General features: G+C 29.0%; 57 protein-coding genes and 2 riboswitches. Of the genes, 46 read left to right on the top strand and 11 right to left on the bottom strand.

Annotated elements, in window-relative coordinates; translation table 11 throughout:
* Nucleotides 1-119 precede the first annotated feature (119 nt).
* The 7 genes from B2W91_RS09615 to B2W91_RS09585 all read left to right on the top strand — a co-directional run bounded on the left by B2W91_RS09615 (nucleotide 120) and on the right by B2W91_RS09585 (nucleotide 7,118).
* The gene (locus tag B2W91_RS09615) at nucleotides 120-668 is read left to right on the top strand and encodes an ArsR/SmtB family transcription factor (RefSeq protein ID WP_291580349.1); all 549 of its coding nucleotides are present in this window, start codon (nucleotides 120-122) and stop codon (nucleotides 666-668) included.
* A gap of 257 nt (nucleotides 669-925) precedes the next feature.
* Nucleotides 926-1,106, top strand: a riboswitch (cobalamin riboswitch).
* A gap of 104 nt (nucleotides 1,107-1,210) precedes the next feature.
* Nucleotides 1,211-2,776, top strand: a complete 1,566-nt coding sequence (locus B2W91_RS09610) for an ABC transporter substrate-binding protein (RefSeq protein WP_291580347.1) — start codon at nucleotides 1,211-1,213, stop codon at nucleotides 2,774-2,776.
* Nucleotides 2,776-3,723 (top strand): ABC transporter permease, encoded by a 948-nt coding sequence (locus B2W91_RS09605; protein ID WP_291580345.1) that lies wholly within the window; start codon nucleotides 2,776-2,778, stop codon nucleotides 3,721-3,723. The genes B2W91_RS09610 and B2W91_RS09605 overlap by 1 nt, the downstream gene beginning before the upstream one ends.
* Nucleotides 3,723-4,571 carry an ABC transporter permease gene (locus B2W91_RS09600; protein ID WP_291580344.1) on the top strand — a complete coding sequence of 283 codons (849 nt, stop codon included), beginning with the start codon at nucleotides 3,723-3,725 and terminating at the stop codon, nucleotides 4,569-4,571. Before B2W91_RS09605 ends, B2W91_RS09600 begins: the two co-directional genes overlap by 1 nt.
* 14 nt (nucleotides 4,572-4,585) lie before the next feature.
* Nucleotides 4,586-5,545: an ABC transporter ATP-binding protein gene (locus tag B2W91_RS09595; protein WP_291580343.1), complete on the top strand. Its 960-nt coding sequence runs from the start codon at nucleotides 4,586-4,588 to the stop codon at nucleotides 5,543-5,545.
* Nucleotides 5,520-6,284 (top strand): ABC transporter ATP-binding protein, encoded by a 765-nt coding sequence (locus tag B2W91_RS09590; protein ID WP_291580342.1) that lies wholly within the window; start codon nucleotides 5,520-5,522, stop codon nucleotides 6,282-6,284. The genes B2W91_RS09595 and B2W91_RS09590 overlap by 26 nt, the downstream gene beginning before the upstream one ends.
* Nucleotides 6,285-6,299: 15 nt before the next feature.
* Entirely contained in the window at nucleotides 6,300-7,118 is an 819-nt protein-coding gene (locus B2W91_RS09585; protein ID WP_291580340.1) for a class I SAM-dependent methyltransferase, read from the top strand.
* Nucleotides 7,119-7,195: 77 nt separating this feature from the next.
* Here B2W91_RS09585 and B2W91_RS09580 read toward each other — a convergent pair whose 3' ends face one another.
* Genes B2W91_RS09580 through B2W91_RS09570 form a run of 3 tightly spaced genes read right to left on the bottom strand, consistent with a single transcriptional unit; the run spans nucleotide 7,196 to nucleotide 10,668 of the window.
* On the bottom strand, nucleotides 7,196-9,247 hold the full coding sequence (locus tag B2W91_RS09580; RefSeq protein WP_291580339.1) for a CotH kinase family protein: 2,052 nt from the start codon (nucleotides 9,245-9,247) through the stop codon (nucleotides 7,196-7,198).
* A 17-nt stretch (nucleotides 9,248-9,264) separates the two neighbouring features.
* Nucleotides 9,265-9,957: a DUF4956 domain-containing protein gene (locus B2W91_RS09575; protein WP_291580338.1), complete on the bottom strand. Its 693-nt coding sequence runs from the start codon at nucleotides 9,955-9,957 to the stop codon at nucleotides 9,265-9,267.
* A gap of 24 nt (nucleotides 9,958-9,981) precedes the next feature.
* Nucleotides 9,982-10,668: a polyphosphate polymerase domain-containing protein gene (locus B2W91_RS09570; protein ID WP_291580337.1), complete on the bottom strand. Its 687-nt coding sequence runs from the start codon at nucleotides 10,666-10,668 to the stop codon at nucleotides 9,982-9,984.
* Between the two features lie 160 nt (nucleotides 10,669-10,828).
* On the opposite strand from B2W91_RS09570, the gene B2W91_RS09565 reads away from it, so the two are divergent.
* The 19 genes from B2W91_RS09565 (at nucleotide 10,829) to B2W91_RS09475 (ending at nucleotide 30,100) form a co-directional block, all read left to right on the top strand.
* Complete coding sequence (locus B2W91_RS09565) at nucleotides 10,829-11,500, top strand: response regulator transcription factor (RefSeq protein WP_291580336.1); 672 nt, start codon at nucleotides 10,829-10,831, stop codon at nucleotides 11,498-11,500.
* 3 nt (nucleotides 11,501-11,503) lie between these two features.
* Nucleotides 11,504-12,721, top strand: a complete 1,218-nt coding sequence (locus B2W91_RS09560; protein ID WP_291580335.1) for a sensor histidine kinase — start codon at nucleotides 11,504-11,506, stop codon at nucleotides 12,719-12,721.
* Nucleotides 12,722-13,120: 399 nt separating this feature from the next.
* Nucleotides 13,121-13,753 (top strand): alpha/beta hydrolase, encoded by a 633-nt coding sequence (locus B2W91_RS09555; protein ID WP_291580333.1) that lies wholly within the window; start codon nucleotides 13,121-13,123, stop codon nucleotides 13,751-13,753.
* Nucleotides 13,754-13,865: 112 nt separating this feature from the next.
* Nucleotides 13,866-14,378 (top strand): GNAT family N-acetyltransferase, encoded by a 513-nt coding sequence (locus tag B2W91_RS09550; RefSeq protein WP_291580331.1) that lies wholly within the window; start codon nucleotides 13,866-13,868, stop codon nucleotides 14,376-14,378.
* A gap of 324 nt (nucleotides 14,379-14,702) precedes the next feature.
* Entirely contained in the window at nucleotides 14,703-15,707 is a 1,005-nt protein-coding gene (locus tag B2W91_RS09545) for a phosphotransferase (RefSeq protein ID WP_291580330.1), read from the top strand.
* A 343-nt stretch (nucleotides 15,708-16,050) separates the two neighbouring features.
* Nucleotides 16,051-16,884 carry an effector binding domain-containing protein gene (locus tag B2W91_RS09540; protein WP_291580329.1) on the top strand — a complete coding sequence of 278 codons (834 nt, stop codon included), beginning with the start codon at nucleotides 16,051-16,053 and terminating at the stop codon, nucleotides 16,882-16,884.
* A 342-nt stretch (nucleotides 16,885-17,226) separates the two neighbouring features.
* Nucleotides 17,227-17,712 (top strand): tetratricopeptide repeat protein, encoded by a 486-nt coding sequence (locus B2W91_RS09535; protein ID WP_291580327.1) that lies wholly within the window; start codon nucleotides 17,227-17,229, stop codon nucleotides 17,710-17,712.
* A gap of 615 nt (nucleotides 17,713-18,327) precedes the next feature.
* Nucleotides 18,328-19,128 (top strand): class I SAM-dependent methyltransferase, encoded by an 801-nt coding sequence (locus B2W91_RS09530; protein WP_291580324.1) that lies wholly within the window; start codon nucleotides 18,328-18,330, stop codon nucleotides 19,126-19,128.
* A gap of 341 nt (nucleotides 19,129-19,469) precedes the next feature.
* Nucleotides 19,470-20,600 (top strand): helix-turn-helix domain-containing protein, encoded by a 1,131-nt coding sequence (locus tag B2W91_RS09525; protein WP_291580322.1) that lies wholly within the window; start codon nucleotides 19,470-19,472, stop codon nucleotides 20,598-20,600.
* The gene (locus tag B2W91_RS09520) at nucleotides 20,584-21,603 is read left to right on the top strand and encodes an alpha/beta fold hydrolase (protein WP_291580321.1); all 1,020 of its coding nucleotides are present in this window, start codon (nucleotides 20,584-20,586) and stop codon (nucleotides 21,601-21,603) included. The genes B2W91_RS09525 and B2W91_RS09520 overlap by 17 nt, the downstream gene beginning before the upstream one ends.
* Before the next feature lie 492 nt (nucleotides 21,604-22,095).
* Nucleotides 22,096-22,581 (top strand): 50S ribosomal protein L7ae, encoded by a 486-nt coding sequence (locus B2W91_RS09515; RefSeq protein ID WP_291580319.1) that lies wholly within the window; start codon nucleotides 22,096-22,098, stop codon nucleotides 22,579-22,581.
* Nucleotides 22,582-22,949: 368 nt separating this feature from the next.
* Nucleotides 22,950-23,654: a response regulator transcription factor gene (locus B2W91_RS09510; RefSeq protein ID WP_291580317.1), complete on the top strand. Its 705-nt coding sequence runs from the start codon at nucleotides 22,950-22,952 to the stop codon at nucleotides 23,652-23,654.
* Nucleotides 23,647-24,570 (top strand): sensor histidine kinase, encoded by a 924-nt coding sequence (locus tag B2W91_RS09505; RefSeq protein ID WP_291580315.1) that lies wholly within the window; start codon nucleotides 23,647-23,649, stop codon nucleotides 24,568-24,570. The genes B2W91_RS09510 and B2W91_RS09505 overlap by 8 nt, the downstream gene beginning before the upstream one ends.
* A 244-nt stretch (nucleotides 24,571-24,814) precedes the next feature.
* Nucleotides 24,815-25,738: an ABC transporter ATP-binding protein gene (locus B2W91_RS09500; protein ID WP_291580312.1), complete on the top strand. Its 924-nt coding sequence runs from the start codon at nucleotides 24,815-24,817 to the stop codon at nucleotides 25,736-25,738.
* A complete protein-coding gene (locus B2W91_RS09495) occupies nucleotides 25,731-26,465 on the top strand; it encodes an ABC transporter permease (protein ID WP_291580311.1) in 735 nt (244 codons plus the stop codon). The genes B2W91_RS09500 and B2W91_RS09495 overlap by 8 nt, the downstream gene beginning before the upstream one ends.
* 167 nt (nucleotides 26,466-26,632) lie before the next feature.
* Nucleotides 26,633-27,478 (top strand): undecaprenyl-diphosphate phosphatase, encoded by an 846-nt coding sequence (locus B2W91_RS09490; protein WP_291580309.1) that lies wholly within the window; start codon nucleotides 26,633-26,635, stop codon nucleotides 27,476-27,478.
* A gap of 412 nt (nucleotides 27,479-27,890) precedes the next feature.
* Nucleotides 27,891-28,790, top strand: a complete 900-nt coding sequence (locus B2W91_RS09485) for an AraC family transcriptional regulator (protein ID WP_291580307.1) — start codon at nucleotides 27,891-27,893, stop codon at nucleotides 28,788-28,790.
* Nucleotides 28,791-29,101: 311 nt separating this feature from the next.
* Complete coding sequence (locus B2W91_RS09480) at nucleotides 29,102-29,422, top strand: PadR family transcriptional regulator (RefSeq protein ID WP_291580305.1); 321 nt, start codon at nucleotides 29,102-29,104, stop codon at nucleotides 29,420-29,422.
* A gap of 3 nt (nucleotides 29,423-29,425) precedes the next feature.
* Nucleotides 29,426-30,100: a DUF1048 domain-containing protein gene (locus B2W91_RS09475; RefSeq protein WP_291580303.1), complete on the top strand. Its 675-nt coding sequence runs from the start codon at nucleotides 29,426-29,428 to the stop codon at nucleotides 30,098-30,100.
* 204 nt (nucleotides 30,101-30,304) lie between these two features.
* On the opposite strand, the gene B2W91_RS09470 is transcribed toward B2W91_RS09475, so the two are convergent.
* Nucleotides 30,305-30,853 (bottom strand): GNAT family N-acetyltransferase, encoded by a 549-nt coding sequence (locus tag B2W91_RS09470; protein ID WP_291580302.1) that lies wholly within the window; start codon nucleotides 30,851-30,853, stop codon nucleotides 30,305-30,307.
* A 449-nt stretch (nucleotides 30,854-31,302) separates the two neighbouring features.
* Between B2W91_RS09470 and B2W91_RS09465 the strand changes: the two genes are divergently transcribed.
* The 9 genes from B2W91_RS09465 (at nucleotide 31,303) to B2W91_RS09425 (ending at nucleotide 39,352) form a co-directional block, all read left to right on the top strand.
* Nucleotides 31,303-31,464 carry a spore coat associated protein CotJA gene (locus tag B2W91_RS09465; protein ID WP_291580301.1) on the top strand — a complete coding sequence of 54 codons (162 nt, stop codon included), beginning with the start codon at nucleotides 31,303-31,305 and terminating at the stop codon, nucleotides 31,462-31,464.
* Nucleotides 31,465-31,476: 12 nt separating this feature from the next.
* Nucleotides 31,477-31,746 carry a spore coat protein CotJB gene (locus B2W91_RS09460; RefSeq protein ID WP_291580299.1) on the top strand — a complete coding sequence of 90 codons (270 nt, stop codon included), beginning with the start codon at nucleotides 31,477-31,479 and terminating at the stop codon, nucleotides 31,744-31,746.
* A 3-nt stretch (nucleotides 31,747-31,749) separates the two neighbouring features.
* Nucleotides 31,750-32,313, top strand: coding sequence for a manganese catalase family protein (locus tag B2W91_RS09455; protein WP_291580297.1), 564 nt, complete (start codon nucleotides 31,750-31,752; stop codon nucleotides 32,311-32,313).
* A 447-nt stretch (nucleotides 32,314-32,760) separates the two neighbouring features.
* Nucleotides 32,761-33,441 carry an ABC transporter ATP-binding protein gene (locus B2W91_RS09450; RefSeq protein WP_291580296.1) on the top strand — a complete coding sequence of 227 codons (681 nt, stop codon included), beginning with the start codon at nucleotides 32,761-32,763 and terminating at the stop codon, nucleotides 33,439-33,441.
* 14 nt (nucleotides 33,442-33,455) lie between these two features.
* On the top strand, nucleotides 33,456-35,996 hold the full coding sequence (locus tag B2W91_RS09445; protein ID WP_291580294.1) for an ABC transporter permease: 2,541 nt from the start codon (nucleotides 33,456-33,458) through the stop codon (nucleotides 35,994-35,996).
* A 155-nt stretch (nucleotides 35,997-36,151) separates the two neighbouring features.
* On the top strand, nucleotides 36,152-36,847 hold the full coding sequence (locus B2W91_RS09440; RefSeq protein WP_291580293.1) for a response regulator transcription factor: 696 nt from the start codon (nucleotides 36,152-36,154) through the stop codon (nucleotides 36,845-36,847).
* Between the two features lie 6 nt (nucleotides 36,848-36,853).
* Entirely contained in the window at nucleotides 36,854-38,119 is a 1,266-nt protein-coding gene (locus tag B2W91_RS09435) for a sensor histidine kinase (RefSeq protein ID WP_291580292.1), read from the top strand.
* Between the two features lie 48 nt (nucleotides 38,120-38,167).
* Nucleotides 38,168-38,701 (top strand): phosphoglycerate mutase family protein, encoded by a 534-nt coding sequence (locus B2W91_RS09430; RefSeq protein WP_291580291.1) that lies wholly within the window; start codon nucleotides 38,168-38,170, stop codon nucleotides 38,699-38,701.
* Nucleotides 38,702-39,133: 432 nt separating this feature from the next.
* Complete coding sequence (locus B2W91_RS09425) at nucleotides 39,134-39,352, top strand: hypothetical protein (RefSeq protein WP_291580289.1); 219 nt, start codon at nucleotides 39,134-39,136, stop codon at nucleotides 39,350-39,352.
* A gap of 393 nt (nucleotides 39,353-39,745) precedes the next feature.
* Here B2W91_RS09425 and B2W91_RS09420 read toward each other — a convergent pair whose 3' ends face one another.
* A complete protein-coding gene (locus tag B2W91_RS09420) occupies nucleotides 39,746-41,440 on the bottom strand; it encodes a glutamine--tRNA ligase/YqeY domain fusion protein (protein ID WP_291580288.1) in 1,695 nt (564 codons plus the stop codon).
* Between the two features lie 801 nt (nucleotides 41,441-42,241).
* A riboswitch (purine riboswitch) is annotated at nucleotides 42,242-42,331 on the top strand.
* Between the two features lie 31 nt (nucleotides 42,332-42,362).
* On the opposite strand from B2W91_RS09420, the gene ade reads away from it, so the two are divergent.
* A complete protein-coding gene (gene ade, locus B2W91_RS09415) occupies nucleotides 42,363-44,099 on the top strand; it encodes an adenine deaminase (protein ID WP_291580286.1) in 1,737 nt (578 codons plus the stop codon).
* A gap of 56 nt (nucleotides 44,100-44,155) precedes the next feature.
* Here ade and B2W91_RS09410 read toward each other — a convergent pair whose 3' ends face one another.
* From B2W91_RS09410 to B2W91_RS09390, 5 genes are all read right to left on the bottom strand, one after another.
* Nucleotides 44,156-45,382, bottom strand: coding sequence for an NAD(P)/FAD-dependent oxidoreductase (locus B2W91_RS09410; RefSeq protein ID WP_291580284.1), 1,227 nt, complete (start codon nucleotides 45,380-45,382; stop codon nucleotides 44,156-44,158).
* Nucleotides 45,382-45,831: a 4Fe-4S dicluster domain-containing protein gene (locus B2W91_RS09405; protein ID WP_291580282.1), complete on the bottom strand. Its 450-nt coding sequence runs from the start codon at nucleotides 45,829-45,831 to the stop codon at nucleotides 45,382-45,384. The genes B2W91_RS09410 and B2W91_RS09405 overlap by 1 nt, the downstream gene beginning before the upstream one ends.
* Nucleotides 45,832-45,847: 16 nt before the next feature.
* Nucleotides 45,848-47,731 carry an anaerobic carbon-monoxide dehydrogenase catalytic subunit gene (gene cooS / locus B2W91_RS09400; RefSeq protein WP_291580281.1) on the bottom strand — a complete coding sequence of 628 codons (1,884 nt, stop codon included), beginning with the start codon at nucleotides 47,729-47,731 and terminating at the stop codon, nucleotides 45,848-45,850.
* 338 nt (nucleotides 47,732-48,069) lie between these two features.
* Complete coding sequence (locus tag B2W91_RS09395; protein WP_291580279.1) at nucleotides 48,070-48,474, bottom strand: RrF2 family transcriptional regulator; 405 nt, start codon at nucleotides 48,472-48,474, stop codon at nucleotides 48,070-48,072.
* An 86-nt stretch (nucleotides 48,475-48,560) separates the two neighbouring features.
* Entirely contained in the window at nucleotides 48,561-48,839 is a 279-nt protein-coding gene (locus B2W91_RS09390; RefSeq protein WP_291580278.1) for a DUF1294 domain-containing protein, read from the bottom strand.
* Nucleotides 48,840-49,076: 237 nt separating this feature from the next.
* On the opposite strand from B2W91_RS09390, the gene B2W91_RS09385 reads away from it, so the two are divergent.
* From B2W91_RS09385 to B2W91_RS09340, 10 genes are all read left to right on the top strand, one after another.
* Nucleotides 49,077-49,580 (top strand): YbjQ family protein, encoded by a 504-nt coding sequence (locus B2W91_RS09385; RefSeq protein ID WP_291580277.1) that lies wholly within the window; start codon nucleotides 49,077-49,079, stop codon nucleotides 49,578-49,580.
* 691 nt (nucleotides 49,581-50,271) lie between these two features.
* On the top strand, nucleotides 50,272-50,820 hold the full coding sequence (locus tag B2W91_RS09380; RefSeq protein ID WP_291580276.1) for a tryptophan transporter: 549 nt from the start codon (nucleotides 50,272-50,274) through the stop codon (nucleotides 50,818-50,820).
* A gap of 558 nt (nucleotides 50,821-51,378) precedes the next feature.
* Nucleotides 51,379-51,993: a TetR/AcrR family transcriptional regulator gene (locus tag B2W91_RS09375; RefSeq protein ID WP_291580275.1), complete on the top strand. Its 615-nt coding sequence runs from the start codon at nucleotides 51,379-51,381 to the stop codon at nucleotides 51,991-51,993.
* 14 nt (nucleotides 51,994-52,007) lie between these two features.
* The gene (locus tag B2W91_RS09370) at nucleotides 52,008-52,484 is read left to right on the top strand and encodes a flavodoxin domain-containing protein (RefSeq protein WP_291580274.1); all 477 of its coding nucleotides are present in this window, start codon (nucleotides 52,008-52,010) and stop codon (nucleotides 52,482-52,484) included.
* Nucleotides 52,485-52,565: 81 nt separating this feature from the next.
* Nucleotides 52,566-53,048, top strand: a complete 483-nt coding sequence (locus B2W91_RS09365; protein ID WP_422653270.1) for a flavodoxin family protein — start codon at nucleotides 52,566-52,568, stop codon at nucleotides 53,046-53,048.
* Between the two features lie 2 nt (nucleotides 53,049-53,050).
* On the top strand, nucleotides 53,051-53,722 hold the full coding sequence (locus B2W91_RS09360) for a flavodoxin family protein (RefSeq protein ID WP_291580271.1): 672 nt from the start codon (nucleotides 53,051-53,053) through the stop codon (nucleotides 53,720-53,722).
* A gap of 190 nt (nucleotides 53,723-53,912) precedes the next feature.
* Nucleotides 53,913-54,299: an FMN-binding protein gene (locus B2W91_RS09355; RefSeq protein WP_291580269.1), complete on the top strand. Its 387-nt coding sequence runs from the start codon at nucleotides 53,913-53,915 to the stop codon at nucleotides 54,297-54,299.
* A 214-nt stretch (nucleotides 54,300-54,513) separates the two neighbouring features.
* Complete coding sequence (locus B2W91_RS09350) at nucleotides 54,514-54,975, top strand: GyrI-like domain-containing protein (protein ID WP_291580267.1); 462 nt, start codon at nucleotides 54,514-54,516, stop codon at nucleotides 54,973-54,975.
* Nucleotides 54,976-55,241: 266 nt separating this feature from the next.
* A complete protein-coding gene (locus B2W91_RS09345) occupies nucleotides 55,242-55,694 on the top strand; it encodes an NUDIX hydrolase (protein ID WP_291580265.1) in 453 nt (150 codons plus the stop codon).
* Between the two features lie 222 nt (nucleotides 55,695-55,916).
* Nucleotides 55,917-56,804, top strand: coding sequence for a metallophosphoesterase (locus B2W91_RS09340; protein WP_291580263.1), 888 nt, complete (start codon nucleotides 55,917-55,919; stop codon nucleotides 56,802-56,804).
* Nucleotides 56,805-56,929: 125 nt separating this feature from the next.
* Here B2W91_RS09340 and B2W91_RS09335 read toward each other — a convergent pair whose 3' ends face one another.
* Nucleotides 56,930-57,523, bottom strand: a complete 594-nt coding sequence (locus B2W91_RS09335) for a TetR/AcrR family transcriptional regulator (RefSeq protein WP_291580261.1) — start codon at nucleotides 57,521-57,523, stop codon at nucleotides 56,930-56,932.
* Nucleotides 57,524-57,671: the final 148 nt, after the last annotated feature.

Here is a 57,671-nt window from a genome sequence, read left to right as displayed (position 1 = left end):
TAATTTCTGTAGTTGTTTTATCTTTAAATTATAGAAGAAGCTTTAAAAAGGCTTAAAGGTTAAAAATTTCATTTAAATAATGAAAATTATTATATAACAAAAGGGGAGGGGATAAAGCAATGGAAGATAGAAAAGTATTAACCACTTTAGAAGAAGTAAAAGCTATTTCTGATCCTTTTAGATATAAAATTATAATTACACTTATAGATATGAATGAACCAGCTTCCGTGAGGCAAATAGCAGATAAAATGAATGAAATGCCATCAAAAATATATTATCATATAAAAAAGTTAGAAAGTGTAGGAATAATACAGACAGTTGATAATAAGCAGATTAAAGGAAATGGAACTAAATATTATGAACTCTTGGCTAGAAATTTTGAAATAAGATGTTCAGAAGAAATAGATGAACCTTATAAAATAATGCACCTAGCATTAGAACAAAGAATGATTTCAAATTTTTATGATAATAATAAAGAGGTATTTTTAAGTTCTACGAATAGAGACTTACAAGGAGCCGGTGGGACTATTATGAGTAAGAGTATTTATCTTGCAGAAGAAGAGGTAGATGAAATAATATACTTAATGAGAAATTTTTTAAAAAATCATAAGGAAGAAGATGCTAAAAAGCTTAAATATCACAGCTTTTTTACAATAATTGAAGAATAAAGAATAAATTATTGTAATCCATAACTATTTTTCTTAGATATTTAAGAAAAATAGTTATGGGGTTATATATTAATAATGAAACAGTTAAGAATATGGAGATTATTGGATGAGATATAAATTAAGCTTTATTATAAATTTCATTTAACTTACAATTTTTATTATCATTATAAGCAATAAATTAAATAAAAAATAAAACAATTAATAGATCTTTAAAAGTTTTGTAAGACAACAGAAAATTTGACATATTTTCAAATATAATGTATAATTTTGTTGAAAAATTAATAAATTTAAGAATTTAGGGAAGTTTGGTGAAATTCCAACACGAACCCATCACTGTAAGCGATGACGATGCCTAACATGCCACTGGATTAACTCTGGGAAGGCTAGGCTAAGGGTGAATCGTAAGTCAGGATACCTAAACTTAAAGAGAAATAGATTGAGGGGGGAGTAACTAAATCTAATTTTATAGCAAAGATGGGTAAGCTATGGCATTAACTATGGCTTTTTTTATTGCAAAAATTTAAAAGAGAAGGAATGGAGTTATGAAAAAGTTATTTAAAAATAAGATATTACTAATATTTTTAGCATTAACAATGATATTAGGAACCTTGGCTGGATGTACAACTAAAGACACTAGTATGAATGAGGATGATGAAATTGTGCTAGCAGCTGCAAGAGATTTATCACCAGGAGAAAAAGATGCATATTATGCTACTTCTATATTATTTGTTTGGGAGCCTTTAATTGGATTAGATGATAAAGGAAATCCTTATGCCGAGTTAGCAGAAAAATGGACAAACTCTGAAGATTTTAAAGAATGGACTTTTAAGATAAAAGAGGGAGTAAAGTTTCATGATGGAGTTCAATTAGATGCTGATGCCGTAATTAAAAATTTTGAGCGTTATATGAATATGAAAACAAAAGGATCACCATTTTATTCTTTTGACTTAGAAAAGACATATCCTAATTTAAAAGAAGTGGTTAAAGTATCTGATTATGAAGTAAAATTAATATTTAATAAACCTATATCAACATTAATATATAATATGGCTAGATTTGGTAGTGCTATATATAGTCCACAATGTTTTGATATAAATACGGGAGATTTTACAGATATAGCAAAGGGTACAGGACCATTTAAAATTGTAGAACATGAAAAAGATCAGTATACATTATTAGAAAGAAATGAAGAATATTATGGTGATAAAGCAAAGGCTAAGAAAGTAAGAGTGAAAGTTATTCCAGATGCAGAAACAAGATTTTCAGCTTTAAAATCTGAGGAAATTATGGGAGTAATGGATTTAGGAGCAATAACTCCAGAATTATCTAAAGAATTGTTAAAAGATGAAAATTTTGATGTATCTACTGGAAAATCAAGCATAACTCACTTTATTTCTACTAATGGTGTTAAAGGACCATTCAGCAATGCAAAAATGAAAGAAGCATTAAGTTTAATAGTTGATAGAGATCTTATAGTTGATGAATTCTTTGGAGGATATGGAACTTCAACTATTAATATACTAAACCACACATCTCCTTTTGCAAAAGAAATAAAACCAGTTCATGATAAAGAAGGAGCTAAAGAGATTGCAAAAGAAGTATTAAAAGGAGAAACAAAAGAGGTAAAATTTATAGTACCTTCCTATGGAGTAGATCGTTATCCTTATAAAACTGAAGCAGAATATATTCAATCAGTAATAAAAGATATAGGATTAAATGCAACAATAACAATTTTAGACGGAGCTGCATTTAAAGAGGCTATGAAAAAAGGAGAATATGATTTAGCTATACATACTCAAGGATTACCAAATGCAGAACCTTTTACTATATTTGAGGGATATATGCATAGTGAGGGATCAAGTAATGAATCTTATAGTCTAGGATATAAAAACCAAAGAGTAGATGAGCTAATTGATAAGCTAAAAGAAACTAATGACATGACTAAAAGAGAAGAAATATACAATGAGCTTCAAGATATATCAGCTAAAGATCCAGCAAGTATACCACTGTTTCAAGATGTTAATTTAATAGCCTTTAATAAAAAAATAAAGGGCTTTGAGGCAACAAGTTATGGAACTACCTTAAACAAAATGGAGTGGAGTAAATAGTGGAAGATATCTTCAAATATATATTTAAAAGAATATTATCCACTATACCAGTTTTAATAGGCATAACCTTATTAGCATTTATCCTTGGAGTTATTGCACCAGGAGATCCGGCAGTTGAAGTTTTAAGTATGGACGGAATAAGTACCCCTACAGAAGAAGAAATACAAGAGGTAAGAGAAGAACTAGGATTAAATGATAATATATTAGTTCAATATGTTAATTGGACTAAAAAAGCTATTAAAGGAGATTTAGGAGTTTCTTATATAAAGAAGACTTCTGTGTCAGAAGAAATACTGAGAAGGTTACCGATAACCTTCTCAGTATCATTAATGGCAATGATATTTGTAGTAATTTTTTCAATACCACTAGCTATAATTATGGCATTAAAAAAGGATTCTTTAATTGATAATATAGGAAGAACTATATCATTACTTTTAACATCTATACCAGGATTTTGGCTTGCTATAGTTATGATGAACATATTTTGTGAAAGATTAAAAATATTACCTACTAGCGGATATGGTACATTGAAGCATTTAATAATGCCTGCCTTTGTTTTAGCAGCAGGAACAATAGGAACAATTATGAGGTTAAATAGAGCTACATTAATAGAATCCCTTGGACAAAATTATATAGTGACTGCTGAGGGCAAAGGACTTCCAGAAAAAGTGATTTTATTAAAATATGGGCTTATGAATTCAATTATGCCTATAATTACTGTTTTAGGAAATTATTTTGGAGCAATACTTGGAGGAGCAACAGTTGTAGAGGTTATTTTTGGACTTCCAGGTATGGGGAGTTATGTTATTCAAGGTATAATGAGCAGAGATTATCCTGTTGTTCAGGGATATGTTGTTTTTACAGGAGTAATTTTTGTTATATTTAACCTTATAGTAGATTTATGCTACTTAGCACTAAATCCTAAAATAAGGCTTGGAGGTAAATAATGGTGAAGAAGTTTAACAAAATTAAAAATATACCTCTTATTTATAAGATAGCATTTATAACGCTTATTGTTATGATTTTAATAGGTATATTTGCACCAGTATTAGCACCCTATGATCCAAATGCTGTATATATGACAAAAAGACTTCAGAGCATATCTAAAGAACACTTTTTAGGAACAGATGCATTAGGGAGAGATGTTTTTAGTAGAATATTATATGGTGCGAGGGTTTCAATATTTTTAGCAATACTTGCAACTATATGTACAATGTTTTTAGGAACAACTATAGGAGTTATAGCAGGATATTTTGGAGGTATTTTAGACAGCATAATACAAGTGCTAGTTAGCATATTTCAAGGACTTCCAGGACTTAGTTTTATGATAGCTATTGCAGGAGTTTTAGGACCAGGTATTAAAAGCTTAATAATTGCTATAGTAGTAACTTCCTGGGCAGGATTCTCTAGAGTAGTAAGAGGAGAAGTTTTAAAAATAAAAGAAGAAAATTATATAGAAGGTGCTAGGGCTTTAGGCGCTAGTCATTTTTATATAATAATTCATCATATACTACCCAATATTTTTGCACCTTTCATAGTACTTTTTACTGTAAGGATTGGAAAAGTTGTACTATCAATGGCATCATTGAGCTTTTTAGGACTTGGCATTCAACCACCACAGGCAGATTGGGGTGTAATGATAAATGATGCTAAAACTTACTTTAGATCTTATCCACATTTATTATTAGCTCCAGGAAGTTGCATAATGTTATTGTGTTGCAGTATAAACCTAATTGGCGATGGGTTAAGAGATCTATTTGATGAGAAAAAGGATTTCTTTAATCAATATCTTTAAAAGGATGTTTTAGTATGGAAGAAGATATAAAAATAGAAAATTTAAAAGTGCATTTTAATACTAAAGAAGGTGATGTTAAGGCAGTAGATGGAATTGACTTAACATTGAAAAAAGGAAATATTATAGGAATAGTAGGGGAAACAGGCAGCGGAAAATCTGTATTAGGTCTCTCAATTTTAGGATTACTGGCTAAAAATGCTAAAATAGAAGGAAATATACTTTATAACAATAAAAATGTATTAACTTTAAAAAATCAGGAATTAAAAAAAATAAGGGGAAAGGAAATAGCATTAATACCTCAGAATCCAGAAACAGCATTTAATCCTATATACAATGTAGGTTCTCAAATAAGTGAATTATTTTATTATCATAACAAAGAAAAAAAGAGTAAAAGCAAGGAAAAGACCATAAAAATTTTGGAGAAATTCTCATTTAAAAACAGCAATAAAGTGTATAGTTCTTATGGGTTTCAACTGAGTGGAGGAATGAAACAAAGAGTATTGTCAGCAATGGGTATGGCATTAGAGCCAAAATGGATAATTGCAGATGAGCCGACTAAAGGTTTAGATGCAATAATAAGAAATCAAGTATATGATGTTTTTAAAAACCTTAAAGAAAATATGGGAGTAAGTATGATACTAATAACCCATGATTTAATGCTAGCAAAGAAGCTTTGTGATGAAGTTATAGTAATGTATGCAGGGAAGATATTAGAAAAAGGTAGCAAAAAAGATATTTTTGAAAATCCTAAGCATCCTTATACTAAGGGATTAATAGATGCTCAACCTAATAAAAAACTTATTCCTTTAGATGGAGTTGCACCAAGTTTAACAAATCTGCCGGATGGATGTAGATTTCATCCTAGATGTAAATATAAGAAAAAATTATGTATGGAAAAAGAGGCCAAGCTTTATAAAGTAGATAGCTGTGAAGTGAGGTGTTTTTTATATGATAGAGATAATAAATCTACGTAAGCAGTTTAAAAATGGAATAGTAAATAGAAATGTAGTTACGGCGGTAGATGGAGTATCTTTTAAAATTGAAAAGGGAAAGACCTTAGGGTTAGTTGGAGAAAGTGGATGTGGAAAGTCTACTTTATCAAGATTAATATTAAAACTTATAAAACCAGATAGCGGCAAAATAATTTACAATGAAGAAGATATTACAAACTATAGTTTTTCAAAAATGAGAGATTTAAGACGAGAAATGCAAATAATATTTCAACATCCTGACTCAGCGCTAAACCCTAAAAAAAACATAGAAGAAAGTTTAATAGAACCACTGAAATTGCATAAAATTTATAATAAAAATGCTTCACAAAAATACATTAAGAATTATTTAGATTTTGTTGGACTAAGTGATGAAATTTTATCAAGATACCCTTATCAAGTAAGTGGAGGTCAAATTCAAAGAGTAGCATTAGCTAGAGTGTTACTTTTAAAACCCAAATTTATCATACTAGATGAACCCACATCAATGTTAGATGTGTCTGTACAGGCTCAAGTTATACAACTATTAAAAAAAGCTCAAAAGGAATTTGGTATAACATATTTATTTATATCACATGACATAGATTTAGTTAAGGCAGTAAGTGATGATATAGCTGTAATGCTAGATGGTAAAATAGTAGAAATTATAAAAGCTGAGGAAATCTACAAAAATGCTAAAAATGAATATACTAAAAGACTTATAGAAAGCTTTATAAATTTTTAAAGGAGAGCTAGAAATATGTACTTAGATTATAAAGATATAGATTTTGAGGAAATATGGCAAAATAGAATTAGAAGTAAAAATGGGTATGAGAAACAGCGAGCTTTTGATGATGAAGTTGAAAGAGAGTTTTGGGAGAATTTAGCTCCTAATTATGATAAAAATCCTACACTATATGACTATTCTAAAGAAGTATTTAAGATAGTAGAAAGTTTAATTGAAAAAGGTAGTAGTTTAATAGAAATTGGATGTGGAACAGGGAAGTTTACAATACCGTTGTCAAATAAATGCAAAGATGTATTAGCCGTTGACTTTTCAAAGGATATGTTAAAGGTACTAAAAGAAAAAATAGAAAATAACAATATAAATAATATAAGAACCTTAGAGGGAAAATGGGAAAATGCCAATATTGATAAGATGGATTACATATTATCAGTAAATTCTCTTTATAGGGTATGGAGTATCAAAGATGCTCTAAAAAAGATGAATGCTTTAGCTAGAAAAGCAGTTATAATAGTACGAACCATACAAAAACCTATGTTTAATCAATTATATATGGAATTAGGCATAGGGGATCAAACAGTTTTAGACTACATATACCTTGAAAATATAATACATTCCTTAGGTATTTATGCAAATATGCAATATATAGATGTAAAAAATAAAATATATTTTAATACTATAGAAGATATATATAGAAAGATAGAAGAAGATATAGGGGGAAAAATCAATAATAATATAATAGATGGTTTTATAGAAAAAAACTTTGTAAGAGAAGAGAATAGGTATGTATATAATAATAACTCCAAAGTTGCAATTATATATTGGAAGATATAAAATTATAAATTTGTATGATTAATAAAATAAAAAGCTGGTTAGTATAAAGTTTACCTTAACCAGCTTTTTGTTTTATATTATGAACTTTGATATTTTTTTCTTTTAAATTTGAGAGCAAATATAGATACAATAATTATAGATAATAATGAGAATATAAGAATAGTAACTAAATAAGAAGTATTTTGAGGAGTCTGAGCTCCTTGAATTCTATCCTTTGGCCCTCTACCAAATTGATTATCTTTCATATTTTCATTATCAATATTTGGATTTTTGTCTAAGTTATTTTGAAAGTCTTTATTTCCATTCTCTGCCTTCATCCCAAAAGGAGAGTTTTTAATAATTTCAATTACTGATTCGTCAATACCTAAATCTTTAAGCTCTGCAATTTGTTCATCTGTAAGGGTGCCATCTTCAGAAGCCTGAATTATTTCCATAGCTTTTTCCATTGTACTCATATCAGGCATATTGCCATCGCCAAAGCCATTTGGAAGGTTATTATCCTGATTTGGAGAATTATTTCCAGGTGGTTTTTCACCAGGGAAACCACCATTACCACCACCCATACTTCCAAGAGCGCTTAAATCAACATTTGTAGGAATATTACCGTAAGTAGTTGATGGTTGAGCACCTGCAAGTTGAGCGGTTATGCTTGAAGCTCTATCTTTTCCGAAAGAAATAAGTATTGGAAGAGAAGTTTTATATTCTTCATAGGTATAAAAGGCAGTAGCATCATTCTTAACATAGCTTCCAATAAGGTTATCTAAGTTATTTATAGTAGATTTGAAAACTCCATTATCAATGTAAGTTGTCACTATTTCATTTAGATATTTATGGTATAATTCTTTGTATTCGGATACTTCAAGAAGTTTAGCTATAAGTGGACTATTTTCTAGAGTATCTGTAACAGGGGAATCGATAGGGAAATTAACAGCCTTTTCAGCGTCGTTCATTTGAAATCCTGCGAAAGAAAGGTTAAAGTCCCATGGCAGTATTTGAAAAATACCATTTTGTTCATAAAGATAATAGTTATGTTTCATACTTCCAGCATAGCTGTCTAAATTAACTAAAAATGTATTGACAGCAAAATATCTTAGTATTTCATCTACATCAAGATATTTTTCTAAATCAGTGCCTTCATTGAGATTTTTTATCATATCAATAACCTTTTCGTGATCCGAGGAATTAGTTTTTTTAAGTACAGCACTATTTAAAACGCTTGAGTAATTTGAAGGGTCCTCACCATTCCATACAAGGTTTGTACCACCACTTGATCCCATACCTTTACCGCCACCAATTGGATTTTGTCCATTGCCTTCTCTATTAGGTCCTTCATTTAAATTAGCTTCTTCATTTAAGTTGGGCTGCCCATTTAAATCAGGTTGTCCATTTAAATTAGGTTCTCCATCTAAGTTAGGTCTTTGATTAGGGACAGCATCTGGAGCATTATTTGGATTTTGTCCTTGCTTACCAGCAGCAGGCATAGCACCACCTATTTTTGTGCTTTCAGGCTTATAAAGATTTCCTTCTAAAGCGCCATAGGCATAGTTTCTTTCTAGAAAACTTTCCTCTATAACTTCTACAGCTAAGTAAAGACCCCAGTCTTCACCATTTATCTTTATATTTGCATAAGCATAAGCTGGTGTTGGAATTCCCATGGCAGTATATAAATCGTATGAAAGATACTCTTTCATATAAGTGGTATCTGACATAATATTATTTATAACTAATTTATTAAGACCATGCAAAGTTTGTCCATCTACATACTCATCAAACTTAATCTTAAAGCTATATCTATCAGTGGTGTCGTCACTTGCAATCATTGATAAGCTAGAGTTACCTTTAGGTCTTATGCCTACATTATAATATGTTTCACCATTAATTGAGATATTTGCATTTTTATATTCTTCTTCTGTTGCATTTTCAATAGTCCAATCCCAATCTTCTTGAGAAATATTTATATCAATTTCCATTACTTTATTTTTATCAAATACCCTGCTGATATATTCTGCTTCTGTAATAGAAGAGGTGTAATTTGTATTATTGGATAAAATCACAATTAAAGATGCAAACAAAAGAGATAATACCATAATAATTGATATTATGATATTAATAAATTTATTAGAAATCATTTTAACACCACCTAATATTAGGACATATATTCGCCGTTGTAACTTACAAGAATAGCATTATTTATACCTTGTATATGGCTAAGTTCATTTACGAACTTTGTTGACATTTCTTTTAGTCTAATTTCAACAGTTAGTTCAATACCAGTACTAGAAGAAACAGTTTTTGATTTAACAACATGCTTTTTCACGGATCTTTTTATATATTCTACAGCAGCATTTTCACTTTCATCACTACTACAGTTTATTACTAATATATAAGGATTGTCTGTACTTTTTTTATTTACAAATATTATCATAATTACACCAATAAAGGCTGAACCAAATATAGCAAGTGGTATGAGTCCAGCACCTAAAACAATACCAGCACTGATTGACCAAAATAGAAAAGCTATATCCATAGGTTCTTTAATAGCTGTACGAAATCTTACAATAGACAATGCACCAACCATACCAAGAGATAGGACCACATTTGAAGTTATTGCTAAAATTATTAGTGTAGTTATAAGGGTCATTGAAAGAAGTGAAGTACCAAAACTTTCTGAGTACATTACTCCCTTAAAAGTCTTTTTATATACTAAGAATATAAAAAGACCGATAGCAAAGGCTAATCCTAGTGCTATAACAGTATCTAATAAGGAAAACGTTGTTGCTTTTTCTAAAAAGCTTGATTTAAAAATATCATTGAAACTTAATTGGCTATTTCCATTCATTTTTATTACCTCCATTAATTTGTTTTAGCTATATATTCTACAGGCTGCGTATTTTGAAACTGATGTACTTTGTCTTTCCTTTGTTTGAATCATATCTCGTATAATTTCCGGTAAAAATTCATCATATTTAACTTCTAAAATCATTGGAGTATCTACAGGCATTCCTAAAGTGGGAAGCTTAGAGTTAAAAAGGTTTTTAGCAAATAATCCAGTTCTAAGATTACTATCTATGGTAATTCTTACATTACCAGGTTCGTAAATATATGCTTCTCTAGTATAATCCACAATAGTTTTAGGTCTTAAAAATTGGTATTTCATTTTTGCATAGAGCTCCTTAAGAAGATCACTATTGGATTTTAAAAGCCATGAAGTATGATTTCCTAGTAGTAAATCACATTGATCCTTTGTTAACATTGCAGAATCTTTTAAGCATAAACCATTGATTTTACTTTTCTTTTCAAGTTTGATGACGGATGGTACATCATTATAAAATCGAATTCTAAATTTTTCACGGTTATTTACACCATTTATTTTTTCCATCAATGCTTTATCATTAAAATTATCAAAATATAAACTTCTAATTTTATATGTGCCATCAATTCCAGCATTTACATCTAATCGGGCAATATGCTTAAGTCTATTTTTTATTTCATAGTAATCACAAAGGTTTATAAAATGTTTTATTTCATGCCTTGGTTTTATTTCTTTCATTATGTCACCTCCCTCTATTAGGAAATTTACAAGTAAATCATAAAATATAAACCTTAAATTAGTCTTAAACTTAAAGTTATTTTAAGATTTGTATGATAGAATTTATTTAACATATCTTAAAAAAGAAAGTAAAAATTTATAAAATTAGAGGGTGATTATCTTGAAACTATTATTGATAGAGGATGAAAAGCAACTATCAGAGGCCCTGACGCAACTTCTTATGAAGAATAAATATTTTGTTGATGGGGTATATGATGGTGAAGCAGGTCTTGACTATGCAATGACAGAAATATATGATGTTATAATCTTAGATATAATGCTGCCCAAACTAAATGGACTAGAACTTCTTAAGAAATTACGTTCAGAGGGGATATCTACTCCAGTAATTCTTTTAACAGCAAAAGGGCAAATTTGTGATAGGGTTACAGGTCTTGATTATGGGGCTGACGACTATTTAGTAAAGCCTTTTTCACCAGAAGAATTATTAGCAAGGCTTAGAGCACTTTGTAGAAGAAAAGGTGAATTTATTAATGAAAATATATTAGATTTTGCTGATATTAGACTTAATTTATCTACCTATGAATTAGAAGGAAAAGAAAATAGTGTAAAATTATCATTAAAGGAATTTGAGATAATTAGATATTTCATGCAAAGACCTAGAAATGTGGTTAGTAAAGATGACCTTATTATTAAACTTTGGGGCTTTGATTCAGAAGCAGAGTATAATAATATTGAAGTTTATATATCTTTTTTGCGTAAAAAATTATTACATATTGGATCTGAGACAGCTATAACTACATTAAGAGGAATTGGATATAAACTGGAGGATTAAAATATGTTCGATAAACTTAAAAGAAAATTTATTATAATAAATATGACTCTCTTAACAGTAGTTTTCATTGCAATATTTTCGACCATATATATTATGACTATGATTAGTGCAGCAAGACAAACAGAATTTACTCTTAATACTTTAATGCATGCACCTCCTAAGCCATCTCCTAATAATCCAGCAATTGCAACTAGTATTATTGTAGAGTTAGATAAGCATCATAATATAGCAGATGTTTTTTCTTTATTTGACATTGAAAAAGAATCAATTGAAGAAGCTATATCGCAGGCTATAAAAAGTAAAGAACCTTCTAATAATTTAAAGATAGAAGGCGGTAGTTATGCTTTTTTAAAGCAGAATACTCCGAGGGGTATGAAAATTGTTTTTGCTGATAGGAGTCCTCAACAGGCAATGGCTATTAATTTGCTTAAAATTTTCTTTTTAGTAGGAAGTATTAGTCTTATTATTTTGCTATTGATTAGTATGTATTTTGCTAATAGAACAATAAAGCCTATTAAAGAAGTTTTTGAAAGGCAGAAGCAATTTATAACAGATGCATCTCATGAACTTAAAACACCACTTACAATAATAAGAACCAATACAGCCCTAATTGTATCTAATAGTGAAGAAACTGTAAAAAGCCAAAGCAAATGGATTGGATACATAAATTCTCAAATAGATAGGATGTCAAAACTTATTGATGATATGCTATCATTAGCTAAATTAGATAATCCTCAGCAGAAAGTGTATTTTTCAAGTTTTGATATTAGTAAAACTCTTGAAAATATTATTTTATCATTTGAAGCAGTACTTTATGAAAATAATATAGAGTTAGATTTTAATATAAATAAGAATATATTTATAAATGGTGAAAAAGAGAGTATTAAAAAGCTTTTCAATATTCTTATGGATAATGCAATAAAGAATACTCCACCAAAGGGAAAAGTTTCTGTAAAGCTTGATTGTGATAAGAGCAAAATAGAAATTGAAATAAAAAATACTGGTGATGGTATTCCAAAAGAACATATTGATAAAATATTTGAACGATTTTACCGGGCTGATGATTCGCGAAATAGAGAGAGTGGAGGATATGGACTTGGACTTTCAATTGCTAAATTAATTGTAAATGAGCATGATGGAAATATATATGTAAAGAGTAATATTAATGAGTATACTTCATTTATTGTGGAGTTACCTCAAAGTTGTAGGTCAATAAGTTAAAATTTATTATGGAAATAGCCAATACTCCTTGAAGGTTTCATAGGAAATTTACTTATTAGGCTTTGACGGTTTTCTAATGCTAAAAAGAAACTAGATGTTGTCGTACTATAATAGATGGCACGTGGGTAATTTTAAACTTTCATCCTTTTATTGAGATGAAAGTTTTTTTGCTTTTCTAATAATTTTGGCATATATACAGTGCGTTATTACATTTTCTATAGGGGAGGACAATGTTCACCCCTAGGATACACGGAGAATATAGATGATAATCCATTAGAATGCCAGGAGAATTGTTATTATGAAAAATATTAATACATAATCAATGAAATATGGTATAATTTTCCTAAAGATACTTTGTAATTGCACTTATTGTGAAACAGAAAAAAGGAAGTGGGGCTTTTGATTAGCAAATCTACAATTCGAGTAAAGTCAACATTTGGACATGATATTTACAATCTTTTTTTATTACAACCACCTAAGCCAAAGTCCATTGTAATACTCTTTCCAGGTGGAGATGGAAGTTGTGATAAACCATTACTTCGTTATGCAAGGAAGGCAACATTATTATCAGGCTGTGATGTATTAAGTTTAGAATACGGATATTATAGAGCAAATAAATCATATAAAACAGAGTTTTTTGAACAAACAGTTAAAGAAGTAAATGAAGCTATTGAGAAGTGTCTTGATAATTCATATGAAAACATATATTTTATCAGCAAAAGTTTAGGAACAGCAATTGCAGGAGAGATAAGTAAACTAATAGGTTATGATAAGGTTAATAATCTATTCTTAACACCTATAGTTGACACAATTCCTCACATAATTAATTCAAAATGCACTATAATTGTTGGCACAAATGATAAATTTTTTCCTAAAGAATATATTAATAAAGTAAACATCTATGATTCAGTAAATTTAAATATTATTAACAATGCTAGTCATTCACTTGAAATAGAAGATAATTATATTGAGAGCTTAGAGATATTAGGAATTGTGACAAAACTGTGTGCAAGCTTTGTATGTAAGAATTAATTTAAAACACGATGAGCAATATTCTTATACGATGACATAAAATTAAAGATCACAGTATTTGCATGAGAGAGCACTTGCTAAGTGTAAATATATTTTAGGGAGGGGATTCGTAATGAAAATAGAAATAATAGATGCAAGTAGTAATGATAAATTGGTTATAAGAAATATGATGGAATTATATAACTATGATTTATCCGAATATGAAAATGCTGATTTAAATGAGCATGGCTTATATGATTATAATTATTTAGATAATTATTGGACAGAAGAAGATAGGCATCCATTCATAATTAGAGTTGATGCTAAATTAGCAGGATTTGTTCTTGTTAATAAACATGGGGTTGATACCTCATTTTCAATTGATTATAGTATTGCAGAATTTTTTATATTAAAGAAATATAGAAAAAAAGGAGTAGGAAAGGCTGTTGCTTTTAATATTTTTGATAGATTTCATGGAGTGTGGGAAGTAAAACAATTGCTAGATAACAAGGTTTCACATGTTTTTTGGCATGAAGTAATAAAAGAATACACTTTAAATAATTTTGAAGAACTACCAAAAGGTACAGAAAGTTGGGATGGTCCAATTCACAGATTTAACAATAACAATAAAAGTTTTTTAAAATAATTAAAAGTAAATTTTTAAGTTATATTTATTAAAGTATGAATAAGATACTGTAAAACTTAATTTAATAAAATGTTTTCTTAAGCTATAAGGTAAAAATATAATTACTCGTTATCAATTAATTCCACAGGGGATGATTATAAGAAATGAACTTTTATCATGAATTTTTTGTGTTTTTATAGATGAAAAGGAGCAAGGTAAATATTTTAGCTTACAACCTTTAATTCATATAAGAGCTGAAGCAAGAAAGTTGGATTATGATGTTAATAATTTTTTAGAAGAATACTACAATATTTAAAAGGCTAATGGTAGGAGAAGGTGAATAATATGCAGTATAATTTGCAATTTGAGAAATTATGTAATGTTTTACAACTAGGTGAGATAGGTGGCATACCTAAGGCTATATCTGGTGGACTTTTACACAAAATGTATGCTGTTAAAACTTCTAAAGGAAAATATGCAATTAAAGCATTAAACCCTCAGATAATGCGTAGACCTATGGCAATGCAGAACTTTATCAATTCAGAGAAGATTGCCAATATTGCTTCAAATAATATATCTGCTCTTCCAGCTAAAAGATTTAATGGAGTTTTCATGCAAGAAATAGACAATCAATTTTATATTGTCTTCGATTGGGTAGATGGTAAAAGTATAAAATTTGATGAAATTAATATAATTCATTGTGAAAAAATAGGCGATATTCTTGCGGATATACATATAACGGATTTTTCAAAGCTAGGTATAGTTAATGATTTGCCAGGGGATATACATACAATAGAGTGGAGCGATTATTTGCAAAACGGACAGAAAAGTAATGCAGTATGGACTAATATATTGCTTGAAATCATTGATAAGCTTTATGATTGGAATGCTCAGGCAATTAAATCAGCAAAATTACTTGCGTCAGATATGGTTATTAGCCATAGAGATTTGGATCCTAAAAATGTTATGTGGAATCAAGATAATCCTATTGCTATTGATTGGGAGGCAGCTGGTTATATAAATCCTATGCAAGAGCTGATTGAAACAGCTATATATTGGTCTGAAGATGAAATGGGGAATATTGATAAAGAAAAATTTTTAGCTTTTATAAGTGGATATAAAAATAAGTATGGAACACCACAAGCAAATTGGAGAACAGTCTTAGTAAGTGGTTTTTTAGGAAAATTAAATTGGTTAGAATACAATTTAAAACGATCTTTGTGGATTGAATGTACAGAAGTCGAAGAACAGCAGATGGGAACTACTGAGGTAATAGGGACAATAAACCATATTAGACGTTATGCAGATATGATCTCTGAATTAGAAAAATGGCTAAATAATGAAAATTAGGCATTTTCAAAAAAATAATAAGCCAGTATATTAGCCTATTTTTCATCATACTGCGTCGTCAGAACCTGCACATAGCATCACTATGAGCAGAGCCTAACTACTTATCTGATAAAAAATATACTGATATCTTTGCCTATTATTTCCTTTCACATGCCTTAATAACTATAAACTGAATAATCTTTTAATATACCGTATTATTCAGAAATGAATTTTATGATATTTTTACTTTTCAATATAATAGGATGGCAAAAATATTTATATCATTATTGATGCAATTCACTGCAAGAATTGCAAAGAAAGGTTTGTTTTAAAGCTCTATAATTATAAACAAGGAGGGGATAATATGGATTGGCTTTTAGGTATGAACCAAGCAGTTAATTATATTGAGGAGAATCTTGATGGTGATATAAGTTATTCCATCGCTGCAAAATTTGTGTGTTGTTCTCAATATGAATTTCAACGTATTTTTTCATTTATGGCTAAAGTAACTTTATCCGAATATATTCGCAAAAGACGGTTAACTCTTGCAGCCTATGATATTCAGATGAGTAAAGAAAGGATAACTGATATAGCTATAAAGTATGGATATGATTCTGCAGCAGCATTTTCTCGTGCATTTAATCAACAGCATGGAACCACACCTACATCGGCGCGTAATGAAGGGGTGGCACTAAAGTCATATCCTCGTATTTCCTTCAAATTTATAATTCAAGGGGTAGATAAAATGGAGTATAAAGTTGTACACAAGGATGAGATACGAGTTATTGGTGTAAATAGGAAGATGATTACTAAGAATAACGAACATTGGAGAGATATACCTAAGTTTTGGGACGATTTTGAGCAAACAGAATTACAGGAAAAACTTAATTCTTATGCATTGGATGATGTTGTATTTGCAATAACTACCTATAGTGAAGAAGCGGATTGCTTTTGGTATATGTTAGCAGTAGCATATAATGGTGCCGAAAATATAGATAACTACGATATTATGACTATACCAGCTGGGACATATGCTATTTTTGAAGTACCGCCAGAAAATGAAGATAATATTGGTGAATTTACTATGCGTATTTTTAATGAGTGGCTTCCAAGTACAGGATATAAATTAACTGGTAAGGCAGAAATTGAGTGTTGTACAAAAAATGGAACTATAATATGGATGCCAATTGTTAAATGATACTTCCATAAGGTAATTAATATTAAAGAAGTGTCATAAATTTTGCATTAAATACCATAAATGTAAAATTGAATAGTTTCTTAAAAATACCGTATTATTCAAAAGCAAATTTTACGGTGTTTTTATTTGGCAATTTAAAATTCTAGGATGTTATATCAACTGTAGGGGCTAATAGCAATTATACCTAAAACATTATAAATATAATATGTGTAGAAAATAATTAGAAACTATGAGAATTGTCAATGTGAAAGTAGTAATATACAATTAGTAAAATATGGTATAATTTTCTTGATAAATAAGTAATGCTATAAAAAAATATGGGATTTTAAGGGGAGATTGGTTTTGAAAGAAAAAGAATTAGAAAGAGCTATTGAGTTAAGGAGGGAAGGAAGATTAAAAGAATCCAGTAAGATTTTAATAAATCTTGCAAATCAATATCCTGATAATTCAATAATCCATTATCAGTGTGCTTGGAGTTTCGATGCACAGGGATTAGAAAAAGAGGCAGTACCATATTATGAAAAAGCTATTTCAGTGGGATTGCCAGATGAATATTTACAAGAGGCTTTTTTAGGATTGGGAAGTACATATAGAACATTAGGGGAATATGAAAAATCAAAAGAAGTCTTCGAGAAAGGTATGGTAAAATTCACGGAAAATAGAGCCTTGAAAGTTTTTTATTCGATGACATTATACAATTTAGGAGAATACTCTAAAGCTATGGAAATTTTATTAACTAATTTAGCTCATACATCCTTAGATGAAAATGTAAAGAGATATAGAAAAGCAATAGATTTTTATTCAGATAAATTGGATGAAGTATGGTAACCTTAAAAAACAATTCAATCATATGTAGAATGCATAAAGGAAATAATCTTTTGAAATAATGTATTATTTAGGAATGAATTTTACGGTATTTTTGTGCATTTTTAAATTTTTATGACGTAACTAATGAAAATAGAGATAGAAATAATGGTATTTTAAAATTGAATAACGCGGTATCAGATAGTAAAATTATTTTACACTTATTATAAAAACAACCATATATTATTATGTAAATATGATATAATTATCATCAATTAAGTCAATATAGTATTTTATTATTCATTTAATAGAAAAAGTGATAACTTTAGCTGAAAAAATATAACATGTATAAATTGAATATAGTAACTACGAAAATTGAAAAAAGCAATATTTACTACTTGTGGACTAGCCAAGATTTGGTTCTCATATTTCAGAATATTTTGATTTTAATTATCTAATAATGTGAAGAAAATATAGGGTATTTAAAAAAACAAAAGAAAAATATATATGTTCTTAAAAGTCATTTAAATAAATACAGTTATAAAATCTTTATATATCTTAGTCTATAAATTAATCTACTTTAGATGATACGTGCCTTATATTGCATAATAATTAAAAATGTGAAAAGGAGAAAAAGTTATGAATAATGTCATAGATTTTTATGAAGGGTATGACGAAGATAATAGACTCAAAAGAGACAATGCAAGAAAAATAGAATTTACAGTGACAACAAATATTCTAAATGAATATATAGAGAGTGATTTTAATATTCTTGAATTAGGAGCAGGAACAGGGGCATATTCTTTTTATTATGCTGAACGAGGGAATTCACTTCTAGCTACAGATTTGACACCAAAACATGTAGATATTATTAAGGAAAAGGCAAAATTAAAAGGTGATGAAATAAAGTTATCAGCTGAAATAGCAAATGCTACTGATTTAAGTCAATATAAAACTAAGAGTTTTGATGTGGTGACTTGCCTTGGACCAATGTATCATCTTACAGAGGAAAGTGATAGAGTAAAATGCATTCAGGAAGCTCTAAGAGTGCTGAAACCTGGCGGCATTCTAGCAATTGCATATATAAATAAGCATTATGTAATTCACGTAATAATGGCATATCAAAGAAAATCTTTTGGCCGCACATTTGTAGACAATCTATTAAATACAGGCATTAATAAAGAAGACGATGAGAATTCTTTTCTTACAATTGGGTTTTTTACAACACCTATAGAAATAGAAAACTTTATTTCAGGATTTAATGTTGAAATTATTGACCATGCAGCTACTGATGGAATATGTTCACTCTTAAGAGATCCTATAGATGAACTAAATGATGAAGAATACAATGTATGGACAAATTATATGATAAGCAGCTGTAGAGAAAAGAGTCTATTAGGGATGAGCAATCATGGGTTACTAGTATGCAGAAAAAAATAAATATATCTAACCAATACAGATGCAAATATAAAAGTATCATAAATATCTTGAAATAATAATGATTTGACTTTGAAAAATACATATGTAAAAGCTTAATTTAATAATTTAACATATTCAATGATAATATAATTTAATCATTAAAAAAATATTATGCTTACTAAAATATAAATATCTATAAAGGAAATATTATTTATCATAAAAATAAGTATTTTCATGGAGTAATTCTATAACTGGAGTTGCTCCATGTTTCTTTGTGGTTGATTTTGTTAACCGAAATCAACTACTAATCCATTGAGGGTTTTAACCATAATAAGTAAAATATAAACAAGAGGAGTAGCTTTATGAAAGAAATAAATATTGCAAGAACACTTGCAGATAAGAGAAAAGAAAAGGGGATTACTCAAGAGGAGTTGGCAAAATATGTTGGCGTTTCAAAGGCGTCTGTCTCTAAGTGGGAAACAGGACAGAGTTATCCAGATATCACTTTTTTACCACAACTTGCAACTTACTTTAATATTAGTATAGATGATTTAATGGGATATGAACCACAAATGTCAAAAGAAGATATTAGTAAGCTTTATCACAAGTTAGCATCTGATTTTACATCAAAGCCCTATGATGACGTTTTAAATAATTGCAGGGATATCATAAAAAAATACTATTCCTGTTTTCCACTTTTACTACAAATGGGAGTGTTGATACTTTTCCACAGCGATCTTTCAAAAGATATAAACAAAACTACTGACTTGATTATAGAGGCAAAAAAACTTTTTATTCGAGTAAAAAAGGAAAGTAACGATTTACAGCTTATTAAACAAGCACAATACATGGAAGCAAACTGCTATATTGCTCTTAGGGATTCCGAATCAGCCATTCAATTACTTGAAGATATGAATAAGCCACTACTTACCATAGAAAACCTTCTTGCAGCTTCTTATCAAATGGAAGGTAAAATAAATGAGGCGGAATCTACATTGCAAGTTGGAATATATCAATATGTTGTAAGTCTATTTAGTCTTTTCCCCTATTACCTTATGCTATGTATCAATGAGCCTAAAAGATATGAGGAGATATTGCATCGTGCATTCTTAATAGAAGAAGCCTTTAGTATGAAAGAACTTTTGCCTGCTGCTTCTATAGAGCTTTACGTAATAGCTGCACATGGATATATACTTCAAGGAGATTTAGAAAAAAGCCTCAATATGTTGCAGAAGTGTACAGAGCTTTTAACAAGGGATATTTATAAATTAAAGCCTCACAGTGATGATTTTTTTAACTCAATTGACAATTGGCTAAATAAATTAGATTTAGGTGCAGGTCTTATAAAAAATGAAAAAATAATGAAGGAAGACATTGTGGATTTAGTAGTTAATAATTCTAATTTTTCACCTCTTTTTGATGACTATCGTTTTCAAAGTATAGTAGAAAAGTTAAAAAACTTAAAGGAGAAACAAAATGAAAACAAAGATTAAAAAAATAGGTAAAGTAATTCTTTGGATTATAGGTATTATTGTAGGTCTGATAGTACTAGCTGTGCTTACAGGTTTCACAGTGCATAATACTTATTACAAAAGTCAGCTAGAAGAAATAAAACCTTACGGTAAAATGGTTGAAGTAGATAATGAAAATATGCACGTGTATTCTATAGGTGATGGTGAAGAAACTATCGTACTTTTAGCAGGCTTTGGTATTCCTCTGCCATCAGCAGACTTTGCGCCCCTTATGCGTAAATTAAGTGAAAAATATACAGTTGTAACAGTAGAGTATTTTGGGGTTGGCTTTAGTGACGAAACGGACAAGCCGCGTACTTGTGAAAACTATATGAAGGAAATCAGAACTTCCCTTGATAAGGCAGGTTTTAAACCTCCTTATGTATTAATGCCACACTCAATATCGGGTATTTACAGTGAGTATTATGCTACAAAATATCCAAAAGAAGTTAAAGGTATGATTTTGCTCGATACTACCTCAACAGCATTTACAATGGAAGAAATGCCGAAAGAGATGGTTCTGCCTTATGATAATATTGGAAAATTTCTTCAAGAAATAAGTCTACTACCCTTAATGATAAAGCGTACTCCAGGAAGTCTATTGATGACAGAGAATGGTTATACCCAAAAGGAAATAGACGATTATAAAAAACATATAGACTACGCTATAAATGATACAAAAATTGAACAGATTGAAAACTTATACAATTATGTGCGAGAAGTTAAGGATTTACCATTTCCAAAGGATATTCCCGTGTTAAAAATTATAGCTAAACAAACAACAGAAAAGGTGGTACCATTTAAAGATGAGAATATGAAAAAGATATTTGAGTATATGGGAAGTATAGAATTTCAAAAAGATCACTTACAACGTTTAGGGGATAATGCGTCCTATGTCATACTTGATGGTTCCCATTTGATTTATCGAGAACAAGCTGAAGAAATTATAAGACTTGCAGATGAGTTTATAGCCAATTTGAAATAAGAAAGTCTGATTTTGGGTAGAAGGTGAACATAATCTGCATTTTATAAGTATATGTATTTAAAATGACAGATGCACTTTGTGTAGGGGTGAACAGTATTTATTAGGAAATCTAACTTGATTCCTATTATTAGATATTTAAGAGATAGCTGAAGCTTGAATAAATATTAATTTAAAATTGAAATTGATAAATATATTATTATGTGAAATTGCATAGGGATAATAAGGCATTATAATTCAGTAGTGCTATATATGAGAAGAAAAGTTGATAAACAATGTTCGTCCTTACGATATCATAAATAATGCATGAAGAATTATTAGAATATTATGAGCATAGTTATATACTTAGAATGATAATATAGACTTTATATTATCATAATTATGAGATATACTATAAAGAATTTGTTGGAAAATTTTAGTAATAATACTATAAAGTGTATTTACATTGTTGCAATTCAATATAAATTTATTAAACTAAGGCAAGAGGGGATTAAGATGAATTTTAAAAAGAGAAAAATATTGGTTATTATGACTATCATTATGATTACCTTATTAATAGGATGTGGAGATAATTTTATGGATAGAGTTTATAATGATGATGATAAAATAGCTAGTGACTCTAATACTTTTGGAGTAGATGAAAGTGATGAAACAATAGAGGAAGGAATATATAAGGGGAAATTGAAATTAAGTGGAAGTGGAACTATTTGGATATATGAAAGCGATGAAGATTTTGATTTGCAAGTTCCATATACATTATCAGTAAAAAGTGGAAAGGCAAAACTAGTTTTAATATCACCTAACAATACAGTTGCTACTCTTGTTGAGAATACAGCCAAATCAAGTGTAGAAGAAAATACCGCTTTAACTATACCAATTAAAAAAGGTATCAATCGCATAAAATTAGTTGGGTATAAAAAGGCAGATATTGAACTTGAACTGCACATAGAAAAAGGTGAATTTAAAAAAATAAGCTTTTAAATAAGTATATAATTAAAAAAGATACTGAGTAACATGTAGTAAGTTTTATGAAGATTGTTAAACTAAATTTTATAAGGAATAAATATAAAAAACTTATTTAAAAGTGTATATAAAAATTAAATTTATACATTTTTTAAGAGGTTTTATAAAAATACTAGAGAATTTTAATAAGTTCATTCTAGTATTTTTTTATTTTTAGTGGTTATTAAATTTACTATTATTTTAGATGCATTTATTATAATAAGTGTAATAATATTAAATGGTTATAAAAGTAATTATTTAATATTATAAATTTCAATTTGAGGATGAGGTATTTTGGTAAGTAAAAAGATTAATATTTGGTTATTGAGAAATGTGAGGTGGTTTATATGAAAAAGAGTATTTTAATTATAGATGATGATATTGAATTATGCAGATTACTTAAAAGATGTATGGAGACTGAAGGATATGAGGCAGATGTTGCTCATACAGGAATAGAAGGTTTGAAGTTTGTTAATAACAAGGACTATCATTTAATTATATTGGATGTTATGATGCCGGAGATGGATGGAATATCTGCATTAACTCATATAAGAGAAAGAAAAAATACACCGGTATTGATGCTTACAGCAAAAGGTGATGAAATGGATAAGGTTTTGGGACTAAAATTAGGTGCAGATGATTACATAACTAAGCCTTTTAGTTTATCTGAATTAACAGCTAGAGTGCAATCATTAATTCGTAGATATGTGGTACTTGGCGCAGTAACAGAAAAGCCACACTGCATGGCTTTTGGACATCTTATTATAGATACTGCACATATCCGTGTTACTTATAATGGTGAAAATGTTTCACTTACTGGAAAGGAATATGACTTATTATATTTTTTAGCATCTAATCCTGGGCAAATTTTTACCAAGAAACAGATATATCAAAATGTATGGCAAGAAGATTATGCTTATGATGACAACAATATTATGGTACATATTAGAAGATTACGGAAAAAAGTCGAACCAGATCCAGAAAATCCAATATATATTTTAACAGCTTGGGGCATGGGTTATAAGTTTAATGGAGAAGCAGGCAATGAGTAGAGAAATTATATGGTTTATCATTATCCTAGCAATGGTTCTTGTATTTTTTATTTATCGTGAATGGCAATATCGCCGTCGTATTCAAGAGACTTTGCATATTTTAGAAGATATTATTAAAGGTAATGAAAATAGAAAAATTCATGTTGGAGATAAAGAAGCTATTGCTCCTTTAGTATTTAAAATTAATCAATTAGTAGATTCTTATCAAAGAGATAAGATAAGGGCATTTCGAGCAGAACAGGCAAGGAAGCAAATGTTATCTAATTTATCCCATGATGTACGCACTCCATTAACATCTGTTCTAGGGTATTTAGATGCATTGTGTGATGGTATGGCTGGTGAAGAAAGTGAAGAATATCTTCATATTGCAAGAAATAAAGCTTATTCATTAAAAGAATATATTGATGAACTATTTACTATAGCACAAATAGATGCTAACGAAATACAACTTATTTTTGAATCAATTGATTTATTTGAATTACTGCGCAGTGAACTTATTGGTTGGATTCCAACATTACAAAAAGAAAATATAACCTTGGAAGTTCAAATTCCTGATGAGGAATGTTTTGTAAATGGGGATCAACATGCATTGATTCGCATTTTTAGCAATTTGCTTCAGAATGCTTTTCGTTATGGTAAAGATAATCATTTTATAGGGGTATCTGCATGGTATGATGAAACTGATGTTTATTTTGAAGTTTGGGATAAAGGAGCTGGATTATCGTCAGATGAAATATCTAGGGTTTTTGAGCGGCTTTACAGAGAGGATTCATCAAGGTCAACTAAAGGTCATGGCCTAGGTTTAGCTATATCCAAGGAACTTGTTCAAAAGATGCAGGGAAGAATTTTCATGGAAAGTACTCCACATATAAAAACATTTGTACAAGTTTCCCTACCAAAAAGTAAGAAAAAGTAAGAAATGTGTAAGCTTCATGTCAGAACTACCAGATAGAATAAATATATAAGCTATTTCAATTCACAATGCAAAATTCATAAGTTTGTATATTTCTGAGCAGAAGTTGAAAGTTTTAGAATTGATTAACTGCAGCGGCGAACAGTGCTCGCCGCATAATAACTAGCAATTATATTACTAGTTAAAATGAGCTTTTAAAGAAATTTTATTACTAGCAGAAAAACAGTTGAGACAAGGAGCGATATATATGGAAAATTGGATTTTAGAAACTAAAGCACTTACAAGAAAATTTGATAAACAAATAGCCGTGGATAATATCAATCTCCATGTTCCTAAAGGTCAAATTTATGGACTTTTAGGTCGTAATGGAGCAGGTAAAACTACAACACTGCGCATGATTATGGGATTAGTGAAGCCAACTTCAGGTGAAATCGAAATATTCGGGAAGAACTTAAAGCAAAATAGAAAAGAAATTTACCCACGTATTGGATCAATTATTGAAAATCCTGGATTTTATCAAAATTTAACGGGAAGCGAAAATTTAAAAATATTAGCTCGACTACGTGGAGTTCACCGTTCAGATGCCATAGAATATGCACTTTCAACAGTGGGGCTTGACAAGGAGCCAAAGAAAATGGTATCTCAATATTCTTTAGGAATGAAACAGCGTTTAGGAATTGCAGCTGCTATTATGCATGAACCAGAGTTATTAATTTTGGATGAACCTATAAATGGTCTTGATCCTATAGGTATACAAGAAATGAGAAATTTTCTTGATAAGCTATGTGAAGAAAATCATGTAACCATTGTTATTTCAAGCCATATTCTTAGTGAAATTGAGCAATTGGCAGATAATATTGGAGTTATTCATGATGGGAAATTACTAGAAGAGGTATCTATTCAAGAGCTTAGAAAAAGAAATCGTAAATATCTTGAATTTCAAGTATCTAACGAAAATAAAGCAGTTATGCTTATAGAGAAGTATTTCAATATTACCGATTATGAAGTTCATGAAAAAGGGAACATTCGTATATATTCTCATTTAGGTGAACAAGGAAAGATCAACAAAGTATTTGTAGAAAATCATATTGAGGTATTGAAGATTGTTATGAGTGAAGATAACTTAGAAGATTACTTTATTAAACTAATAGGAGGTGGTAGTATTGGGTAATTTATTATATACTGAACTTCTAAAGCTTAAACGATCTAATATGTTTTGGGTAAGTATTGTGGGAGCGATAGTAACACCGTTTATGTGTTTTATAGCATATGTAATGCAGAAGGTCAAAAGACCTGATATACCTATTGAATTTAATAAGCTTTTTTCTGATTGTAATTTTTATGTTATTTTACTAATTGGGGTGCTTTTATATGGATTAATTGCTGCCTATCTTTTTAATAGAGAGTATGTTGAAAACACATTAAAAAATCTATTAACTATACCTGTATCAAGAATAAATCTTATTGTGAGCAAATTAGTTCTACTATTAATTTGGATTATGGTATTGACTATAATTTCTTGGGTTATGACTTTAATTTTTGGATTAATAGGACCCTTTGAAGACTTAAATACTACAATATTGATAACTTCATTTAAAGAGTATATTATAGGAGGGGGTCTTCTTTTTCTACTGTCAACTCCAATTATATTTGTGACACTTTTGTTCAAGGATTATGTACCAACTATTGCATTTACTATAGCCATAACTATGGTAAACGTACTAATTTCAAATTCAGAATATAGTGTTTTATATCCATGGTCAGCGACAATAGCTGTAGCAACAAATATTTTTCGTCCAGAATACCCTCCAATATATTCTTATATTTCTATTTTTACTACGTTTATTATTGGATTTATAGCAATGGTAATTTATTTTAGAAGGGTAGATATTCAGTAAGGGAGATAAAAAACTTGAAAATAACTAGTGATTATAATCGCTTATTTTAAATTGTACCTTAAGCTTATAAGGTGATTATAACATCTATTATAAAAGAAAATAAATTTAAAACATTGGCTTATTATTTTCTTTTTATACTTAAACAATAAATTGAAAAAGGTGATTAAATGGAAACAATAATTTTTATAATAAAATCTATAATATTAGGAATCGTAGAGGGAATAACAGAATTTTTACCAGTATCCTCAACTGGTCATCTTGTTATTTTTCAAAATTTAATAGGATTTAAAGGAACTAGTGCAAATTATGTTGAGATGTATACATATGTAATACAGCTTGGAGCAATACTTGCAGTTGTTATACTTTACTGGAAAAAGATAAAAGATACTCTTGTAAACTTTTTTCCACAAAAAGTTGGATATGAAAAATCAGGGTTTAAATTTTGGTTTATGATATTTATCGCTTGTATTCCTGGAGGTTTTTTTGGAATACTCCTAGATGATTTAGCAGAGCAATACTTATTTAAACCAGTATCTGTAGCTATAACATTATTCTTAGGTGGTATATGGATGATATACGCTGAAAAGAAATTTAGAAATAATAATACAAAAAATGATGAGTTAAATGTTACACCAAAGCAAGCGATATTAGTTGGGCTATTTCAATGCTTAGCTATAATTCCAGGGATGTCACGTTCAGCTTCAACTATAATAGGGGGATGGGTAGCAGGACTTTCTACCGTTGTAGCTGCTGAGTTTTCATTCTTTTTAGCAATTCCAGTTATGCTAGGAATGAGCTTCTTAAAAATTTTAAAGATTGGTGGTATATCTATTCTTACATCTCCAGAAATTATTTCTCTTGCAGTTGGTTTTATAGTTTCATTTATAGTGGCATTAGCAGTAATTAATAAATTTATTTCATATTTAAAGAAAAAACCAATGAAGGTATTTGCAATTTATAGAATGATATTTGCAGTTGTAGTTTTAGCGGCAGGATTCATGGGAATATTTTAATAAAATATATAAGACTTTCTTTCGGACAAGCTTTTAGGTTAAAATTAGAAACATTTTTATATATGTTATTAATAATACGTATATCAAGTTTAGCCAGCTGGAAAAATAAAAAATTAAATATGTTAGTATATTTTAGACTTGTAAAGTAAAATAGCTAGTTAAAGATGCGAAATATATGAGCATCTTTAGCTAGCTATTTTTGAATATGTCTCATGCCACACAATGTGTCGAATTCTATTAATAGTAGACCTATGAACAGAAACTTACAACTTAGAATAATGGAAAGTAGGCTGAGATACTGATTTATTATTTTTTGAATATACCTTATTAGCAAAAATCAACTTAGCAAAAATGGATAAGCGAATGGTAATTGGTTCTGGTACTATAGAATCATAGATTGGGGAGGGAAAACATGGATTATAGAGCTTGTATTCAACAAAGTATCGACTATATTGAGATTCACTTAAAAGAAGATATTACAGTAGAGAAACTAGCTGCATTAGCTGGATTTTCATCTTATCATTATTACAGAGTATTTCAATTCTATGTAGGTCTACCGGTAATGAAATATATACGGAAAAGGCGTATAGCTTATGCTGCCACAGAGCTGCTTGATGGACGAAAAATCTTGGATATTGCTCTAGACTATGGTTTTGATACCCATGCAGGTTTTACTAAGGCATTTCGCAAATCCTATGGTGTATCTCCAGAACAATATCGAATTCATGCAACTAAACGTATTCCAGAGAAGGTGGACTTAATGAAGCTAGCAGAATATAAAATAATGGGAGGAATTATTATGCAACCTAAATTTATTCTCAAACCAGCATTCAAGTTAGCAGGTTATGAGCTAAAGACTACTTCAAATGATGGAAAGAATAATACGGAAATTCCAAAATTTTGGGACAGATACTTTGAAGAAAATTGGGCAAAAATTTTACACAATAAAATTACTCCAGTTAATCATGCAGAATTGGGTGTTTGTCTACAACCAGATATGAAGACAGGAAACTTTTCTTATATAATAGGGGTAGAGGTAAGAAACTTTGATAATATACCAGAAGGACTTTTCAAAGGAGAAATAAATGAAGCTACCTATGCTGTATTTACTACACCGCCATCAGACCGTAAAGATAATGGATTTATTAATACTATTCAAGGCACATGGAATTATATCTGGAATGAATGGTTCCCAGAATCAGGTTACGAATATGCACCAGATGGAGTAGATTTTGAACTATATGATGAGCGCTCTTATGGATATGAGGGAATTGTAATGGATATCTATATACCAGTAGTGAAAAAAGAATAAATAGAATTTTCTAATAGAAATGTCTAATTAAAATATTTATATCCGATATGATAATTTTTGTTATCATATCGGATATTTTCTATTCTAGGGGAATTTATAATAAAGCCAAGTTTGCGGACAACTTTGTGAAGTTGAAAAACACATAATCCGCTTAGTAGATTTTTTATTGCATTATTGTATTAGTTACATAATTGTTTAATAAATCAAAGAGAGTAATTTATAAAAATTTAAATGTGGACTACTTGACATTACATAGTAGTAAGTATATTATAAAAATATAAGCTATTATGTAATGCAAAGTAGGTGATTTAGTGGCTAATACTACACAAATATTAAAGGGACTACTTGAAGGGTGTATTCTTAACATAGTGAGTAAAAATGAAACATATGGTTATGAAATATGTGAAAAATTAATAGAATTTGGATTTAAAGATATTTCAGAGGGAAGTGTATATCCAATACTTATAAGATTAGAAAAGAAGAAATCATTATATTCTATTATGAAAAAATCTCCTTTAGGACCTATGAGAAAATATTACTATCTTACAGAAGAAGGTATGGAAGAATTAAAAGAATTCATATCGTCTTGGGGTGAAATAAAGAGGAATATCGATAATGTATTGGAGGGGTAAATAATGTTGTCAGCAATTCGATTAAGAAGAATTAGATTGAGGGAACAGAAAAAGCTAAATGATACAAATTTGTGTTTATATAAGCATATAACTTCTTATATTCAAATTTGTGGTGATCTAGAATTAGATGAGAAAGAAGAAATTTTACAACAGATTATGGATATGATATTACAAGCTCAAGTTGAAGATAAGCCTGTAGATTTGTTTATTGGAAAAGATTATGAGGCATTTTGTGACTCAATTGTTGAGGAGTTTAATAATAGTAGAAATAAATATTATAAAATAGTTAATTATGTACAAAAATATTTATTATGGACTACATTGCTTGTAATTATAATTGGAATTTCTAATATAATTAATGGCGATTCTTTAAGTTTAACTATAAATTTAAGACAGTTCATATGGGCAAATGCTATGACATTATTATTAATACCTAAAAGAATCAATGTCAGATTTAACATTTTTAATGTCAGATTTAACATTAAGAATGGAAGGTTTGTATCTAGTGTGGTTACTTTTTCTATCATTTTTGCTTTAATAAATTTAATAATTAAAAAACTTTTAGGTGCAGAGATTATGAAGTACAGCATTAGTTTAATTAATAATATTTATTACTTACCTTTTATATTTATAGCAATTGGGATAATAGGAATATATAAAAGAGTATCTAGTAATTGATAATTTCTTTTACTGAAATGTAATGCAAGTATATATTAGAGCGGTTTAATAAAATATATATTTGTATCAAATTTTTCAGCTTTTATTTTTGCTAAAAGCTGAAAAATTTATTTATAAGAGTAAATTTAAATAGACTATAAATAATACTTTATTTAGGATTTTCTACTTTATCAAATTCCATGTATTAGTTCCAAAAACTATCTATTACTTATTTTTAAATCTTCCCATTATAACTGTATTATAATAATTTCCATCCTTATGAATACGATCTTTTATTAACAAACCTTCTTCTATAAATCCATATTTTTCATATAATTGAATTGCCTTTGTATTTGTTTCTACTGCAACTAATGAAATCTTTTCTAATATTGTGGTGTCTGCCCAAGATAATATATTTTCTAATAATACATTTCCAATTCCATTACCCCAATATTTATTTAGAACACCTATACCTAAGGATGCACTATGCCTAAACCTACTTAAGGCATTTCCTTGACAAAGAGCTAACCCAGCAATTTTGCCTTCAACTTCCGCTACTAAAAATAAACTGTTATCTGATATTGAATTTTCATAAATCATTTTTTCGAAATCTTCTGGGGTAAGAAATCCTTCGCCTGGTTCGCGATCAAAATTTTCTGTTTCTCCGTCTAATTGAACTCTTAATCTAGATAATTCTGCTCCATCACCTTTTATAGGGCAGCGAAGTATCCATGTTAGATTCTTTCCTATTATTTCTTTATTTTCAATAACCATATTGAACCTCCAATAATCATATTTATCCTAAAAAATAATAGATAATACTCTTTAGAGAAAATATGTAGTAAAAAATTCAAAATTTTACATAAAAACATATACCTCCATAATTTTATAATTCTTAGTTAAGAACTGTCAATTAGAAATTATAGAATTTCTACTGATTAAGTAAGGGACGGTTCATCATTTTTTATTAAATTTTTAATCTAGCAATTTTTTAAGACAATATTTTAATGAATTTTATTCTAATTTTGTATAAATTGTAATGAACCGTCCCTATTACATTTAAACTTAAAAGGATTTGGCATTAAAAAAGTAGTGCATTTAATTTTGCACTTTAAATACATTTTAAGTATATTTTGAGATAAAATTATATTATTTGTAACATTATGGATATTGATAACATAACATAATTATTAGCTAGTAAATAACGAAAGGATGTTAAATTAATGCATGACCATGAAAAATGTAAAACTGTAAGAGTGCAATATGCAAGGGCATATGTATTACCTCAAGTTTATGAAAATCTATTTTCAGTTAGAGAGGCCTTTAGAAGAGGTACAATTTTTAAAGACCTTTATCAGCCATATAATAAAAAATCTATATGTTAAGAGGTGAATACTATGAATGCAAATGAACTATTAAATACTATTAGAGAATATCAATTCTATGCTATAGAGCTTAATTTATTTCTAGATAATTTTCCTCATGATGAAAAGGCAACAAAAGACTTTAAAATTACATCTCATAAATTAACTTGTTTAATTAGTGAATATGAAGAGAAATTTGGTCCACTTACTAACTTCGGTTCTGCTTTTGTAGAAAATCCACCAGCCTGGGTAAAAGACCCATGGCCATGGCAAAGAGAACAGAATAGATGGGAGGAAGAGTAGAGTATGTGGTATTATGTAAAAACTTTAGAATATCCAGTAAATCTTAAATCTAAAGATCTTCAAATGGCAAAATTTCTTATATCCCAATATGGTGGACCAGATGGTGAATTAAGTGCTGCACTTAGATACCTGAATCAACGTTATACAATGCCTACAGGAAAATCTAAAGCATTACTCACCGACATAGGAACAGAGGAAATGGCGCATGTTGAAATTATTGGTACTATGGCATATCAACTTATGGAAAATGCAACTGTAGAAGAAATTAGAGAAGCTGGTCTGGGAGGCCATTATACTGATCATGGAAAAGCAATATTTTATACAGATGCTACTGGCAATCCATGGACAGCAACTTATATACAGGCCAAAGGTGATGTAATTGCTGATCTTCATGATAATATGGCAGCAGAACAAAAAGCAAGAGCAACTTATCAGTGGCTAATAAATTTAACAGATGATCATGATATAAAAGAGATATTAAAATTTTTAAGAGAAAGAGAAATTGTTCATTTCCAAAGATTTGGAGAAGCTTTAGTTGATGTTCAAGAAAATATATGTTCTAAATAGACTTAATTATATTGTATAGGAAAATAATATTTTAATAAATTATATTATTTGTCAATCTGCCAATGGTATAAAAACATTTGGCAGATTTTTATTTTTGGTTTTTATATGTTTATATTTAATTTTATTATTTTTATAAGAAGCTTTAATTTTAGTACTTTAAAATCAGTATCTTAATAATGTTCATTTTAAACCTATGATTTGAAATGAACCGTCCCTTGGGAAGTTAATTGATGCTGGTTTATATGATTTATAATGAACCGTCCCCATATCTTACAGATATGTAAGAGTTCTGCGTTATGAGTAAGAGAATAGTTATTGTTATGAGAAAGCTATAAAAATATAATATAGTTATGGTTAGGGCAATTAAGAAAAAGGATGTCATACCAATGAATGTTTTTATAGATGTAAATTTATATTGAAGATAAAGTTAAAAGAGAGGGATTTAACATGGAAATACTAAAGGTTGAAAATTTATCAAAAGTTTATGGGGACGGTAATAATAAAGTAGAAGCACTTAAAGGTGTATCTTTTTCTATAAATAGAGGAGAATTTACTGCAATAGTAGGGGCTTCTGGTTCAGGAAAAAGTACATTACTTCATATGTTAGGTGGTCTTGATAGACCAACTTCAGGTAAGGTTTATTTAGACGGAGAAGATATATATAAATTAAATGAAGAAAAGTTAGCTATATTTAGAAGAAGAAATATAGGATTTGTATTTCAATTTTTTAATTTGATACCGGTTTTAGATGTAGAAGAAAACATATCACTACCAGCTTTGCTAGATAAAGAAAAAATAGATGAAACATATTTGGATGGATTATTATGGATGCTTGGGCTGAATGACAGAAGAAGTCATCTTCCTTCAGAGTTATCAGGAGGTCAGCAGCAAAGGGTTTCTATTGGAAGGGCATTAGTAAATAAGCCATCTATAATTCTTGCAGATGAGCCTACTGGAAATTTAGATAGTAAAAATAGTAAAGAGGTAATAGAGCTTTTAAAACTTTCTTCTAAAAACTATAATCAGACATTAATAGTTATAACTCATGATATGAGTATAGCAGAACAAGCAGATAGAGTGATAACCATAATAGATGGTGAGTTGAAATCTGATGAAAGAATTGGATAGAAGGGGGAAGTATTATGAAAAGCTATAAAGATATAACTAATAAATATTTAAAGCATAATAAAAAAAGAACTGTATTAACGATTTGTGGAATAATACTTTCTGTAGCACTTATTACATCTATAGGTTTATTTATGAAGAGTATGCAAAATACTTTTATTCAAGATGCTATAGAGGGTGCTGGCTCATTTCATATTGCCATTGCTAAGTTAAATGATAGTGATTACGATAAAATTAAGAATAATCCTAAAATAGAAAAGGTTGGACTTAAGGAGCAGTGGGATAAAATTTCTTTAAAATCATCAAAAAGTATAGAACTATTTAAACTTGATAAAAATGCTCTAGAACTTTTACCTTATAAAGCTATTGAAGGAGAAATTCCAAAAGAAGATGGAGAAATAGCCTTAGAAAGTTGGGTGTTAAATTATATTGATAATACTCCTAAACTAGGAGATACCATAAAATTGCAACTTCAGGATGGAAAAATAGAGGAATTTAAAATTACAGGATTAATTAAAAATAATTCATATAGTCAATTTAGTGGAGCATCTACAGGAATTGTTTATTCGGATAAATTTGATATGGAGAAATCTGGAATGTTTGCAACTATATCTAAAAAGGCAGATATTTCTGATACAGTAGAAGAATTAAGAGGTACATTTAAAAATATAGAAACTAATGAAGAGTTATTAAGACTTTTAGGGGAAGGGCAAAATAAATCTATAAATAATAGTTTAGCTTATATAGCTGGGATAATAATTACCATAGTAATAATTGCCACAATAGCAGTTGTATATAATTCATTTCAGATAAGCGTAGTTGAGAGAATAAAACAATTTGGACTTTTAAGGGCTGTAGGTGCAACTCCAAAGCAAATAAAAAAAATAGTATTAAGGGAAGCTACTTTAATAAGTTTAATAGGAGTTCCATTAGGAATTTTATGCGGCATATTTGCCATGTGGGCTATAGATCAGATATTTAAAATTATATCTAGTAGCGCTTTTGGCTCTTTAGACATGGTTATATCTTATGAAATATTAGCTATAAGTGCAGTGGTTGGACTAATTTCAATATATATATCAGCATTAATACCAGCAAAATTTGCAGGAAAAGTATCTCCTCTAATAGCAATTAGCAGCAGGGCTTCTATAACAAAAGAAAAGATAAAGAAAAATAGAGGCAGGCTAGCAAAAAAATTACTAAATATAAATGGATTGATGGCTTTTAAAAATATAAAAAGAAATAAAAAGAGATTTAGAATTACAGTATTCTCAATGATAATAAGTGTTACATTATTCATATTTTTTACTTCTTTTATAAATATGACCATTAATTTTACACCACATAAATCAGAAGAGGAAAAAAATAATTTTGAGATTCTAAGCTTATTAGATAATAATCGTTTTTTAATAGATGGAAAAAGTACTATAACTGAGGATATAATAAATAAAATAAAAAATAGTAATGAAGTTAAAGAACTATGTGTAAACTATGAAAATTATGTATCAAGAGCAGTAATTTCAGATGATAAAAAGGAAAAGATAATAACTGAAGCTGCACCACATACATATAATAAAACAAATTTTAATGGAGAAGAAATGACTTCATTAAACGTTCTCTTTGATGTATATGATGATATAAAACTTAAAAATACTGAAAGTTATATAACTAGTGGTAAATTAGATAAAGAAAAAATGATTGAAGAAAATGGTATTATACTTATAAAGAATGAAACGCTTAGAGGGGAAGATAAATATTATGAGCTTCCTCTTACCAATCTAAAAGTTGGAGATAGCTTTTATATTTACAAGAATATGCCTATTATAAATATAAAAAATTTAGAAGACAATAGTAAAATAAATAATTTTAATAAAAATGAAATGATAAAAGTTACAGTATCAGCAATAGTAGATTATGCACCATATCCGCTTTATGGAAACTCAGACCATTTAAAAATAATAACTCCAAAGGATGTTATGAAAAATATATCTAATATAAATGTTGAAAAAATTCCTTATAAATCTGCAGGAATAATATTAAAGGATGAAAAGAAAGAAAATGAATTTGAAAAGTGGATTCAACCTTTGGGAGATATGAACGGAATAAAGGTTATGAATACTAGTAAAGAAGCAGAAGAGATAAGAGCTAATAATCTTCAAATAAATATATTATTATATGGATTTGTAGCAGTAGTATCTCTAATTGGAGTAGTAAATATAATAAATACCATAACTACTAATTTAATCTTAAGAAGAAAAGAAATTGCATCATTAAGTGCATTAGGGATGACTTATAAAAACATAAGATCAATGATTTTGACTGAAGGAATTCTTTATGGAGTATATGGTTCTTGTTTGGGAGCTATTGTTGGAACGATACTATCACACCTTATGTCTACCACAATGATAGGTATAATGGGATTTAAATGGGGTATTCCTTGGAAAACTATAAGTATTGCTATTGGAGCGTCTATATTTATAGGCGTGATAGCAGTAATAAAACCTTTAAATAGAATTAAAAAAGAAAATATCGTTGAAGTAATAAGAGGAGAACAATAAATTAATTTATAAATTTATTCAATAACAAATTAACAGTTTATCAATTAAGAATTAAAGCTACTTTAGAAGCTCTGTGAAAATATGGAACAGAGCTTTGTTTTTTTTATGTAATTTTATATAATAATTTTATAAAGACATACAGGGGGATAGGATTTATGAATAGAATACTTTTAGTAGAAGACGATGAAGGGTTAGCTTTAGGAATTGAATTTACCCTTAAAGATGAAGGGTTTTATGTTACAAGAGCTGAAGATGTAGAAGAAGCTCTAAAAGCTTTTAATGAAAATGAATTTGATATAATCATATTAGATGTAATGCTTCCTGATGGAAGTGGTTATGATGTATGTAAATATATAAGAAGCAAAAGTGAAGTTCCTATAATATTCTTAACTGCTTGTGATGATGAGGTAAATATTGTTTTAGGATTAGACATTGGGGCAGATGATTATATAGTAAAACCATTTAAGGTAAAAGAACTTATTTCAAGAATCAAGGCTATTCAAAGAAGATTTAGAAATGAAGTTTATAAAAAACATATATTTAAATCTAAAGATATAGTTTTAGATACAGAAACTGCAAAAGTTGAAAAAAGGGGAGAAGAAATAATACTTTCTTCACAAGAGTACAAGCTTATTTTAAATTTTATGATGAATTCTCAAAAGCTGATGAGCAGAGAAGAGATACTAGATAAATTGATAGAAGGTTCGGGAGCATATTTTGATACAAATACTCTTTCTGTATATATAAAAAGGATTAGAGAAAAAATAGAAGACGATTCCTCAAATCCTGAATATATAAAAACTAAAAGAGGCCTTGGATATGAGTGGCATTTGGAAGTTGAAAAGGAGTAGTGGGTCATGACTAAATATTTTACTAATCCAGAACTAAAAAGAAGTTCATTAATTATATTAGCATTAGCCTTTATTATGTTAATAACTTCTTTTTTTATAATGGATAGGAGTTATAATAAGATAAAAATAAATTATACAGAAAGCACCATGGCTTTAGCAGGTGAAATAATTAAAAACCATCCAGAATTAAGTGATGAAATAATTCCTGTGATAACAAAAGGGGCTAATGAAGAAAACATAGAAGCAGGTAGAAAAGTATTAAGTGAATATGGCTTTAATGAAAAATTAGAAATAAAGTTTATACCAACAATGAATGATAGTTATAGTATGGCTTTAAAAGGCATACTTAGTTGTTTATTAATATTCTTCATTATTATATTTTTACAAAATTCTATTCAATATATAAGAATTTATAAAAGACTTGAAAGGCTTATAATGGCTGCAGAAAATATAGTAGAATACAATTTTGATGTTGGAATTTATGAAAATGCAGAAGGAACTTTTGCAAAACTTGCTTATTCTTTCAACAATATGAGAGTAATTATAAGGAATAATTTTTTAGCTATACAAAAAGAGAAAAATTTTTTAGTAGATATACTTTCAGATATTTCACATCAGCTTAAAACGCCTATATCATCTTTAATAATATATAATGATATACTTTTAAACAGGAACTTGGATGATGAGAAGAGAAAAGAATTTTTAGAAAATGGTGGGAAACAATTAAATAGAATTGAATGGCTTGTAAAAAGTTTGCTTAAAGTTGCTAAATTAGATGCTGGAGTAATTAGGTTTGAAAAGAATAATTATGATATAAATGAAACTGTGAAGGATGCTGTTGAAGCACTTCAAGGGAAGGCAGAAGAGGAAAAAATAAACCTTATATTTAATAAAAAAGACTCCCAAATTATGATGGTACATGATTCAAACTGGCTTAGCGAAGCAATTATAAATATAGTTAAAAATTCACTAGAGCATACAGCTGAGGGCGGAGAAGTAGAAGTTTTTACAGAAAGGACACCGGTGTGCATTAGAATTATTATAAAGGATAATGGAGAAGGAATTTCTAAGGAAGATATACATAATATATTTAAAAGATTTTATAAAGGGAAAAGGAGTAAGAAAACAGAATCTGTAGGAATTGGACTAGCTCTTTCTAAAGCGATAGTAGAAAGTCATGATGGGATGATTGAAGTTAAAAGCAAAGTTAAAGATGGGACTATTTTTACCATCACTTTTTTAGCTGTTAATTCAAATTTGAGTATGTCATAAAATACATATTAATTTTTAAAATTACAAGAGAGGGTTAAGAGGTATAGTATGAATATAGGATTAATAAGACATTTTAAAGTGGATTGTGATAAAGTATTATCTATGACCTCGGATGAGTTTAAAGCATTGGTAAGAAAATATGATGAAGATGATATTATAGAAAATGACATAGATTTAGGGCATATTAAGTGGGATAAATGCTTCTCTAGTGATTTATATAGAGCTGTTAAAACCGCTGAAAGCATATTCAAAGAAGAAATAACAAAAACTCATTTGTTAAGAGAAGTACCTATATCACCAATATTTAAAAGTAATGTTAAATTACCATATATATTTTGGGCTATAAGTGGAAGATGTGCATGGTTCTTTAATCATAAATCTCAAAAGGAAAGTAGAAAAGATACGGAAAAGAGAATAGATGAGTTTTTATCTAATATAGATTTAGACTCAAATGAAAATATACTAATTGTTTGCCATGGTTTTTTTATGAATACATTACAAAAGAAACTTAAAAATAGAGGATTTAAAGGTAAAAGTGTAAAAAGGCCTAAAAATGGCACATTGTATTTATATACAAAATAGTTAATAGGATTAGAGCAATTTAAAATAATAGAGTGTGGATTTTACCACACTTTATTTAATTGGTTAATAGCAAATAATTAACTAAATAATTCAAGCTATTTCTTATATATGTGTTTAATGCTAATTTGATAGTTTTAGCCTATTTATGGGTTGACTTACATAAAAAGCAATGGTATAATTTACCATAAGTTTAACTCCATTAAATTTAGTATAGTTTTAAAGAGATAGAACAGGTAATTTATTTTCAAGGAGGAGACTTTTATGATAATGGTTCTACCAGTGTACAGGGTGGAGTTAATATTGGGAGTGGTCAAAATAGTTCAGTAAATTTTTCATTATCATATTCATCTAATCATTATAGATATGTTAATGTGGAAGGATATTCATACTTTTAATTTTTATAATTAAGACAAATAAGATAGGAGAAATTAAATGAAGATAGATTCAAAAAAAGCTATTTTGTGCATTATTGGCTGTATTTTAGGTGTTTTAATTATGGTAGCTCCAATAATAATTACAGGTCGTTTATATGATGAAAGTAAAATATTAGGAGGACTTCTTGTTAGTGAATTCATTATGAGAACTTTATCATTAATTATTGGATTTGGAGTTATTTATGATGCAATTAAAGTATATTTTAAAGAAGGCTAATTCTTTAAGTTTTATATGAGATAGTAAAATAAGCTATGTCACTACAAGTATTGAATTTAGCATTAAAATAGATATAAATTCTTAATGTAACTAAGCTTATGGCCGTTTTTGCGGATATTTTGCTATTAAATGTACATGAACTAATGGTATTTGAATTAGCTTATATTTTCAATATAATATTCATGAGAGGATACATATCCCATCGAGAAATGTATCCTCTCATTATTTCTATAAACATAATCAAGCTGCTACTCTTCCAATAACTTACTAATAAATGTTTTCTTCTCCATAAAAAGCCTTCCTAATTATATCTTGTGAATTTAGTAGCTTTAATTAGAATACTAAAAAGTAGAATTTATTTTAATAAATACATCAATTTTAGAAGTGATATATCTACAATTTTTTATTCCAAGAATCTTTTAGTGGTACTATTCTATTAAATACTAGACTTTTATCAGAAGTATATTTCTTATCTACACAAAAGTATCCATGTCTAATAAATTGATATTTGCTTTCTATAGGTGCATCCTTTAAAGAAGGCTCCAATATACAATTTTTAAGTTTTATTAAGGAAGTTGGATTTATTCTTTCCTCCCAACGTTTTGAGTTGTCCTTTAATAATTCTTCATCAGAAATCAATTTATCATAAAGATGTACCTCTGCCTTAATTCCATGATTAGCTGATACCCAATGGATTGTTCCTTTAACTTTTCTACCAGTAAATCCAGAACCACTTTTAGTTTCAGGATCATAGCTGCAAAGTAGTTCTGTTATTTCGCCAGTAGATGGATCTTTAACTATATCTTCACATTTTATAAAATAGGCTCCTTTTAATCGTACTTCTTTCCCAGGAGATAATCTATGAAAGCCCTTAATTGGACTTTCCATAAAATCCTCTCTTTCGATATATAACGTTTTTGAGAAAGGTACTAATCTAGTTCCTAGTGATGGATTTTCATTATTATTTTCAATTTCTAAATATTCTACTTTAGTTTCATCATAGTTAGTTATAGTAATTTTTAGTGGATTTAAAACTCCCATAACACAATTCACTTTAGATTTTAAATCTTGACGTAAAGTGTGTTCAAGCAAAGATATATCTATGGTACTTTCATTTCTAAATACACCTATCTCTGATAGAAAATCTTTTATACTTTCAGGTGTAATTCCTCTGCGGCGTAATCCTTTAAGGGTAGGCAATCTTGGATCATCCCATCCATCTACATAACCACCAAATACTAGTTCTCTTAAATATCTTTTGCTAGTTACAACTCCTGTTAAATTTAATCTTCCAAACTCTCTTTGTTTTGGAGGTTCTTTTATGTCTAGTTCTTTTAAGAACCATTCGTACAATGGTCTATGGTTCTTAAACTCAATGGAACAAAGGGAATGAGTAATGCCTTCAATTGCATCTTGTAATGGATGAGCAAAGTCATACATAGGGTAGATGCACCATTTATCGCCAGTTCTATAATGATGAGCAAAGTTTATTCTGTATATTACAGGATCTCTAAGATTTATATTTGGTGAAGACATATCTATTTTAGCCCTTAAGACCTTTGAAGCAGCAGGAAATTCACCATTTTTCATCCTTTCAAATAAATCAAGGTTTTCTTCTATAGTCCTATTTCTATAGGGACTATCTTTTCCAGATGTAGTTAGTGTACCCCTATATTCTCGCATTTCTTCTGGGGTTAAGTCACAAACATATGCCTTTCCACACTTTATTAGTTTGAGGGCAAATTCATATATCATATCTGAATAGTCAGAGCCATAATAAATTCTATCCTCAGGATCAAAGCCAATCCATTTCATATCTTCAATAATAGAATCTACATATTCAATATTTTCTTTTACTGGATTAGTATCGTCAAAACGTAAGTTAAATTTTCCACCATATTTAGTAGCAATACCATAACTAATACTAATAGCATAAGCACTGCCAATGTGAAGGTAGCCATTTGGCTCTGGTGGAAAACGGGTACAGATATCTCTGCTAAAGCTCTTATTTTTAATATCTTCCTCCACAACTTTATCTATAAAATTTTGAACAATTATATTTTCATTTTTATCTGTTGAGTGACACATTTTAAATCCTCCCTTTTATAAAAAAATAATGATATTAGACATCTGAAAGAAAATAATAGATCAAAGATGCCTAATAAAAAAACTCTCACCTCCAAGACTTATTAGTCTTGGGGACGAGAGCTATTATCTTCGTGGTGCCACCCCAATTTATCAATATGTTGCCATATTAACCTTATCAGGTACGGTAGTGTTCAAAATAATTTTAAGTTAAAATAAAATTAAACTACTTATACCCTAGCTCTGTAACAGGAGCTCCTGTCATAGCCTCCCCCTTAAGGTAAATTTTACATTACTTAAAGGATCGGTATGAAGCTCAGAGGCTTGTTTCGATAGGGCATCTAAAAGAAAATAATTGATTAAAGATGCCTAAACTTTTCTCTGCCTTTTTTCAGCTACCAAGGCTCTCTGTAAAAGAAACAATTTATCTACTCTTCTCATCATCGCTTTATTATAGTATGTATTTTTTAACATATTTTATACTATTCAGAGTAATTTGTCAATGATACAAGGTTAGGCAATTGAGAATGGAAAATTGACAATGAACAATTATGGATACTTCTCTTTTGTAGAGAAGTTTTAAATTGATATACTAGTTTTTTATGGAAAAATTATTGAAGGAAATAATTCTTTGACAAAGGTATAGGATTTAAATATAATAAGTAACAATAACCTTTGTATAAGCCCAATAATAAAGGGTTCCTTAGTGAAAATTTAACTTATGCATGATTTTAATTTCCATAACGAAAATTCTTTTCTATGAATGAAAAATNNTTTATAGAAAATTTATTTTCCAGAGTATATATTAAGTTTTCACATTGTATCCATATAAGGTTTGGGTGTTTCTACTATACTACCGTAAACAGTATAACTATGAAGAAGTAATCCATGAAGGTTAAATATTTTTAAAGGGTGGATTGTTTTAATGAACAAGAGAATTTTTAAAGAACAAATTAGAGCAGCAGCAAAACATGAAACATGTGATTTAGTTATTAAGAATGTAAATATTATAGATGTATTTCAAAATGATATATTTATTAGTGATGTAGCTATAAAAAATGGATATATAGTGGGGTTAGGAAATTATGATGGCCAAACCATTGTAGATGGTACTAATAAATATGTATGTCCAGGACTTATTGATGCACATGCTCATATAGAGTCTTCTTTAACAACTCCAAAGGAATATTATAAGGCAGCACTTATTCATGGAATAACTTCAATAGTTACAGATCCTCATGAAATAGCAAATGTTTTAGGGAGTGAAGGAATAGAACTTATGATGAAATTAAGTGAGAACCTTCCTTTAGATTTCTATTTTATGCTTCCATCCTGCGTACCAGCTACTAGCTTTGAAAGCTCTGGAGCAAAGTTAGAAAGTGAAGATTTAAAACCATTTTATAATAATGACAGAGTGCTAGGTTTAGCTGAAGTTATGAATTCACCAGCAGTATTAAATTGTGATGAAAATATGATTAATAAAATATGGGATGCGAAAGAAAGAGGGTTAGTTATAGACGGACATGGTGCAGGATTTGATGAAACTATGATTAATGTCTATACAACCTCTAATATTACAACAGATCATGAATGTCACAATGGCAAAGAGGTTATAGATAGATTAAGAAGAGGGATGTATGTGCTTATAAGAGAGGGCACTGTAGCAAAAAATCTTAACGAGCTAATTAAAGTCACTAGTATGGCAAATTCAAGAAGGGTTTGTTTTTGTACAGATGATAAACATATAGATGATTTAATAGAAAATGGTAGTTTAGATCATTCAATTAGAATGGCTGTTAAGCATGGATTAAAAGCTGAAACAGCAATACAAATGTCTACCTTAAATACAGCTGAGTGTTACAATTTAAGGCATAAAGGTGCTATTGCACCAGGATTTATAGCAGACTTTATAATATTAGATGATTTGGAGAACTTTAAAATAAATTCTGTCTATAAAAATGGACAGTTAGTAGTAAAAGATAATAAATTAGTAAATGAAATAAAAAAAGATGAATGTACGTATGATATTAAAAATAGTATCAACGTTCCTAAACTTACTGAAAAAAGTTTTGAAATTGATTTAATAGATAAAAGTAAATTAAATGTTATCGAGCTAATACCAAATAAATTAGAAAGCAATCATTTAAAGATAGATATTGATGAGCTAAATAATAAAGAAAAATTTATTGCTGATATAGAAAAAGATCTAATTAAAATAGCAGTTATAGAAAGGCATAAGGGAAATGGAAATATCGGATTAGGCATTATTAAAGGCTTGAATGTTAAAGAGGGAGCCATAGCTACTACTATAGCACATGATTCTCATAATATGATTGTTAGTGGATGCAATGATGAAGATATGGTTTTTGCTGCAAATGAGCTTCAAAAAATAGGTGGAGGCATAATAGTAGTTAAAAATAGGACAGTTCTTGCATCAATCCAACTTGAAATCGCAGGTCTTATAACGGATAGAAGTTTAGATGAAGTAGTTTCAGACTTACATAATCTACATGAAGCTATAAATGAAATATCACCAAATATAAAATTTAATCCATTTCTAACACTATCTTTTTTGTCATTGCCAGTAATACCAGCTCTAAAGATAACAGATAAGGGTTTAGTTGATGTTACTAAATTTGAATTTATAGAAGCAGCTGAATAGTTTATATTAAAAAAAAAGCTTCCCATAAAATATGGGAAGCTTCTAAGCTTTAAAGCTTAGTTATATTGAAATTCGCCTTTAGGAGTGGTGTTGAAGAAGTCTACATATCCTATATTGAATATGCTTTTATTAATATTTTTTATGTTAATTTTGTCGCTTATTAACTTTGTGTATACTCCTGTATATGCGATATCTCCTTGGAATATTGCGCCATATATAATGCCGTCTTTTTCTATTATCTTTTTATAAACTTTTCCATCATCATATATATGAACATTAAAGCTATCATCTGATGGATTAGGTATGCCTAGAGATACTGTATCAATTCCAAAGAAGTTCATAGAGTTTTTAAATCCAAAAAGACTTTCTATTTCTTTTTCTCTATTTGCCATATTGTGTGCTGCAACTATTCCTTGTTTTACAGCTAAAGGCCATATGCCTGGCTTTCCTGCACAGACATCACCAGCAGCATAAATATTCTTTTCTTTAGTTTCACATTTAGAATTTATGATAATTCCTCTGTCAAATTCAATATTAGTGTTACTAATAAAGTCTGCATTTGCTTTAACTCCTGCTGCAACTATTGCCATATCAGCATTTATCACAGTACCATCATCTAATAACAATCCTTTAAAACTACCATTTTCATTTAATAAAGCACTTTTAGCAAGGTGACCAGTGAATATTCTTGCACCTCTTTTTTGTAATTCATGCTCGTAAGCTTTTGCAGTTTTTTCATCTAATTGAAGTGGTAGGATATTCTTACCCATTTCAATTAGATATACTCTAATTCCTCTTTCCAATAATTCAGTTGCCATATCAATTCCTATCAGTCCACCGCCTATAACTACAGCAGATTGACAGTTGTGAGAGGCTTTATCAATAGCCAAGGAATCCTCTAAATTTCTTAAAGTGAATACATTTTTAGCTTCTCTTAGATTTTCTACAGGAGGAATAACTGCAGAAGAACCTGTAGATATTAAGAGCTTATCATATTCAATTAAGGAGTTATTATCAAGGACTACTTGTGATTTTTTAGGATCAATATTAGATACAGAAACTCCTTTTATCCAACGGATATTATTCTTTTCAAAAAAATCTTTTTCAATAAAGGAAAGACTTTCTATATCTCTTTTTTTACTTACATAGAGGTGAAGCATACATCTAGAATGTACATTTTCATCCTTAGAAATAATAGTAATATCACCTGTTTTATCTAAGCTACGTAAGGTTCTTGCAGCATTAATACCAGCAGCACTGGCACCTAATATTACATACTTCATTAGTCGTTCACCTCCACTAGATATATCGCCTCAGTAGGACAACTTTCTACGCAGCGAGGAGTTCCTCTATCTTTACACATATCACATTTAACTATAATTTTTTTAGTATTCTTATCAGGTTTTAAAACCCCGTATGGACATGACATAACACACATAAAACAAGAAGCACATCTACTTTCATCGTAGTTTACTATGCCTAAATTTTCATCTTTAGTCATGGCACCACTCATACATGTAAATACACATTCAGGTTCGTTGCAGTGGCGGCATATAATAGGTGCAGGACTTAAAGTTTCATCAAGTTCTATATGATTTCTACTTTCATTAGATGTATCTTCTAAATCTAAATCATAAATAGACTTTCCCTTTTCATTATGTTCTGACATACATCCTAAAACGCATCCAAGACAAGCCATACATTTATCTTTGTCTATCATTATCCTTTTCAATTTTATGGCCCCCTTTTTAAATATTAAGTGCACTTCTTTTATTAAGTATTATTTCTTCAAGTTTATCAGCTGTGCTTAATACATCATCGTCTAGTATAAGTCTTCCACCAGTTAATCCCACTAAAATTTCAGTTAAAACTTTTGTAACTGTTTTACTACCTGTAATAAAAGGTGGTTTTGCTAAATGAAGAGGAAGTCCTAAGGCAAGTCCAAAAGCACCATCTGCTAAAGCTTGTTCTTCTAACCATTGTGGTGCAGATAGAACTAATGGTAGATCAGGCAAGTCAACATTAAGTAATTTTGCAAGTTCAGTAGCCACTGCTTCAAGTCTTCCAATAGCAAGACATGGACCAAAGTTTAATACTGGTGGGATTCCTAAACTTTCACATACTTCTCTTAAGTTTTCGCCTGCAAATTTTGCAGCTTCTGGAGACATTAAGCCTACATTTTCAAGTCCGCCACTTGAGCATCCAGCGGAAAGAACCAATATATCTCTCTTTATCAATTCTTTTGTAAGTTCTACAGTAAATACATCATGGCCCCCAGATACAAGATTTGAACATCCAACAACTCCTGCTACACCTTTTATTTTTCCTTGAGCGATTAATTTTAATAGTGGTTCAAAAGTTCCACCTAAGAAATTCTTAAGGGATGTTTCACTAATTCCAGTTAAAGTGCTGTCATTTCCATGGTTCTTTGGTAAGTTAATCTCAACATTACCTCTTCTTTTATTATGACTATTTATTGCTTCATCAATAATATAATTAGTTATTTTTTCTTTTTCTCTATAAGAATAATTAATATACTCTGCATTTTGTTTTTTAGCTACATCATCAATGCAGATCATTTTTACCATTAACTCATCAGTAATTGGTTCTATTCCAGGGAAAGTACAGTTAAATTCTGATATAATTAAATCAATAGCACCAGTAGAAATCAATGCTTCACTGGTAAAGTTATTTCCTGAATGACCAGCAAATACTTCTTTATAATGCTCACCTCTTAATTGTAAATCTTGACCAACACAGGTTGAGCCTACTAATTTAAATCCTTTAGCTCCAACTTCTAGAGCTCTTTCTATAATTTCAGGATCAGAAAGTCTATCCTGTAAATCTGCTATAAATGAATGTTGGTGACCAGTAATCATAATATTTATGTAATCAGCGTCTACTACTTTAAAACCTACACTTGCAGATCTTATCTGTGGTTCGCCAAGCATTATATCATTTAATAAATTAGTTAAAACTAAACCATAAAGGCCAGTAGAAATACCTAAGCTAAGAGAATGTAAAAGCATATTTACTGGATCACTATTTAGATTAGTAGATGTTTTTACAATTGCATCAAAGACTTCAGATTTTGCTCCGCCAGGAAGAATGGATAGGTCTTGCCATTTCTTAAATCTAGGCCCATAAGCTAGTTTTTTAACTAGTTCCATTTTTTCAGATCTAGGCTTATAAAGGTCATTAAGAACTTTCTCTGCTAACAATACAGCTTTTTCATGATCATCTTTTCCTTCTATTTCAAACAATTGACAAAGCTGATCTAATGTAGCTTTACCTTTGATAGCGCCTTTATTTTTACCTGTTTCTTTTAGGTTTTGAGCAGTATTTTCAACTATGTGCAGGTAACAAGCACTTCCAGATGCTACTGCTCTTAGGAAATTTCTTGCAACTATAGTATCCGCTGTTGCGCCACATACACCTTTTGGAGCATTAGGGGTTATACGACAAGGTCCATTAGCACAAAGTTTACAACATACACCTTGTAGTCCAAAGCCACATTTTACACCTTGTTTTTCCATCCTATGGTGAGCAGTATCGAATTTAAGTTCTGCAATAAAATTTTCTAGTACTTTATCAGCAGAATTACAAGTAGATTTTTTTACATTGATAGACATGTTAAACCCTCCCTATTTATAGATGCGTTATCTTAAAACTTAATGTGCATTTCAATATAAATCTTTTTAGTACTTTAATTTATAGCTTAAGTTAATAGAAATTTGACAATGGACAGAGAATTCGCCATAAATGTCCATTGTTAACGAGCAACTATAAATTTCAACTAATATAAATTGAAATAATTTAAAAATATATTTCTATGAATTTATATATTAAGTCATAAGTGCATATGTATGAATGTATACCAAATAGATAAACGTATACCAAAAAGGTATAGCATATATCGTAAAAGTTAGGGGACTACCCCTAAACTATTTTTACACATTTAAAATTTATGTTATTTTATAATTTCTTTAAAATTGGTTTTAGATAATTCTTCTACCAACTTTTTTTGAGCAGCAAATAATGCACTATGAATAGCACAGTTATTTGGTCTGCGAAGATTACATTTATCTGGTTCATATAAACAACGGTTTAAGTATATAGGTCCTTCTATGGCTTCTATAACATCTTTTAGAGATATTTCTTCTGGATTTTTGCCTAAAGCATATCCTCCATTTATTCCCATATAGGATTCTACTAGTTTTGCATCTCTTAGTTTTCGTAAAAGCTTTAATAGAAATCGTAAAGGTATATTTTCCTTTTCAGATATGGTATTAGCGCTTACAATAGTACCTTTTTCTAATCTGGATAAATAAAGTATTACTCTTAAAGCATAATCTGTTTCTTGCGTTAGTCCCATAATCTTCTCCTTTATTAAAGTTATACCAAACTGGTCTATTTAAAATATATTCTATATTTTGTGAAAAGTCAATATGGATTGTTAAATTAAAATTTTATAAGATTAGGAATGTTTTTTGAGAAGAACATTATAGCAACCACTTGTAATATAAGTATTGTTGGTAAACCAAATTTAAAGTACCAATGCTTAGTTTTGTGTCTGAAAATATTCATTCCTAACAAACATCCTAGTGATCCACCTAATAAGGCTATTAAAAATATGTTTCTTTCAGGAATTCTCCACTTATGATTTTTAGCTTTTCTTTTATCCAAAAACATTATGTAAAATCCTATTAGATTAATTATTATTAAATAAGGTAATAGCAAAATCACATCCTCCTTTTAATACACAAACTAAAACAATTTGTTAACGCAAATTTATGAGTGTATAGATAAAATTTATGAGTTGTACATTTATTATATAAGTATAGCATAACAATCAGTTTATATATGGTAAAATTTGTTGAATAAGTTAAGAAAAATAAATATAATTAATGTAACAAAAGTAAAATGTTTTTATGTACCTATAATTAGCTATGATTTTGAATATGAGGGGGGATATGGATGATATGTGAAAAATGCGGGGCAGAATTAACAGAAGAAATGGTGAATTCAGGTTTTTGCTATCAATGTGGACAACATATATGTATTCAAGAAGAGATTAAAATATTTAACAAAAAATTAGAAGAAGAAAAATTGAAGCAGAAGATATTGAAAGAAAAAGAATCAAAAGATCAAATAGAAAATTTCCTTATGACTACTAGATACAATTTTGAAGAATATAAGATTATAAGATATAATAAGGTTATTTGTGCGGAAACTGTTATGGGAACTGGTTTTTTTAGTGAGCTTTCAGCAAGTCTTTCTGATTTTTTTGGAGTGGAAGATGATGCATTTGCATCTAAGTTAGATGAAGCAAGAAATAGTGCAACTTGTAAATTAGTTCATAAAGCTATTAAAGTAGGAGCTAATGCAATTTTAGCTGTTGATTTTGATTATGTACTATTTAATAACAATATGATTTCTGTAATTGTAAATGGCACAGCAGTAACTGTTGAGAAAATGTAGATATTTCTATATTGAAGGTTTATTTAAAAGATTAAAAAGAAAAAGTTTTTAAAATAAGTTGACATTTTGAATAATAATGAATATAATCTTAATAAATAAAATATTTTTAATCCAGTGAAGAGGGATAGTAATTAAATTTAGGTTCGTTAAAGAGAGCTAGGGATGGTGGAATCCTAGTATGAAAGGGTTTAATGAATGGGCCTCAGAGGAATAAAGGGAAATCTTTTTAGATAGTACCAGTTATCGTGGGCTGCACGTTATAGCAGATAGAGTATGTTAGTACTTGAAGTTGAGAGGCGTATAGTATATGTATAAACTTTTAGTACTTAGGGTATTATAGATTTGTAACTTATACTTTTTTTATTGTATAAAGTTTATTCATTTTAAGTTTATAAATCTATGGATTCTTAAGTAAATGAAAATTAACCTTATTAAGGTAGTTGTACATATATTGCAATTTAGGTGGTATCGCGGATAATATCTCCGTCCTATTGATTTAGGGCGGAGTTTTTTTATTTATAAAGATAGAGGTAGATAGTAGAGAATTTTAGGTGGTGAGTAGCATGGTATGAAAGTGTATTTTAAAAAAGTATATAAATAATAAAAAATTAAATGAATTTAGGCATATGAAAAAATGCACTATCATATTAGCTAGTTATTTTTTAAAATGTGCCTCAGGAGGAGTGTAAATATGAATATAAAAAAATTAACAATTAACGCATTGCTTTTAGCTGTAGGTGCACTATTACATCAAATTACCCCAGCATTAGGATTACCAATGCAACCAGATTTTGCTTTGGCAATGTTATTTATAATAATCATATTAAATAAGGATGATTATAAAGCTTCTTTGGTAGCAGGTATAGTAATAGGAGTATTTACTGCCATGACTACGAAGTTCCCAGGAGGTCAAATACCCAATATATTAGATAAGTTGATAACAGTAAATTTTGTATATATATTAGTCTTTATAATTTGTAAATTTAAATCTTTTAAGAAATTAAGTGAAGAAAAACAAAATTATATAATAGCTTTAATAATATTACCTATAGGAACTTTAGTTAGCGGAACAATATTTTTATTATCAGCACAAATAATAATAGGTCTGCCAGCATCATTTACAACATTATTATTAGCAGTAGTACTGCCAGCTACAGTGATAAACTTAATAGCTGGATTGTTCTTATATAAAGTGGTGAACTTATCTTTAAGGAGGGCTTCTTATTCAGTAAAAAGATAGTATTGATTTCGAGAAATCTTGGATTAGAGGTGTTTTTATGAGGAAAGATATTCCTAGTATATATAAAATGCTATATGAAGGAAGCCAAAAAGCAAGAGAGATAGTAGCTAACATTATAGGCATCTTCAAAAAATAACTAGTCAGTATTCTGGTATATTTTATGCCATACTGCATCACCAGAACCTATAGATAGGATTACTATCTGTAGAACCTGGTTCTTTGTCTGACATAAAATATCCTCAGAATATTTAACTAGCTATTTTGTTTCAGATGCCTCAAAAGAAGTTCGTGAGGCAATTGGTATAGAATATTTTAATGGAAGAATTTAATTAATAAATTTTAATAAATAAAGCACAGTTGTANNTACAACTGTGCTTTATTTATTATGATAACAATTTTTCTCTTATTTATATTTTGGCGAGATGACAATTAGATTCTTATGATTATCTAAAGTTTAAATATTATATTTACCTACAAAGAAAATAATGGTAAAATATTATTGAACAGTGTTTAATAATATTACGGTGTTCAATATCATTTATTCTATTGGAGGAAAAAATGGGAACTACAGAAAGAAGACAGCTTGAAAGAGAGCTTATAAAGAGGAAGATATTAGAGGCTGCAAGTGATATATTAGCTAAAGAAGGATATGAAAATTTATCTATACGGAAAATTGCCAAGAGAATAGAGTATTCACCAGGTATTATTTATCATTATTTTAAGGATAAAGATGAAATAGTAACTTTGATTGTGGAGGAAGGATACGGAAGGATATTAAAGACAATAAGTAAAATTCCTATAGATATCGAAAATCCAGATAAATCAATAGTGAATGGCTTAAAAGCCTATATTGAGCTTATGCTTGAAACACCAGAACAGTTTAGAGCAATTGTGATGAACGATATTGAAGGTATACAGGATAAAGTCAATATATTAGATGAAGGTATTTCAAAGGAGAGAAAGAGTATAGAATCTATGTGTAAGTTAGTTTCATTAGGTATTGAAAATGGTATATTTAGAGAAATGGATGTTGAACTTACTGCACAGATTATATGGACATCTACCTATGGACTTCTTTCTAGATTAATATTAGAAAAAAATATTTCCAAGAATCAAAAAGATAGACTCATAGATCATCATCTTCAAATTCTTATTAATGGATTATTAAAATAAAGGGAGAGTTTAAAATGAAAACACTTATTATTTATGGATCTAAGCATGGATGTACAGAAAAATGCAGCATGATTTTAAAGGATAAGCTTCAAGGAGAGGTTACAACTATAAATATAAGAAATCAAGATATACCTAATATAGAGTTTTTTCATAATGTTATTATTGGTGGTTCAATTTATATAGGTAAGATTCAAGGTGAAATAAGAAATTTTTGCTTTGAAAATATTAATATCTTAAAAAATAAAAAAGTTGGATTTTTTATATGCTGTATGACCAGAGATAATGAAGAGATGCAATTAAATAGTTCTTTTCCAGAAGAATTGTTAACCCATGCATCGGCAATAGGATACTTTGGAGGAGAATTTATATTTAAGAATTTGAATGTTCTGGAAAGATTCATAGTAAAGAAGGTAGCTAAAACTAATAAAGATATATCAACTATTTCGGAAGAAAATATAAGTAAATTTGCGAAGTTAATAAATAATGCTTAGTTTAGGGAGGAGTAGGGTTTGAGAGCAATAATACTCGATGGATTTGAAGAAGAAAATATCATAGGTACTCTACTTAAAAAGATGTTTGAAGAAAAAGGTAAAGAATTTTCATATTTTAAGCTTAAAGATATGAATATATTACCCTGCAGAAGTTGTGGAGCTTGTGCATATAAAACTCCAGGTAAGTGTGTTTTTGAAGATGATATGGATAATATAATTAGGGCTTTTGCGAAAAGTGATGTAATGATAATGCTTACTCCAATAAGATTCGGAGGATACTCCTCACAGTTGAAAAAAGCTTTTGATAAATTCGTTGCAGTAGGTGTTCCGCTCTATATGGTTAAGGATGGTCACATGCTTCATCCGATGCGATATGATAGTAAATTGATAATTGGAATAGGAATGGCTTTAAAAGATGTAAAAGGTGCAGAGAATAGNNGAACCTTAGTAGAAAGAAATGGATTAAATATGCAGTGTACACAAAAAACTCTTATATTTAAATCATTAGATGATATAAGAAAAATAAAGCATGAAATAGAGGGTGTCCTTAGAGAAGAGGTGTAAATATGGAGGGAAAAAGATTTCTTATATTAAATGGAAGTCCTAGAAAGAAAGGAACTTCCTATAGCTTTGGACGTACAATAAAAAAACTTATAGAAGAAGAAGGTAGTACTGCTGAAATTATACACATTATTGATTATCTTGACGAAAATAAAAATATTCATGATTTAAAAAATATTATTTTAAAAAGTGATATGATAAGTTTCATATCTCCTTTGTATGTAGATACACTTCCTTATCCTGCTATTTGGTTTTTTGAAAAACTCACTGTTGAATTTATACATGAACTTCAAGGGAAGGGCTTTTTTGCCATAGCTCAATGTGGATTTCCAGATATAATCCTTTGTGAACCACTTCTAGAATCTTGTAGGTATTTTGCAGAGGAAACAGGAATGAACTGGATGGGAGGCTTAGCTTATGGAGGAGGCGCAATAATAAATGGAGAATTGCTAGAGAATTTAGGGAAGAAGGGAAAGAATATTACAACAGCTTTTAAACTTGCACTAAAAGATGTTCTTAATGGGAAAACAATATCTTCTGAACCTCAAAAACTTCTAACAGTAAAAATTTCTAAATTTTTTTATCCACTATTGGTAGGTATTTTGAACTATAATTCAAGAAAAACTGCAAGAAAGTATGGGGTTACAGACCTTAGTAAAAGAACTTATCTTGAATAAAATAAATTTTTGTATTAGTCATCTAAATTGAAATAACTGGTTAAAGTTGTTTAGAATATTTTCCATGAGATAAGGATATTGATTTTACTACATTATGAAGTCTAGTGAATATAGTTTCTAAACATACTAACTAGTTATTTTTATATGACATATATAATATTTAGATAAAATTATTGAGGAGAGAAGTAAAATGAAGAAATCCATAAAGATTCTTATTAGTATAGCAGTTATCATCTTTATAGTTATAACTGCTGGATTTTTCTATATAAAGTCTATTGAAGTACCAAACATTGAAATTAAAGATATTAATATTAAAGATATTAATGATGGTTCTTATATTGGAGAATATGAAGCTGGACCGGTAAAAGTTGTTGTAAAGGTTGAAGTAATAGGAAATAAAATTAATGATATAAAAATTGAAAAACATGACTGCGGATTAGGGAAAAAAGCAGAAGAAATAACAGAGGAGATTGAAAAAGCGCAGTCACTACAAGTTGATGAAGTTAGCGGTGCCACGCTAAGCAGTAAGGTGATTTTAAAGGCAGTTGAGATCGCTCTTGAGAATGGAAAAGAATAGATTACAGATATATAAATTCATTAATCTTAGTAGGAGGCTTATTATAAAGTAGTTTGGTAGGAATAAAGGAAGTTGACTTAGGAGTATAAGTTGTTGAAATAAGAAAATAAATATTTCCTATAAAAGTTTCTAATATGACAGACAGCTGTCAATTTTAAAATGATAAGATTAACTAAAGTATCTTAAGAATTTAATAATGTTAGGAGTAAGAAAGATGAATTATGAAATAGTTAATTTACAAGAAAAAATTGTAGCTGGCATAGGAGTAGAAACTACCAATAAAAATATGAAGGCTATGACGGATATTGGTATGTTATGGGGAAAATTTATAGGAGAAAAGATAATAGATTCTATTCCAATGAGGGTAAATGAAAAAGCTATAGGATTATATACGGAATATGAAGGTGACTATACAAAACCATATAAATTTTATTCTGCTGTTGAAGTAAGTAGTGCTATAGAGGAAAAGGACGATATTGCTACTAAAGTAATACCATCAGGTAAATATGTAAAGTTCACAGTAAAAGGTCATATGCAAAAGGCAGTAGGTGAAGCTTGGGAAGAAATTTGGAACATGGATTTAGATAGAAAATATAGTTGTGATTTTGAAGTTTATCATAATGATAGTGAAGATATAAATAACCAAACTATTAATATTTACATCTCCTTAAATTAGATCTAAGGTATATCTACAAAAATAACTTTAATGTTAAAAACTAAAAAAGATTTCTAAATTCTGTTTTATATCAGCGGGTTCCGTTTTGAGGTGCAAAACAATAAAATTGCATAGAAAATATCATAAAAGCAGCAGTAATATTCACAAGAATTATTGCTGTTTTTCTTTCTATAAAATTAAATTTGAAATATAATTACACTATAATATAATGTATGAGTCTACATCATTGTAAATATCAATTCGATGTAGATAGGGGAGGGATTATTTTGAGAGCACCTATGCAAATATTAGTTATACCATATAAAATAATAGATGGAAAACCAGAATACTGTATTTTAAAAAGAAGTGATGCTCTTTATTGGCAATTTATTGCAGGAGGTGGAGAGGACAAAGAAACTCCATTGGAGGCAGCCAGACGAGAAGCATTTGAGGAAGCAAATATTGAGCTGACACTTCCTTATTATCGATTGACATCAACATTTTATGTACCTGCTGACTGCATTTCTGAAAAACATAGGCAGTATTGGCCAGCAGATACATTTGTTTTACCTGAATATTGTTTTGCAGTAAATATGGATTCAAAGTCTGTAAAATTGTCATCAGAACATACTGAATACAGTTGGGTTACATACGAGAAAGCAGAAGAGATGTTATATTGGCAAACCAATAAAATTGCTCTTTTTGAACTTAATAATAGAATAAAATCGAATGTGTTTTAATGCTAGAATTAAATACCTTCTTATAACTTGCTTTAACTATGAAAAGTGCGAAGAACCTACTACCTCGCACTTTTATTGTTTTAAAAATTTTTAATTTTAAAGATTTAGTAGCAGAAGCCAATTATGTTTTATGCTACTATTTTTATAAAGAATTTTTAATATTAAATAACAGAGAAAATACTTTTTCATATTATGTACTAACGAATAATTTTGAGGTTAGATATGATTGAAAAAGATATTTTAAAAGACATTTTAAATAGAGCTCCAGAGATAGAGATTGATGATGAATCAAAGATAGTGTTTATAAGTGATTGTCATAGAGGAGATGGCACTTGGAAAGATGCTCTACTTCCAAATAGAAATATATATATGGCTGCACTTAACTACTATTACAACAATGGTTTTACACAAATTGAAATTGGTGATGGAGATGAACTTTGGAAGGTGCCTAAAATTGTTAATATATATGAAGTTCATCAGGATATTTTTGAAATGTTACTAAAGTTTAAAAATGATAATAGATTTTATATGATTTTTGGAAATCATGATGCAGTAAAAAATACTAAAAAGTTTAAGAAAGGCATTGAAAAGCTAAGGTCTGATTTGGATAAAAGAACATTATACAATTTATTTCATGATACACCTATATATGAGGGATTGGCCTTACTTTATAGACCAACTAATAGGAGGGTATTTGTGGTACATGGGCATCAAGTAGATTTCATGAATTATAATTTAAGCTTTGTAACTGGATTTTTAGTTAGATATGTTTGGTCATTCCTTGAACAAGTCTTTGGATTTAAGAACCTTACAAGTCCAGCTAAAAATAATTCTAGGAGAACAAAAGTGGATAAAAAATTGGAACAATGGGCTAAAAATAATAATCAGCCAATTATAGCAGGACATACGCATCGTTCAAGATTACCAGAGGCAAAGAAAAGTATTTATTTTAATGATGGATGTTGTGTTCATCCTTATTCTATGAGTTCTATAGAGTTAGAAAAAGGTAAGCTCACTTTAGTTAAATGGAGCGTTATATCTCTTGAAAGCGGTATATTATCAGTAAAAAGACAAGTGATTGGTGGACCAGTATCTCTTAAGAATATTTAATTAGATTTATACCCAAATGACATGGTCACCTTTCTTTAAAACCTCTATTAAATATATTTCAATAAAATTCACCATAAATTATATAAGTCTTACTAGAGGTTTATATAATTTATGGTTTAGTCCGGTTACATTTTTATATTTTCATCAATCATTTTATGAACTAATTCTAAATAATCTCCTTTATAATCAAGAGCCTTATTAGCAATTAATACAGCTATGCCGTGAACTAAACTCCACATAGTTAAAATATTTAAAGTATATGTGTCTTTATCTAAATTCATTGATGAAAGATAAAATTCAGCACTTTCTTTAAAAACATTAAATGGACTATTTATATGGCATAAAAATTTATGATTTTCAATAACAATGGGGGAGGTGTTTTCTGTAAGAAAAAGAAATTTCAAGTATTCAGGATTTTCAACCATAAATTTTACATAATACTTTCCCATTTCAATAATCTGAGCTCTTGGATCATCGGAGTAATCTATAGTTGCCATCATAAGTGAAGATTTAAAGCTTTCTATAACTTTAAGAGCAATTTCATTAATAAGTGCATCTTTGTCTTTGAAATGCTTATAAGGTGCAGTATGACTTACTCCACACATACTAGCAACTTTTCTTAGTGAAAAACCTTCAAAGCCTTCTTTATTTAGAAGTAATAACCCTTTATTTATCATATCTTCTTTTAAAGTACCATGATGATATTTTTCTTTAGTCAATTTTATACACCCTTCCAAATTGAATTTAATATAAAAATTGTATCATAGTATGTTGACAATGTAAACTTATATAATGTATAATTTTGGTATTAAGTTTACATTGTCAACTTTTCTATTTTATAATAATTTGAATCTGTTAAGTAGTTAT

It is taken from the genome of Clostridium sp. UBA6640, assembly GCF_002455975.1.
Taxonomy (GTDB): domain Bacteria; phylum Bacillota; class Clostridia; order Clostridiales; family Clostridiaceae; genus Clostridium_J.
This window is presented reverse-complemented; position numbering and strand designations above follow the sequence as displayed.

What these genes read in the sequence shown, in the direction of transcription:
- B2W91_RS09570 (WP_291580337.1), bottom strand. Translation starts at nt 10,668, where the DNA reads ATGAAAGAAATAAAACCAAGGCATGAAATAAAACATTTTATAAACCTT.
- B2W91_RS09580 (WP_291580339.1), bottom strand. Translation starts at nt 9,247, where the DNA reads ATGATTTCTAATAAATTTATTAATATCATAATATCAATTATTATGGTA.
- B2W91_RS09560 (WP_291580335.1), top strand. Translation starts at nt 11,504, where the DNA reads ATGTTCGATAAACTTAAAAGAAAATTTATTATAATAAATATGACTCTC.
- ade (WP_291580286.1), top strand. Translation starts at nt 42,363, where the DNA reads ATGAACAAGAGAATTTTTAAAGAACAAATTAGAGCAGCAGCAAAACAT.
- B2W91_RS09350 (WP_291580267.1), top strand. Translation starts at nt 54,514, where the DNA reads ATGAATTATGAAATAGTTAATTTACAAGAAAAAATTGTAGCTGGCATA.
- B2W91_RS09530 (WP_291580324.1), top strand. Translation starts at nt 18,328, where the DNA reads ATGAATAATGTCATAGATTTTTATGAAGGGTATGACGAAGATAATAGA.
- B2W91_RS09595 (WP_291580343.1), top strand. Translation starts at nt 4,586, where the DNA reads ATGGAAGAAGATATAAAAATAGAAAATTTAAAAGTGCATTTTAATACT.
- B2W91_RS09590 (WP_291580342.1), top strand. Translation starts at nt 5,520, where the DNA reads ATGATAGAGATAATAAATCTACGTAAGCAGTTTAAAAATGGAATAGTA.
- B2W91_RS09445 (WP_291580294.1), top strand. Translation starts at nt 33,456, where the DNA reads ATGAAAAGCTATAAAGATATAACTAATAAATATTTAAAGCATAATAAA.
- B2W91_RS09340 (WP_291580263.1), top strand. Translation starts at nt 55,917, where the DNA reads ATGATTGAAAAAGATATTTTAAAAGACATTTTAAATAGAGCTCCAGAG.
- B2W91_RS09615 (WP_291580349.1), top strand. Translation starts at nt 120, where the DNA reads ATGGAAGATAGAAAAGTATTAACCACTTTAGAAGAAGTAAAAGCTATT.
- B2W91_RS09510 (WP_291580317.1), top strand. Translation starts at nt 22,950, where the DNA reads ATGAAAAAGAGTATTTTAATTATAGATGATGATATTGAATTATGCAGA.
- B2W91_RS09505 (WP_291580315.1), top strand. Translation starts at nt 23,647, where the DNA reads ATGAGTAGAGAAATTATATGGTTTATCATTATCCTAGCAATGGTTCTT.
- B2W91_RS09385 (WP_291580277.1), top strand. Translation starts at nt 49,077, where the DNA reads ATGATATGTGAAAAATGCGGGGCAGAATTAACAGAAGAAATGGTGAAT.
- B2W91_RS09355 (WP_291580269.1), top strand. Translation starts at nt 53,913, where the DNA reads ATGAAGAAATCCATAAAGATTCTTATTAGTATAGCAGTTATCATCTTT.
- B2W91_RS09455 (WP_291580297.1), top strand. Translation starts at nt 31,750, where the DNA reads ATGTGGTATTATGTAAAAACTTTAGAATATCCAGTAAATCTTAAATCT.
- B2W91_RS09585 (WP_291580340.1), top strand. Translation starts at nt 6,300, where the DNA reads ATGTACTTAGATTATAAAGATATAGATTTTGAGGAAATATGGCAAAAT.
- B2W91_RS09465 (WP_291580301.1), top strand. Translation starts at nt 31,303, where the DNA reads ATGCATGACCATGAAAAATGTAAAACTGTAAGAGTGCAATATGCAAGG.
- B2W91_RS09370 (WP_291580274.1), top strand. Translation starts at nt 52,008, where the DNA reads ATGAAAACACTTATTATTTATGGATCTAAGCATGGATGTACAGAAAAA.
- B2W91_RS09575 (WP_291580338.1), bottom strand. Translation starts at nt 9,957, where the DNA reads ATGAATGGAAATAGCCAATTAAGTTTCAATGATATTTTTAAATCAAGC.
- B2W91_RS09485 (WP_291580307.1), top strand. Translation starts at nt 27,891, where the DNA reads ATGGATTATAGAGCTTGTATTCAACAAAGTATCGACTATATTGAGATT.
- B2W91_RS09610 (WP_291580347.1), top strand. Translation starts at nt 1,211, where the DNA reads ATGAAAAAGTTATTTAAAAATAAGATATTACTAATATTTTTAGCATTA.
- B2W91_RS09550 (WP_291580331.1), top strand. Translation starts at nt 13,866, where the DNA reads ATGAAAATAGAAATAATAGATGCAAGTAGTAATGATAAATTGGTTATA.
- B2W91_RS09410 (WP_291580284.1), bottom strand. Translation starts at nt 45,382, where the DNA reads ATGAAGTATGTAATATTAGGTGCCAGTGCTGCTGGTATTAATGCTGCA.
- B2W91_RS09515 (WP_291580319.1), top strand. Translation starts at nt 22,096, where the DNA reads ATGAATTTTAAAAAGAGAAAAATATTGGTTATTATGACTATCATTATG.
- B2W91_RS09420 (WP_291580288.1), bottom strand. Translation starts at nt 41,440, where the DNA reads ATGTGTCACTCAACAGATAAAAATGAAAATATAATTGTTCAAAATTTT.
- B2W91_RS09425 (WP_291580289.1), top strand. Translation starts at nt 39,134, where the DNA reads ATGAAGATAGATTCAAAAAAAGCTATTTTGTGCATTATTGGCTGTATT.
- B2W91_RS09600 (WP_291580344.1), top strand. Translation starts at nt 3,723, where the DNA reads ATGGTGAAGAAGTTTAACAAAATTAAAAATATACCTCTTATTTATAAG.
- B2W91_RS09540 (WP_291580329.1), top strand. Translation starts at nt 16,051, where the DNA reads ATGGATTGGCTTTTAGGTATGAACCAAGCAGTTAATTATATTGAGGAG.
- B2W91_RS09440 (WP_291580293.1), top strand. Translation starts at nt 36,152, where the DNA reads ATGAATAGAATACTTTTAGTAGAAGACGATGAAGGGTTAGCTTTAGGA.
- B2W91_RS09545 (WP_291580330.1), top strand. Translation starts at nt 14,703, where the DNA reads ATGCAGTATAATTTGCAATTTGAGAAATTATGTAATGTTTTACAACTA.
- B2W91_RS09450 (WP_291580296.1), top strand. Translation starts at nt 32,761, where the DNA reads ATGGAAATACTAAAGGTTGAAAATTTATCAAAAGTTTATGGGGACGGT.
- B2W91_RS09475 (WP_291580303.1), top strand. Translation starts at nt 29,426, where the DNA reads ATGTTGTCAGCAATTCGATTAAGAAGAATTAGATTGAGGGAACAGAAA.
- B2W91_RS09460 (WP_291580299.1), top strand. Translation starts at nt 31,477, where the DNA reads ATGAATGCAAATGAACTATTAAATACTATTAGAGAATATCAATTCTAT.
- cooS (WP_291580281.1), bottom strand. Translation starts at nt 47,731, where the DNA reads ATGTCTATCAATGTAAAAAAATCTACTTGTAATTCTGCTGATAAAGTA.
- B2W91_RS09430 (WP_291580291.1), top strand. Translation starts at nt 38,168, where the DNA reads ATGAATATAGGATTAATAAGACATTTTAAAGTGGATTGTGATAAAGTA.
- B2W91_RS09490 (WP_291580309.1), top strand. Translation starts at nt 26,633, where the DNA reads ATGGAAACAATAATTTTTATAATAAAATCTATAATATTAGGAATCGTA.
- B2W91_RS09380 (WP_291580276.1), top strand. Translation starts at nt 50,272, where the DNA reads ATGAATATAAAAAAATTAACAATTAACGCATTGCTTTTAGCTGTAGGT.
- B2W91_RS09500 (WP_291580312.1), top strand. Translation starts at nt 24,815, where the DNA reads ATGGAAAATTGGATTTTAGAAACTAAAGCACTTACAAGAAAATTTGAT.
- B2W91_RS09525 (WP_291580322.1), top strand. Translation starts at nt 19,470, where the DNA reads ATGAAAGAAATAAATATTGCAAGAACACTTGCAGATAAGAGAAAAGAA.
- B2W91_RS09360 (WP_291580271.1), top strand. Translation starts at nt 53,051, where the DNA reads ATGGAGGGAAAAAGATTTCTTATATTAAATGGAAGTCCTAGAAAGAAA.
- B2W91_RS09395 (WP_291580279.1), bottom strand. Translation starts at nt 48,474, where the DNA reads ATGGGACTAACGCAAGAAACAGATTATGCTTTAAGAGTAATACTTTAT.
- B2W91_RS09520 (WP_291580321.1), top strand. Translation starts at nt 20,584, where the DNA reads ATGAAAACAAAGATTAAAAAAATAGGTAAAGTAATTCTTTGGATTATA.
- B2W91_RS09435 (WP_291580292.1), top strand. Translation starts at nt 36,854, where the DNA reads ATGACTAAATATTTTACTAATCCAGAACTAAAAAGAAGTTCATTAATT.
- B2W91_RS09375 (WP_291580275.1), top strand. Translation starts at nt 51,379, where the DNA reads ATGGGAACTACAGAAAGAAGACAGCTTGAAAGAGAGCTTATAAAGAGG.
- B2W91_RS09470 (WP_291580302.1), bottom strand. Translation starts at nt 30,853, where the DNA reads ATGGTTATTGAAAATAAAGAAATAATAGGAAAGAATCTAACATGGATA.